This window comes from Pseudomonas sp. MD330_10 (genome assembly GCF_042610415.1).
GTDB classification, from domain to species: Bacteria; Pseudomonadota; Gammaproteobacteria; order Pseudomonadales; family Pseudomonadaceae; genus Aquipseudomonas; species Aquipseudomonas rhodesiae.
This window is the reverse complement of the sequence record NZ_JBHGZU010000026.1, coordinates 1-57048: the sequence shown is the minus strand read 5'-3', so window position 1 is coordinate 57048 and position 57048 is coordinate 1. Positions and strand designations below refer to the sequence as shown.

The following is a 57048-nucleotide window of genomic DNA, read 5'->3' as shown; positions in this document are numbered from 1 at the left end:
GGCGAGTTGCCCGGTTCGCGCATTGAACGCGCGGACTACGCCAGACGGTTCGCCGGTTTTCTGGTTGTCCCACACCAGCCCGCCGACAACGATCAGATCACGAACCACTGTGGGTGCCGCAGTCGGAAAATACAGATCCTGATCCTGGCCTCCCATGCCGATGCGCAAACTCACGCTGCCATGGTCGCCAAAGTCAGTACAGGCCTGCCCGGTCCGCGCATCCACTGCGACCAGTCGTGCATCGACGGTGGTGGCGATGATCCGTCGCGCACAGGCTTGCGGGCCAGCAGCCGTGACAGTGGCGGCCTGCTCAGGTGTCGCGTCGTAGTAACCCACGCCGCGACAGCGCGGGTAGGTGTTGTTGGCTTGCACCTTGGGATCGTGATGCCAGATCTCCTTGCCGGTGTCGGCGTCGAGCGCGAACAACTGACTGGACTGGGTGCAGCCGTAGACCATGCCGTTGACATGAAGCGGCGTCACGACATGGCCCTGGCTGCCTGCGGGAATTTCGCCTGTCCGGTAAGTCCACGCCACCTTCAGACCCGATACGTTCTGCGGTGTGATCTGGTCGACCACCGCATGGCGTGTGCCTGAAGGTGTGTGACCGAAATAGCGCCAGTCGGTCGCAGGCTCAACCGTTCCGACTGCCTTGCCCGGCACAGGCGCTGGCGTTCCGTCAGCCGTCTGGATAGGCTGCGGTTGCAGCGCCGTGTAAAAGGTTACGCCCAGACCAACCGCCACCACTGCCGCCGTAAGGTATGCCAGCGGTGCCGATGCGGGACGTCGGCGAGCCCGCAGATGCGGGGCCGCCAGCAGCACAAAAACCAACGCCACGCCCAACGCGAACAGCCGGGAAAACAGTGGCCAGAACGCCAGGCCCACATCCCACACCGACCAGACGACCGACGCGGCGAACACCAGCAGATACACCACCGCTCCCGGTAACCGCTGCCGTATCAAAAACAGGCCGCTGACAAACAGTCCCGCTCCCGCCAACGCGAAATACCACGACCCGCCCAGCACGACGAGATACCCGCCCCCCACAAGCAACGCCAAACCAACAAGTAAGACGACGATACCGAGGATGATCAGCAGTGCAGTTGTTAACCTGGAAGTGCTCAATGGCGGCATGGGTCTGGGTTCCTTTCAGATGATTTCAGGCGAAGCGTGGCCACGACTTCAACAAGGTTGAAATCTGAAATCCGGGGTTTTGTCGTTAGGCGTCAGGTGTATGCGGCTGCAATCACATCAGCGCATGATGAACCCGCCGTCCACGGAGATGGACTGGCCAGTGACATAGCTTGAAGTCGAACTGCTCAGCCAGAGCACGGCATCGGCAACCTCTTCAGGTTTTCCATGACGGCCCATCGGAATCATCCGGGTCATGCCAGCTAGCGCGTCACCCTGCCCCGCTGCGACCATCTGATCGGCCATCGGCGTCCATATCAGCCCTGGGCAGACCGCGTTAATGCGGATGTTGCGAGCGGCGTATTCCAGGGCCGCGCTCTTGGTCAGGCCGATCACGCCGTGCTTCGCCGCGTGATAGTTGGCACGCTCGGCACCACCCACCAGGCCACCCAAAGACGAGCAATTGACGATGGTGCCGCTGCCTTGGCGGCGCATGTGTTCCAATTCGAACTTCATGCAGCTCCAGACGCCGCGCAGGTTGACCGACATGACCTTGTCGTAGTCCTCGACCGTCGCATCGGCGATTTCCGCCAGCTTGTTCTGGATACCGGCGTTGTTGAACGCCGCGTCCAGACGGCCAAAAGTGGCGACGGCTGCCTTGACCATCGCTTCGACCTGATCCATGTCAGAGACGTCGCAACGAATACCGATGGCGCGATGACCTTCGGCGATCAAAGCCTCGGCAGCCGCCTGCGCGGCTTCGCCGTTGACGTCGGCCAATGCCACAGCGGCACCTGCACGGGCAAAGGCCTGCGCGGTCGCCAGACCGATACCGGACGCAGCGCCGGTGACCAGTGCGACCTGATTCTCGAATGAAAAGCTCATGGGGGTGTTCCTCAGTTTCAATGGTTCAAGTTCTAAAATGGATCAGTGATCGTCAGGGGCGCGCAGCACCCATACCGCGCTGGCAAGGCAACCCACTCCGCAAACGGCCAGTACCAACCCCATCGGCCAGGGTGTGCCGTCAGCGAAAATCGCCACAAGCGCCGAGCCGAAAATGCCCGCGCCGTATTGCAGAGCACCGGCCAGCGCCGAGGCTGAGCCTGCGAACTCAGGCATACAGCCCAGCGCACCCGAGATCGAGTTCGCCAACACCAGCCCTGTGGCTGATACGAATAAAAGGCAGCCGCAGATCATCAGAGGCAGTCCGCCCAGATCGGCCCACGTATTGATGGCGAGCACCAGTCCGGCCACGCAAGATACCAACCCACCCACGGTCATCATCGTGTCGCTGGTGTAGCGGTTGAGCAGCCTGGCGTTGATCTGATTGGTGAGCATCAGCCCGACGATCCCGGCGCCAAACAAGGCGCCGTACCATTGGGGAGTGACGTGGTGGTAGGTGATGTAGGCAAACGGAGAGCCGGCGATGTAGGCGAACGTTCCGGCGTAAAAGAACCCACCCGCAGCGACATAACCAATGAATTTGCGGTGGCTTAGCAAACTTCCGTAGCGCATCAGGATTGCACGGGGTGAAGTAGGCGTTCGACGGCGAACTGGAAGGGTCTCGGGCAGCCACAGTAGACTGGCCAATGTCGTCAGCGCGACCAGCACCAGCGTCCAGAAGATCGCCTGCCAGGACAACCAGTGCAGAATCTGCCCACCCACAGTCGGACCGGCCAATGGGGCAATTGCCATGATGGTCATCAGCGTCGACATCTTCTGCGCTGCCCGCTGGCCTTCGTAAAGGTCGCGTACCATGGCTCGTGCCAGGACGACATTGGCGCACGCGCCCAATGCCTGAACAACTCGCCAGAAAATGATCGTCGAGCCGTCAGCAGCAAGCGCGCAGCCGCTGGAACCGATGATGAACAGCAGCAACCCCAGCGCGACTGGCAGGCGCCGCCCGAAGCGATCACTGAACGGCCCCCAGAACAGCTGGCCCAGACTGAACCCCGCCAGATAACCGCTGACCGTCAGTTCCATCATGCCGCTGGTGGCATGCAGCGACGTCGCCATGACCGGCATCGCGGGCAGGTAGAGGTCAGTGGAAATAGAGGCGAACGCCAACAATGCACTGAGAATCAACAGAACCCGCAGCCCATGCTCAACAGTATTTTTCGATACATCGGCCAGCGCGACGTCACTACGCGGCGCAATCAACTCCAGTTTGCTCACTGTGTGTTCTCTCGGGGAAAATACGAATGCTTGCCGCGCAGGATTATTCTCCTGGAGCCTTGATCTTCAATGCTGGAAAGGGGAACGCGACGCCATTGTTCGATGGGATTACGGTAATCAACCTCGATTGAGACGATAACCCGCCAAGATCGGGATGTTCCTGTGAGGAATGCTCATCAATAGTCCCCGCCGCGTTGGCAGTGGTCTGACGGCCTACTGATGAGCATTGCTCATCGCTTCATGCAGGATTTGAGGGGTAGTTCTGTCGAAGATGTTCCTCTAGCGTTTCAGCTCCTCCGAATAACGAGCAGGAGCTTACCGATGAAAGCACTCGCCACCCTATCTGCGCTGGCCGCGACATTGATGGCCTCAATGTCTGGTTACGGCGCCGAAATTCCCACCGAGAAAACCATGAACGTGGTTCGCAACGGCGAGCAGGCGTCCATCATGGGTGCGCCCGGAAATTTTGTGGGTAGCGCCCGGATCGATCCTCTGATTGCGGTACGTGCACCCTCGAAAGTGTCGGCAGGTGCAGTGACCTTTCAGCCCGGCGCGCGCTCGGTGTGGCACACCCATCCCTTGGGGCAGGCATTGGTCGTCACGGCTGGCATGGGCTGGATCCAGCAGGAAAACGGCGAGAAAATCGTTATCAAGCCTGGCGATGTGATCTGGACGCCACCCGGCGTCAAACACTGGCATGGCGCGACTGCAACGACCGGGATGAGCCACATTGCGATCCAGGAGTCTCAGGATGGCAAGAATGTGGAGTGGCTGGAGCCTGTCACTGAGGCACAGTACGAGGCGTCGCGATGAAATGGGCAAAGGCCGGACTGGCCTCACTGTCATTGTTGCTGGCAGCGTGCTCCAACCATACGCCCGGCGACTCGGCTCAAGTACCTCCTGTTCCAAGCCTGGATGACATGCGTGCCGTGTCTCCAACGTTGGCACACAACACTGAATCGATGCTGCTCGGAGAAGTGTGGAAACGCCCCGGGTTGTCTCCTCGCGACCGCAGTCTGGTCACCCTCGCAGTGCTGATTTCCAAGCAGCAAACGGTCGAATTGGCCTACCACCTGAACCTGGCCTTGGATAACGGCGTTAAGCCTTCGGAAATTTCCGAAGTCATCAACCATCTGGCTTTCTACACCGGTTGGGGCAATGCCACCGCAACCATCCTGGTGACCAAGCAGGTGTTCGCCCAGCGCGGCGTCACAGTGGAGCAACTCCCCCCCGTGTCCCCTCCGCTGCTACCTATCGACCAAGCATCCGAGAAAGTTCGCACGACCTTTGTCGACAAGACAGTCGGTCCGGTATCACCGGGTGTGGTGCATTACACCAGCGCTGCGCTCTTTCATGACTTGTGGCTACGACCCGGGCTCGCCCCACGAGATCGAAGCCTCATAACGGTCAGCGCTCTAATCGCCACCGGGCAGGTCGCACAGCTCGGCGCACACCTCAACCGAGCCATGGACAACGGGCTGACTCAGGGAGAAGCCTCTGAGGTGCTGACACAACTGGCGTTCTACACCGGATGGCCAAATGTGTTTACCGCAGTGCCTGTGGTCAACGATGTATTTGCTGGCCGCAAGAAAACCTAAGGAGCGAAGCTGCATGAGTGAAAAGACATCTGACGCGACGCCTTCGGCCATGAGTCGGCGCAAAGTACTGATGGCGGGAGCAGGACTGGCGGCTGCTCCCTTGCTGAGCGGAGCAGGCGAATCAGTAGCCCAGGCTTCGGAACCCGCACAACTCAAAGGGCCGTTCAGCGTCCGTGCCTACGGCACGAAAGGGGCCAGGGCGGGCTTTGCGCCCATGCAGATCCAGCGCCGGGCCGTAGGCCCCAAAGATGTGTTGATCGATATTGAGTATGCAGGCGTCTGCCACTCGGATATCCACATCGCACACAGCGAATGGTCCGAGACACCCTACCCCTGCGTGCCTGGCCATGAAATTGTCGGAAAGGTCTCAGCTGTTGGAGCGCAGGTCAGCAAATTCAAGGTGGGTGATTATGCAGGTGTCGGGTGCATGGTGGACGCTTGCGGTAACTGCGAAAACTGCCTGGCAGACCGCGAACAGAACTGTCTCGAAGGGACGACATTCACCTACGCATCCCCAGACAAGGTGTTGGGAGGGATGACGTATGGCGGCTACTCGGAACGCATCGTGGTGGCCGAGCATTTTGCGATCCGCATGCCGTCGGGCGCCAACCTGGCAGCCATGACGCCACTGCTTTGCGCGGGCGTCACGACCTTCTCATCGATGCAGCACTGGAACCTCAAACCTGGGCAAAAAGTCGCCGTCATCGGCCTGGGAGGATTAGGACATGTTGCAGTGAAACTGGGTGCCGCTCGGCGAGCCGAGGTGACGGTCTTCACCACCACTGCCAGCAAAGTTCAGGACGCCAAGCGCTTGGGTGCGGGTGAGGCGATCTTGTGGAGCGATGAAGCAGCCTTTGCTCGACTCGCCAACCACTTCGACCTGATCATTTCCACGGTGCCGCAGGCCTACCCCATGCAGCGCTTCGTCAACCTGCTGAAACTGGATGCGACGTTCGTTAATGTCGGCGCTCTGGATGACTTGCAAGGATTGAGCGGAATGCTGATGGCGTTTGGGCGCAAAACATTCGCTGGATCCCTGATTGGCGGGATCGCCGAAACTCAGGAAGTCATCGACTACTGTGCGGCACGCAACATCACCGCGGATATCGAATTGATCAATCCAGACGAGATTGACCGGGCCTATGCACGAGTTGTCGATAAGGATGTGCGCTATCGATTCGTCGTCGATATAGCCGCCTCGAAACGAGCCTGAGATACCCAGCCGCGTCGAGGTCTGATGCGGCTACGGCAGGCACTCGCCCATTGGTTTAAGTTCCCTGATCAGGTCGATCAACAGCGTAAGGCCCATCGGGACCTGCCGGTGGCTCGAAAAGTACATGTGGAATCCCGGGGCTACGCTGGCCCAGTCATCGAGCACCCGGATCACCTCCCCGCGCGCCACCAGAGGAGCAATCGCAGGCTCCGGGGCGTACATCAGACCAGCTCCCTGGCGCACCAGCGAAAGCCCGACGCGTGTTTCGTCGATGGTGATGCAGCCCGGGACGGCAATTGCCAACTGCTCATCGTCCTTTTCGAATTCCCAGTCATACATGGCACCATTGCCCAGGCGAATGCGCAGGCAGCGATGTTGCACAAGATCGTTCGGATGCTGTGGCACGCCGAAACGTTTGAGATAGCCCCGACTGCCCGCCACCACCCAGCGGATGTCCGGCGACAGACGCTGAGCGATCATGTCCTCGGGCACCGTACCGCCGTAACGGATACCGGCATCGTGCCCGCCGCCGATGACGTCGACGATCAGGTTGGTGACTGTCAAATCGACTTGCATGTCCGGGTAGCGGTCGTTAAACACCGGGAGAACCGGGCCCAACAAGAGATCGGCAGCGTCACTGAGAAGATTAAGACGAATACGCCCGGTAGGCTCATCCCGATAACGATTCAACGCTTCGGCTGCTTGAGCGATTTCGTCCATAGGTTTGCAGATAAAGCCGTGCAACTCCTCGCCTGCCGCCGTCAGCGTGACACTGCGAGTGGTGCGGTTGAGGAGACGAACGCCGAGACGCGTCTCAAGCCCCTTGATGGCATGGCTCAACGCAGACGCACTGATGCCAACCTCCTTGCCCGCCCGGCTGAAGTTCTCGTGCCGGACAATGGCCAGGAAATAAACGAAATCGGCAAGATTCGCACGGTTAAGATTCATATCCCATGGTCCGTTCGTGATGGACGAGGCCCCGTTAGCCATCCAAAGTGGCCACCATTCTACGGGTTATGGAGCTGATGACCGATGAGCATTAATCAGCACATAAGTATAAATTGCTCATCAGTATTTTTAGGGTCGATTGTGCGCGTGTTATGGGCTCCACCCTCACGAATCTGCTTAATGAGTTGCGAGTGACACGAGTAGTCGGTAATCGACATCGGTTCTGATTCGCGAGGAGCTGTACCGGACGTCCTAATGTTCTGTCGGGGATGAGCGATTGGAACGTCACCTAGCAGCTAATACCCAACTGTGAGGCAGTCTAGGGAGCTAGCCCCGGGATGACCGCTTTGGGTCGAAAGTCGTCAATCGCGAAGCGCAGCTATTGGCCGGGAGCTGCGGTACGCAACTGAAAGCTTCCGGCCCAAAAAAGCGGCTCCGAATCGCCGAATGAAGGCTAAGAAACCTGATCACCGATCACTATGATGGGTGCTCCGAAGGTTACATCAGATAGCCGAGTAGCCTCAGCTAATGCCCGTAAAGGGGCAGGCAAATCGAAAAGTGTCAGTGGATTCAGTGGGCGGCATTGCAGCTCATACCCCCTCAAGGCTTGGCGTGAATCGCGATGAACGTCTGACCAGTCGTACGCGAAGAACCCACGTTTGGCAAATTCAACGAAAGCGTTTACGCCAGCCCTGGCAGTGACCCGATCTGCATCGGACACCTCCGGCAATGAGAGGACAAATTCTTCGGAGTTTTCGACGGAGGGCATTGCGGAATCAGGAACCGGCCCCGGCCCCCCCGTAGTGAAGAGCGCAACCTGCCCGACGGCGTCGGTGGCGACCCATCCAACATCAAAGTCCTGGAGAACGAAGGGAGCCACCATTTGCACCTACTTTATAAAAAGGGACGAGCTGATTTCCTAACTCTACTTGCCAGCCCAGAGTGTGTAAAAGCGCGCCGGCAAACTCTTAAAGCGGGAAGAAATTCGACAAGTTCATTGTCCCAGCTTTAAACATCCGGTTCTGGCCGTTTTCTGCCTGTGACGACCGATTGAATTCGGCCATAAGCGGACATGTCAGAAAAATTGTGGTCGGTGATGCCATCTATCTCCATCTCGTGACAGCGCCAGAAAACGCTTGGCCTTTGTCTGGATGTCTACCTCAAAAGCGGACGACCAACTCGGTTCTGGTTTCGCCCAGCTTGCCTCCTCCGCAAGTGCAAGCTGGCTCACTTCTCTGCCTCTTGGATACGCCTGGTATGTCAAGTCGGCTAAAGGCCACGCCCCCGATGCGCATTGATTCGGCTCACGTTTAGGTTTGAACTATCCGCAATGTCCGGATAGCTACCTATCGCTGGAATTCTGAATATCCCAAGCTAAAAGGCATCCAATGCTCTACACAGCCCTGCCTTCTCAACAGGCTCGTTTTCAGGTTTTCCAGCTGGGTTTAAGCGCTGCAACGCGACCAGGCACTGGCCACCGTCGAGCAGGATCAGTTCGTAATCTTGCCCGGCCTTGGGGGTGAAGTGAAAGCTTTGCCTGCATCTATAGGAATTACCGCCGGAAACATAGCCCTCACTCTGGAAGTTCATGGCAAAAGGCTTGTTCGCCGGCACCTTCAGTTCGCTACGCGCGGAGCCTTGCGGCTCCACCCGGCGGTTGCTCTCGGGCATGCCCAGGCTGCGACCATTATTCTGCCCCGCAAAGCCGGACTCGGACACGGCCATCACCCCGGCGCCAGGCACACGCCAGTCGATGCAGTCACGGCCCGGCACGCCGCGCGCCATGCCATTGGTGATCACACGCAAGCGTGCGGTATCCCCGGATGTGGGTTCAACATAGGCCGTATTGTAAGCACGGATATTGGAAATATTGCCGCAGCCACTCACGGCCAGAGCCAGGCCTGCGATCAGAAACGCTCTCATTGAAATCCTTTTTTTGAGGCTTAACGGCAGTGATAAGGGCTTTCGCTGCGCAGTTCCTCGCCGGTGCGGGCATCGCGAATGATGACCGTCGCCCCCGGCGCATTGAGGCAGAACGCATTGCGTATGGGGTAGATGTTATGGCCCTCGGCGGTGAAGGTGCCAAGCTTGGTTAACGGGCCGCCGGAGGCGTCCTGAGCCGTCACGGTGTATTCACCCGACATGGTCAGACAGCCGCTCAGTAACAGCGCCAAGGTGGCGCAGATTGGATATTTCACAAGTGATGTCCCTATCGTGTTGAGTGACGAGCCCTCAAAAAGAAGGCGGTTTTTTTGTGGTTTCATTGCGCCGACTCGCAGGCCTTCAACGGCTCCTTGGGGTGCGATGCACAGATATTGAAACCGTCACGCCGGGTGTAGCCCGCGCGCTTCATACACACAAAGCGCTGGGCCATCTCCTGGAAGCTGGCCCTGGGATCAATGCCGGAACCATTCTTTTCACCACACGCCAACATGGACGCAACCACATCCTGGTGGCTGGCGCCGGGCTTCTTCCACAAGTCGGCATCGGCCGTGGGGGGCTAGAAGGGCTTGCTAAAGCAAGCGCTGACAAAAGGTGCAATCAACACAATTAACGCCAGACGTTTGAGCTGCATCCTGAATTTCCTTATTTGCGCGGGCTCACCGGCGCCAGCACGGGCCGACCCTCGGGCCAGTATCGTGTGCAGGCATTTGGGCCGTAGGCGTAACAGCTGTGCATTGTCGTCTCGCCCTTCAATACGTTGATAAGCTCTTTAAACAGGCTACTGCCCTGGGGTATCACCCCGCCGGTGCCTGGGTTATTGCCCATGATGAACCACGTACCTACCGGGTCGTAGTTATGGACCTCGTACTTGAGGACCAGGTTCGCCCGTTCGACGGGGTCGGTGACGGCTGCGCGATTTTGCAAATAGGCCAGCTGTTCATCGGCGCGATAGACATTGAATGCACCGCCAAAGTCATACACCGTGTGTTTTTCTAAGCATGCCTTGGGCGTCCGGTAGATTGGCAATGGAATCTCGCGAGATACTTATCAAAACCATCGGGCGCCCCCTCCAGCTTAATTAGCCATGACATGCGCTACTCCTTGCGGTGCTCTAGCAATCGAAAAAGTCTCGACACTAGCACTTTGGCACCCAGTAGCTTCATCCGCCCCATACCTCGAGCCGTGAGCGATTACTGGAGCAGCTTCTGCGGAGGAAATGAGCGGCCGTAAAGCTTACTGGCATTGCTGGCTCTCACAGACCAGCCCTGACCCGGCAGTACGCCCGAATCGTCAAGCGTGGAAAAAGCTATTGGCCTTGAACCGGCTATGTTCGGCACCCACATGATGAGACGTACGAAGGCGTCACTGATCTATCGCAGGGCCAGAAACCTGAGGGCACTTCAGCTCCTAGCACCTTTATGCGATTGCCGCGGCGGTTGGCGAACAGATAAGCGCAGTGCGGCTGCGCCGCACCGAACACCACGATCGCCTTAGCTAACGCAGTTTCGGTACCAGCACGCATGTCCATCGGAGCGGTGACGAGCCAGATGGCGTCGATGCGGATCATCGCAACAGGTCTCGAAGAAAGGTCGCGCATGCAGCAGCATTTTCAGTGGGCCAGTTCAATTTAACGATGCCGCGTGGGTGCTGGATCTCAACGCAGATATTCGATGACGCTGCGTGCGAACTTGCTGCGGCCAACGGCATGGGTAATGGAATAAATGCATGTTAAAGCACGACGCTTTTGTGCGTGTGCACCCGAATCCATTTGTGGACGAGGTTTGCGTTGAGGCTATGGCTGAGCGCAATGCTGGCAATCGAAGCACCGCGCTGGGCACACTCTTGAATGACCTGGGCGTTGAAGGATTTGGAATAGGAACGGCGTGTTGGCCGCATGAAATACCCGCTTAAACGGCTAGAGCTGGTGCCCACTTAAATTTAAGTGCACACCATCTCTTGGCTTTGCGGGGCTGGGTAGATGACTTGGCCGGACGCATACAATCAATCTACAGGTTGTTTTATTAATGGGTGGATCACTTTGAATCTTGCTGATTAGCGCCGAGTCAGCCATCAGCTGATCGCCGAATGTCGGCCCCAAACTATTCCCCTGAACGAAAATGGCATAATATGCCAACAATCAAAAGTACCTGTTTGCATGGACCTGGAGCTAGTTATGGCGACGCGAAACGTTGTGCTCACCCCTCACCAGGAACAGGTTATCCAGGACCTGGTGCAGTCCGGCCGTTATCAGAATGCCAGCGAAGTGATGCGAGAAGGTTTGCGCCTATTGGAACAGCGCGTCGCCGAAGACACCGCCAAAATTGAGGCCCTGCGTCAGGCGACCTCGATCGGCATCATGGATCTTGAGCACGGGCACTTTACTCAGTTGAACGAAGGAGATCTGGAGCACTACCTCGAGGGCTTGAGCCTGGAGGCCATCCTCCCCGCGCGCGAGAAACACTGAGCATGCCGCAATATCGGATTTCCAACGCGGCGCGCACCGACATTGTCGACATCCTCAGGCTCTCCCAGACGCAGTTCGGCGATCAAGCACGCCACCGCTACCAGGCGCTGATCCTCTCCGCATTACAAGCTATCGCCGACACGCCCTATCGAATTGGCAGCCACGACCGCGATGAGCTTGCACCGGGCCTTCGCAGCTATCACCTCATCTACTCACGCCAGCAGGCTAAACACCCTCATGGAACGGTCAAAAGCCCGCGCCATGTCGTGTTCTATCGCGTGGCAAATGACGACGTGATCGAGGTCGTCCGACTCCTGCATGACGCCATGGAAGTGCAGTTGCACTTGCCTAACGACTGATCACCGACCTGGCCCAAAGGCTTAACTGGCCATGAACAGCGAAGGATAGGTGCTGAAAAACAGCCCCGACAACGCCGCTTAAAGGTATCGACTCATCACCCACGTCCTCTTCCGAACGAGCAAGGGTTTGCCAGATACGGGTCGCTCATCCAGTATAAGGAGGCGCACTGAATATCAGCCACGGCCACCGAGGTCCGTGTCAGAAATCGCCATTCGCGATCGCTCGTACACCCGGTGCGAGCAGGGGCAAATCTGGGGGCATATTTTAGATTTTTTGAGCTGAAAATATTGTCCTTGAGCCCAGTGAAAATGTTTTTCGGCGTTCCCGAGAGTCTTTAAGTGCCTTCAAAGTCATTAATTTTGGCGAGTTTGATAAAAATGACGCGACCCCGAGTTCGCCGTCTACGCGCTTGGAGGTCACCCTTTGTTCCCGAAAATGACCCATGAGCAAACCAAACCTTATATGAAATTCTAGGGTACCTGTTGCGCTACCCGCAGGCAGTAATGCCGTCGGCTACGTTCGACAACCCCTATTTGCGACTGACCCAAGGCCCTATCCCGCCTGCACAGACAAAGCAACCGCAGGATTGAGCTCTACCCCCTCTCCCAGTTGAGGCACGCCCTCCAGACGAATGATCAGTCGTGTACTGGCAGCTTTCAGATTGCCCCGTTCCAGCAGATCCAGCCGATTGGCCCAGTCCTGCATCATGTGCCGCCGCAACTCCACGTATTCGGCGTGGTTGTAGGTGGCACTGGTCTTGTCTGGATCCGCGTGGGATAGCTGGGCGTCAATCCACGGTTTGGGGTAACCGATCTCGTGCAACGCAGTGGACAGCGTGGCCCTGATTCCATGCCCCGTCAGTTGATCGACATAACCCATCCGGCGCAGGGCGCCATTGAGGGTGTTTTCACTGATCCGCTGGCCCAGGTTACTGCGATGGGCCAGCAAGTGGCGTTGCGCGGGACGCACTCGCTTCAACAGTTGGCGCACCACCTCCATCGCCTGAGTCGACAGCGGCACGATATAGGGAGGGATGTCCTGCGCACGCCTGCGCTTTTTGCGCATCTTCAGTTGCAACTGCTTGACCACCTCGGAGGGAATGGTCCACAACCCTCGCTCAAGATCAAACTGAGCGGGGGTCGCCCAACGCAGTTCTCCCGTGCGTACTCCCGTCAACAGCAACAGCCGTATTCCTAACCGCGTTTGTTCCATCCCGCCGTAATCACGCAAGGTGTGTAACAAGGCCGGAAGCTCGGCCATACGCAGGAAGGGTTGATGGACCACCGACGGCTTGGGCATCGCCACCACGTCCAGGTCTGAGGCGGGGTTCTGCTCTAGCGCCGGAACCTTGACCATGGCGAAACGAAACAGCTGATTGAACCAGGTCCGGCACTTCTCGGCAGTCGTGAACGCGCCGCGCTGCTCGATCCGCGCCAACACCGCTAGCAGATCAGGGCGACGAATGTCACCGATGGAGCACAGGCCAAGCGTGGGCAGCACGTCCTTGCCAAAGATCCGCCGAATCTGAGACAGCGTGCTTTGCCGGCCTTCCTTGAGGGAGAGCGACCGATGCTCGACCCAGTGGTCGAACGTACTCTTAAATGTGTTTTCTTCTGCCAGCCGGTCAGCTTCACGGGTGTGCCGGCGATGCGCCTGGGGGTTGACCCCTTGCGCCAATAATTTGCGCGCTTCGTCCCGAAGGGAACGCGCCTCACGCAAACTGACTTCGGGATAGGTGCCCATCGACATGCGCTTTTGCTTACCGTTCCAGCAGTAACGAAAGTGCCACGAACGCCCGCCCGAAGCCGTCACCGCCAGGGACAGACCATCAATATCGCCGAGAGTGTAGTCTTTGCCGGTGGGCTTGGCCTGCCGGACGGCAGCATCTGAAAGAGCCATGCTTCTAGCCTCCTGAAGGTTGGATTCAGGGCTAGATGTTCAGCAAATGACTCGTTGGGCTCCTGCAACAATCCGATCTCGAAGCCCGCCATTTTTATGGACTAGATTCTGGACTAAATCTAGTCCAGATACCCGTAGCTTTGAGTGGATGCCAACGGAACGAAAAAAGACGCCTAAGCGTCTATTTTCAATGACTTACAGACTTCCATGGAACTCTGTAGATCTATATTTGGAGCGGGAAACGAGACTCGAACTCGCGACCCCGACCTTGGCAAGGTCGTGCTCTACCAACTGAGCTATTCCCGCGTCTTGGTGGTGCGCATTCTATAGAATCCTCATCACCCGTCAACCCCTTGATTCAAAAATGTTTTATTTCTTTTCAACGGTGGTGCGCAGATGAGGCCAGGCGGCGCGTAAATATTGGAGCATGGACCACAAGGTGAGGCCAGCGGCGATGAGCAGTAAGGCGTAGCCCAACAGGACCCAAAAGGTGAAATCGGACGGATTGGCCAGCAGGATCACCAGGGCAAGCATCTGCGCAGCGGTTTTCCACTTGCCCATGTTGGAGACCGCAACGTGGGCGCGGGCGCCGATTTCGGCCATCCATTCACGCAGGGCCGACACCACGATCTCGCGGCCGATGATCACGGCGGCAGGCAACGTGAGCCACAGGTTGCCGTGCTCCTGTACCAGCAGCACCAGGGCCACAGCCACCATCAGCTTGTCGGCCACGGGATCGAGAAATGCGCCGAACGGCGTGCTCTGCTCCAGGCGACGCGCCAGGTAGCCATCGAGCCAGTCGGTCGCTGCCGCGAAGGCGAATACCGAACTTGAGGCCAGGTAGCTCCATTGGTAGGGCAAATAAAACAGCAAAATAAAAATCGGGATGAGCAGGACGCGTAGAACGGTAATCAGATTAGGGATATTCATCGGCACAACTGGCTACGAGGTGGAAAGGCATTCTATTCGCTGTGCAGATTCGCATAAATCAACTCAGCGAGCTTTTTACTGATACCGGGTGCTTTGGCTATCTCGTCAATGCTGGCACGGGACAGCTCCTGCAAGCCACCAAAATGTTTGAGCAAGTCGCGGCGGCGCGTCGGGCCCACCCCCGCAACCCCTTCCAGGGTTGAGGTTCGTCGAGTTTTGCCACGGCGGGCGCGATGGCCGGTAATGGCGAAACGGTGAGCTTCGTCGCGGATCTGCTGGATCAGATGCAGGGCCGGCGAGTCACCCTTCAAGGTGAACTCGTGGGCGGCATCATTCAAGTACAGCGTTTCAAAACCGGCCTTGCGCGTGGTGCCCTTGGCGACACCCAGCAGGATCAGGTCGGGCACCGCCAGTTCGTTGAGTACATCACGGGCCATGGAGAGTTGGCCCTTGCCACCATCCACCAACAGGATGTCAGGGAGTTTGCCCTCGCCATGCTTCAATTTACTGAAGCGCCGTGTGAGGGCCTGATGCATGGCCGCGTAATCGTCGCCGGCGGTGACCCCTTCAATATTGTAGCGTCGGTAATCGGACTTGATCGGCCCTTCCGGCCCGAACACCACGCAGGAGGCCACCGTGGCTTCGCCGCTGGAGTGGCTGATGTCATAGCATTCAAGGCGCTGCGGTGGCTCGTCCAGATTGAGCACCTCAGCCAAGGCATCGAAGCGTGCGGCAACATGCTGTCGATTGGCCAGGCGTGCACTCAGAGCCTGTTCAGCGTTGGTCACCGCCAGTTGCTGCCAACGCGCACGAGTGCCACGCACGCGATGGCTGATATCCAGCTCGCGGCCGCGCAGTTCGTGAATGGCTTCGATCAGTGCGGGGAAGTCTTCATGGACCACGTTGACAATCAGTTCCGAAGGCAAGTCGCGCTCCGGACTGCTGACATAGTACTGCCCCAGAAATGCCGCCATGACTTCGGCCACATCCTCGTCGATACCGGTCTGCGGAAAGAAATTCTTACTACCGAGAACCCGCCCGCCCCGCACGCTGATCAGGTGCACACAAGCACCGCCCGGGTTGACGAACGCGGCGATCACATCGACATCGCCACTGCCACCTTCCATGCTCTGCTGATCCTGCACCCGCCGTAGCAACGAGATCTGGTCGCGCAGTTCGGCAGCCCGTTCGAAATTCAGGGCATTGGCTGCCTGCTCCATGGCCGCTGACAACTCATCTGTGAGCGCATTGCTGCGACCTTCGAGGAACATCACAGAATGCCGTACATCCTCGGCATACTCCGCCGGCTCCACCAGCCCCACACAGGGCGCCTTGCAGCGCTTGATTTGGTATTGCAAGCAAGGCCGCGTGCGGTTTTTGTAGAAGCTGTCTTCGCACTGGCGCACAAAAAAGGTTTTTTGCAGCAGGCTCAGGCTCTCACGAATCGCCCCCGCGCTGGGATACGGCCCGAAGTACTTGCCCTTCTGCTTCTTGGCCCCGCGATGAATACTCAGGCGTGGGAAGTTGCCGTCGGACAGGAATACGTACGGGTAAGACTTATCGTCCCGCAGCAGGATGTTATAGGGGGGCCGCCACTCCTTGATCAGGGTCTGCTCAAGCAACAGCGCTTCGGTTTCGTTGGCGGTGATGGTGGTTTCGACCTGAGCGATACGCGCCACCAGGGCCGCAGTTTTCGGCGCGAGTCCGGTCTTGCGAAAGTAGCTCGACAGGCGGTTCTTCAGGTTCTTGGCTTTGCCCACATAAAGCAGGCGCGCCTCGCTGTCGAACATGCGGTACACGCCGGGGCGGCCGCTGCAAGTCGAGAGAAAGGCGCTGGGATCAAACGGCGTGGTCATGTCAGGCGCTGGCGTCCACCATGCCGTGGCGCACCGCGAGCAGGGTCAATTCAACATCACTGCTGATGGCGAGCTTCTCGAAAATACGATAACGGTAGGTGTTGACGGTCTTGGGCGACAAGCACAGCTTGTCGGAGATGGCCTGCACTTTCTGGCAACCGACGATCATCAAAGCGATCTGGATTTCCCGCTCAGACAAAGCATCGAACGGCGAGTCGCTGGTGGGCTGGAACGATTTAATAGCCAACTGCTGGGCAATCTGCGGGCTGATATAGCGCTGACCGGCAAACACCAAACGAATGGCTTGCACCATTTCCGCCAAGCCGGCGCCCTTGGTTAGGTAACCGGCCGCGCCGGCCTGCAGCAAGCGCGTAGGGAACGGGTCTTCCTCGCACACAGTCACTACCACGACCTTGATATCCGGATGGCTGCGCAGCAATTTGGTGGTGGCACCCAGACCGCCGATGCCTGGCATCTTGACGTCCATCAACACCACATCGGGTTTCAATTCCCGGGCCTTGATCAGGGACTCTTCCCCCGACTCGGCCTGACCGACTACTTGCAGGCCGTCGATGTCAGCCAGCATTCGTGTAATGCCTGTACGAACGAGATCATGGTCATCGACTACTAGCACCCTAATCAAGCAGACACCTCGCGATATGGTCTTATAGGTTGCTGAACACCTTAGCAAAAAACCAAGGCGCAGACCTAGCTGCACGCGTCATATATATGGACGTTGGATAAGCAAAGGCCATCCGCCGAGGGGCGGATAGCCGCAATTGCTGGACGAAAGGTCAGGAATCCGAGGGCTGGACCTTGGATTTTCCGTTCACTGAAGCGCTGTGTTCGGCCAAGGTGGAGGTGAGGCGACGAATTGCATCTTGGTCCTCCTTGAACATCGCGCGGTAGTCACCCAATACTTTCTCTTCGATCTGGCTCAAATTATCGAGTTGAAGGGGCGTGGCGGTGCCAGTCAATACATAGAGCACATCCACGCCTCTTGCAGCGACGCGTGATAAATAATCGGCTTTAGGCGCGCGCCCGCCGCTTTCATATTTACCTTGTGCATTGGCTTCGACACCTCCAATTTCACCAAAAACTTTCTGCGACAGGCCAAGTCGCTCTCTTTCTTGCCTCAAACGCGAACCGATTCCACTCATTTGGATGTATGATCCTAGTTGGCACACCCCAAGAGGTGACACCATCATCTCTTCGTTAAACGAACTTGAACGGTTTTGAACTATGCCCGGAATCCGTACTGCTGCACAAGCCAAGGCCTGGCTGGAACATCAAGGAAAGTCAGTTCAAGCGTTCGCCCGTGAACATGGCGTAGATCCGGCAACCACCTATCAAGTGCTCGCTGGGCGCAAAAAGGGGCGACGTGGAGAAGCCCATAAGGTAGCGGTCCTTTTGGGCATGAAAGAAGGGATCATCCTTTCTGAGGCTGATGGCCAAAACAACGATCAGGAAGTCGACTCCTGAGGCCAGTATGCGCTTATTAGGTTTACACGCACTGTTTAGCTTGGGCGACAGTCGCGCTCCATGCGCCAGAAGCAATCCTCTTCGCCAACAATACTCAACCCCATGCGCTGATACAGCCTGCGCGCCGGGTTGGTTTTGAATACGGTCAATCGCAATAGCCCCAAGGATTGCGCCTTCACGGTCATTTGCTGCAACACCCAACTGCCGGCACCCAGCCCACGACAGCCTTCGAGCATATGCAGCTCACGGATGTAGAGAGCCTTGCTGTCGCGGCTCAAGCTGATAAAGCCCAAAACTGAAGCCTCGCGGCAGATCAGCCAGTTTTCGCGACCGCCCCACGCCACATCAAAGCCATCGTTGGACCACAGCAAACCATACTGCTGGTAGTAGCGGCTCATCGCCTCATAGGTCAGGGTTCGGGCGAAAGTTCGGTCATTGTCCGTGGCGGCGCGCAGGTTAAACATCATTCAGAGCGCCACTACGTGGCCCGCCCACACGTCGTTATTGCGGCGCGCCACCAAGAGCGCCTCGCCCACGCCAGGCACAGCGGCAAGCAATCGGCCATCGGGGGACCAGATTGCGCTACGACCAGCACAATCCCAGCCCCCCGAAGGGCCACCATGATTGGCCATCAACACCAACAGACGATATTCAGCGGCGTAAGTTTGTAACTGTGCACAATCCTTTGCATAACCGCCTTCACTGATCAGCACGCTGGCGGCATAGACATTCGCGCCCGCTTCAGCGGCGGCATGCGGATGACTGGCATGAGTGAAGTCCGCACATACCGATAAAGCGATGCGGTCATCCCCGAACTCTAAGGCCACACCGCCCTGCCCCGGGGCAAACGCCACTTCTTCGCCTGGATGCAGGTGCTGCTTGGTGTAGACCGCCCAGGAACCATCCGCTCCCAGTACCAGTGCGCCAATCATGACACCGGCATCGGGCGCCATCCGGATCGGCATCCCCACCACGACGGTCAGCCGAAGTGCCCTGGCCATTACGCGCAAAGGCGTCAGTTGCGCAGCGTCTGGTGCGATGGCCAAGTCGGCCGCGAGCGAAGGTTCATAGCCGGTCAGCGACAGCTCAGGGAATACCAGCAGTTGTACGCCCTGTTCTGCCGCCACCTGCATAAACGCCAAGTGCTGCCTAATGTTGGCGGGTACATCGCCGGGGAGGGAAATCGATTGAGCCGCAGCAAGAGTCAAGGCCGTCATGGGGTGTCCGAATAATCAGTCGCAACGTGTTACCAGCATATCGGCACTCCCCCATAGCGGTAAGTCCCATCACGCAATAGAAATTACCGATTGAATCCCATCGCACGTCTCTAGTAAGCTCCCGCCATCGTTTGGAGACATAACATGTTGCAACTCGCCCACCCTCAGGTTTGCCTAGCCGCCAGCGCCATGCGTTCGGTGTCGGTCGCCTGCGTGAACGGTTCGAGCGCACCTGTCAGCTTTTATTTTGGGTATTGGTTTAGCCACTGGCGCGCCTGATACCTGAAATCGGCGGCCACTACTCAAGGGGTCGCCTGCCAGAGAAATCTAACCCCCGGTCGGCTCCCCGACCGGGGGTTTTGTTTTTTCTGGCCCTTATTCTTTTTGCTTGATCACGAATATTTAACAGGAAGCACGACATGAACTACGCCACTTATTACCGCTACGACACTTCCACCGCATGGCGATTTAGCCAGCTCCGCTCGGGACAGTCTGCCGCCTCCGATCGGTCACCTATGGGTGGCAAACCAACACACATCGCCGATATGGCCAATTGTCGAACACCCCTGTAGGGCCGAGCGCGGGAATCGCCCGCTGCTCGCCCAGGAAGCTTTGAATATGAACTCCTCCGTCGCCGCTCTGCCCGTCTCCACCCTGATCAGCGCCAATCAGGCCCTGACCCAGCGTCTGCCCAGCGCCCTTGAGCTCAAGCAGCAGTTGCCGCTCAGTCCGTTCCTTGTCGAACAGATCCACGCCCATCGCCAAGCCGTGCGTGCCATCCTCAATGGCGAGGATTCGCGTTTGCTGGTGATTGTCGGCCCGTGCTCGATCCACGACCCGGAATCGGCCATGGAATACGCGCGCAAGTTAAAGAAACTTGCCCTCGACGTCAGCGACCAGATGCTGCTGGTGATCCGTGCCTACGTCGAAAAACCGCGCACTACCATCGGCTGGAAAGGCCTGGCCTATGATCCTCACCTGGACGGCAGCGATGACATGGCCGCCGGCCTGACCCTGTCACGCCAATTGATGCGAGAAATGCTGCGTCTGGGCCTGCCGGTCGCGACCGAGCTGCTGCAACCCATGGCCGCCGGGTACTTCGACGACCTGCTCAGTTGGGTGGCGATTGGCGCGCGCACCACCGAATCGCAGATCCACCGCGAAATGGCCAGCGGCCTGGACATGCCCGTAGGCTTCAAGAATGGCACCGACGGTGGCGTTGCCATCGCCTGTGACGCCATGCGCTCGGCGGCCCACCCACATCGCCACTTCGGCGTCGACAGCCAGGGGCATCCGGCGATCATCCAGACCTCAGGCAACCCTGATACGCACCTGGTGCTGCGCGGTGGCCACCGTGGCCCGAACTACGATGCGCAGAGCGTGGCGCAGGTCAAGGGCGACCTGGCCAAGTCCAAGGTGGCGGCTCGGGTCATGGTCGATTGCAGCCATGCCAACAGTGGCAAGGACCCATTGCGGCAACCGGCGGTATTCAACGACGTGCTGGAGCAACGCCTGCAGGGCGACACCTCGCTGATCGGCATGATGCTTGAAAGCCATTTGTTCGAGGGCTGCCAGCCCTTGAGCGCGTCGATGCAATACGGTGTGTCGGTGACCGATGGATGCCTGGGCTGGGATGGCACCGAGCAGATGCTACGCGGCGCGGCACAACGCTTGCGCGAGCGCTGCTGATTCAGCCGAACTTGCTCGCCGCGTAGTGCGGACATGTCCGCCGCTGAGCGGCCCAGGCATCGTTTCGCAGTGAGGCTAGGCGCCTGCCACCGGCTGGCGCGATAGCTCGCGCAGCCACGGCAACACCCGAAGGCCGGTAGCGGCCTCGGGTGGGTCGATGATATCCATGAAGTGTTCGAGATTGACGTTGTCAGGCACACCCGGCAAGCGCACCAGTACCGCCGGCGTAGCGCCGGTCGGCTTGCAGAGATCGAGGTGGTCGTAGACCAGCACATGGCGCGCCTGAGGTTGCGGCTCGCAAGTATCGACCAGCAGCCCCGCATTGATGATCAGCACATCAAACGGCTCGGCCGGGATGGCCGTGAGTATCTGAACCTCTTCAAAGGTTTGCACCGGGACAATCCGGTGATACCCCAATTGATTGAGCATTTTTTCGATGTACAGCCGTTGCAGGTGCTGTTCATCGGCAATCAGGATAGTCAGTGCTTTGTTCGGCATGGCAACCCCCCTGGGCAGGCAGTGCTCGTCAGTGAGCCCCGCCCATTGTCCAGACATATTCCGACGACAAAATCAGGCATGTTCCCCGTTCACGTAGGAGTTCTCCCAAATCACCCGAATGACCTTCTATCCCCGTCATGTCTGATTGCAGTGAAGTGCCAAGCTGTGATGCAGGCTGTCGATGGCCGACCTTATGGCCTCGACCGCCGCGCCCAAGGCGTCGAGCTGACGACGCTCACAAACGTTTTCCAAGGTTTCGGCGCACGCGATCAGCACCTGGGCTTTGACCATACGCGCCCCTCCTTTAACGCGATGGGCCAAATCATGCAGCTTGGGGAAATTGCGCTGCTCGTACAGCGTCGACAACATGGCGCTATCTTCTTTAAGACTGGCAAGCAACGGCGCCAACAGCTCCTCCAGCGCGGCCTTGTCACCGCCCGTCAGCGCGGTCAATGCACTCAAGTTGAACGCCGGTTCAGCCTCGTCGCTGACGACACACGCTGTGCGTGGCGCCAGCGCCGAGCGCAAATCCTCCAGACCGGTTGGTTTGAACAGACACCCGTCCATGCCGGCCTGACGGCAACGCGCGGTTTCTTCGGGCTGGGCATTGGCGGTAAATCCCAACACCAGGCACGGCACCAGGCCACGTTGGCGCTCTTGGGCGCGGATGTCGCGGGTCAGCGCGTAACCATCCTTGAGGGGCATGTTGCAATCGGTGATCACCCCATCGAAATGCCCGCTCTGCCACAACGCCAGCCCTTGCTCGCCGTCGTCGGCCGTCACGATATGATGCCCAAGGAAACTCAGTTGCCGCGCCAACAGCACGCGATTGGCCGGGTAGTCGTCCACCACCAGGATGTTGAGCGCCCGGGCCGGCGGGATGTGCGGCACAGGCAAAGAGACCGGCGCCTCGGTCGTCAGTGCCAGCACCAACGCCACGTCAATCCGTGTACCTTTGCCCAGCACACTGGTGAGGTGCAGTTGGCCGCCCATCATCTCGCACAAGTTGCGACTGATCACCAGGCCCAGGCCCGAACCGCTGCGCGCGGACTGTTCGTGATTGCCGCCTTGTATAAATGGATTGAACAAACGCTGCTGGTCTTCGGCGCTGATGCCGATGCCCGTATCTTCAACCCATAACCTCAGGTTCAAGTGACCGTCCAGATGGGTCGCGCCCATTGCGCCGAGGCGCACCTGGCCGGTGGCAGTGAACTTGATCGCATTGCCCAGTAGGTTGGACACCACCTGCTTGAAGCGCAACGGGTCAAGCATCACCGCACAGTCGATCAACGGATCGAGTTCCACCTGCAGCGCCAGTCCCTTGTCTCGCGCCAGGCCCTCGAACACACGTGCGACTGACGTCAGCAGTTCGTGCGGGTTGGCCGGAGCCAGGGTCAGGGATAGATGGCCGGACTCGATGCGCGCGATATCGAGAATATCGCCGATCAGCTCCAGCATGCCGCGCGAGGCCACCGAGGCCACTTCCAGTGCATCGCGATCGGCTCGGCCCTGCTCGGCGTTCTTCAGCGCCAGTTCGATCATGCCGATCACGGCGTTCATGGGGGTGCGAATCTCATGGCTCATGGTGGCCAGGAACGTGGTCTTGGCGCGGTTGGCGGCGTCGGCGTCTTCCTTGGCTTCCTGCAATTGGCCCAGCAAGCGCTGGCGCTCACTGACATCGACCCAGCCGGCAATCATGCCCACGACCTTTTCGTCACCGTCACGGTACGGCAGCATCCATTGATAGATGGTCAGCACTTCGCCACTGGGAAGCTTGAGCACGCGATCATGAATCTGTGGCTCGCCACGCTCCATCAACTGCAGGTAATCGGCATGGAACGACTGGGCCTGAGGCGGGTTGCCGGTGTCGGTTTCCACCACGGTCTTGCCGATCACGTCTTCGAGCTTGAAGCCGAACACGTCCAGGTAAGCATTGTTACAGGCCATCAGCCGACCCTGGCGGTCACGCACGTAAATCGGATGGGGGGTGCCGTCGATGAGCACGCTCATAAACCGCATCTGATCGCTCAACGCCCGCTCGGCCTGGGCACGCTTGCGAATCAGGTTGCGTAGATAGAGGATCCAGCCCAACGTCACCAGTAGCAGCAACGCGGCGAGGCCAAAGCCTTGAATAATCACATTGCGATGACGCATCCAATAGCTGTCTTCCACGATGATCTCGTTGCGCCAGTGATTGGTCAGCTCGTCCATTTCTTCTGGCGTGATGCTCAACAAGGCTTTATCGAGAATCGAGTACAGCTCCAGTTGGCCACGATTGACCCCGAAGGTGATGCGCGCCGGCTCGGTGCCGATGGTACTGGTGATGCGCAGTCCATCACGGTAATGGCGCGCGATCATATAACGCGCGCTGATCAGCGAAACGGCGGCAGCCTCCACACTGCCATTGGCCACCAACTCCATGGCCTGCTCAGGGTTTTCCACATCGACGAAAACAACTCGCGGGTAGTGCACGGCGATGTAGGACGCCAGACCGCCACCGCCGATCAACGCTAGACGCTTGTCGACCATGTCTTCCAGGGTGATCAGGTTCTCATTGCCGGAGGCCACCACTAATACATAGGGGTTAGACAGGTAGGGCCGGGTAAAACGGATTTTCTCCGAGCGTTCCACGCTTGGCGTGACGACCGCCAGCATGTCCGCTCGCCCAGTACTGACCTCATCAATTTGCCGAGGCAGCGAGCTGCCACGCTCCACATCGAATTTCAAACCGGTACGCAGGCTGATGCGCGATAAGACCTCGGCGCTCAACCCTTCGAATTGCGCTTGCTCGTTGAAATACGATAGCGGCAGGAACTTATCGAGCACCGCCACTTTCACTCGGGGATTTTTCTCCAGCCAACGCTGCTCACTCGCACTCAAACGCAGCCGGTCGGCGTCCAGGAAGCCGCTGCCGCCTGCACTCCAGCGGCGCAGGATTTCCAGCTGCTGGTTAGCCGGCACCGCGGCCAGCGCAGCGTTGATAATCGTCAGCAGACGGGTATTGTCCTTGACGAAGGCAAAGCCGAACGGGTTGACCTCCAACGCAGAGAAATCCGCCAAGCGCACATTATTGAGATGGTTCTTGTTGATCAGGTAACGCGCACTGATCGCATCGCCCAGGTACACATCCGCCTGACCGAACGCTACGGCGCCGATGGCTTCGAACGTCGAGCCAAACAACAGCAACTGCGCATCGGGATAAAAGGCCTGTACGGCGTCGGGCTGCATATAGTGGTAAAGCATCGCCACGCGCTTGCCCGCCAGGTCCGCGCTGAGGGCGTGACTGTCGCCGCTGCGTGTGACCAATGCCGGTTGGTCATTGGCATAAGAGCGGGACAGCACTAGTTGCGGGTCGGCCGCTTCATAGCCATTGGCCGAACCCACAAAATCTACGACGCCGGTCTTGAGGGCTTCGATCACCTCATCGCGGGTGTCGAAGCGCTGCACATCAACCGCCACATTCAATATGTCCGCAATCAACGCCGCATAATCGGCGGTGATGCCTTCGAGCTCGTTCTTGTTGTTGGTCAAGTCAAACGGGGCGTAATCCGGCCCGGACACGCCCATCACCAGCACGCGGCGCTCCCGCAGCCAGCGCCAGTCGGCTTCGTCCAGCGTCACGGAAGCGTCTTTCAGGGTGGAGTGACCCAGCAACTGCAGTTGATGCGGTTCGTCCAGGGCCATCGCCGCCTGCGGCAACAGCCCTATCAGAAGGATGGCCGTGAGTTTCGCCAGCCGAGAGGTGATCATTTCAAATCAGATGATTGCGTTGGGCGAACTTGGACAAGTGCACCACCGAGGACATGCGTAGTTTTTCCTTGAGCCGGGTTTTGTAGGTGCTGATGGTCTTGTGACTCAACAGCATATCCGCAGCGATCTGCTTGTTGCCCAGGCCCAGGGCCAGTTTCTGCAACACAGTCAGTTCGCGGTCCGACAACGAATCCACCAATTCCTTCTCCGAGGACTGCAGATCGTCACGGCGTACCGAACTGGTGGCCAGGCTGGGAAAACAACTGTAGCCCGAGCGGATCGCTCTGATAGCCTTTTGCAGTTCATCGAGTTCACCGGTTTTAGCGACAAACCCCATCGCACCGGCGCGCATGCAGCGAGTGGAAAAGAACTCCGCCAGATACGACGTGAGCACCAGGATCTTGCAGGGAAGTTCCAGGGCCTTGATACGACTGATAACCTCCAACCCCCCGAGCTTGGGCATCGCCAAGTCGAGAATGACCAGGTCCGGGCGTTCCTCTCGGGCAATCTGCATCGCATCGGCACCATTGCCTGCTTCAAAAATCTTATCGAAGCCTTCTTGCTTCAACAGGTATTTGACGGTGGCACGTATAAAAGGATGATCATCCACAATTAAAGCTTTGTTGCTCATAAGACTCCCCTGGGAGGATCAATACGCTTACATATCAAGCGAGCCTCATCTACCTGTGAAAAGTAACAGTTCCGACAAACGGTTCTGATCACTCAGCGCAACGCCTACAGGCAGTACAGGCCCACTCTTTTTCGAACACACAGTAAAAACGTAGCGTTGCGCCTTGATGCAAAGCGGGCGCAAGCGCGCAACCATAGCAACGGTGCGCGTGTTCAAATGAAGGGCTAGTCCCGAATACTTGTAGGAGTTTTCCTCACTAGAGCATAGCCAAGCTCGGCAGCGTAGGCGTCCGCCCTCAGGGGCTTACTCGGTGGTACTGGGGCTCCAGAACGCCTGCACCACCAGGGTCGACATGGAGATGCGCGCCACCAGCGCATCCAACTCGTCACCGTCCACCGAGGTCACGGCCAGTGTGGCCTCGATCTCCACTTCCTCAGGACCGAACGGGCGCACGTCCACGTCGCTGGCTGGGTAGTTGCAGCGCGCCAGTTCCGCTTCGAGCAATGCCAACACGGCCTTTTGCTGGGTACGCCGCGCGATGACATACAGAATATTGGTGACCTCCGCCGACACCACATCCAGCGGCTGACGATTGATGTTATTCACGATCGGCCGCAGCAAGGTGTTGGCCGCCAGCACAAACAAGGTGCCCAGCAGCGCTTCGAGAATCAGGTCCGCGCCGGCGCAGGCACCCACCGCCGCCGACGCCCACAGCGTGGCGGCGGTGTTAAGCCCGCGCACATTGCCTTCCTCACGCATGATCACGCCCGCGCCCAGAAAGCCGATGCCCGACACTACATAAGCCACCACGCGCACCGCGCCGTCCGCACCGCCGAGGCGGTTGGCCATGTCGACAAAAATGGCCGCGCCCACCGCCACCAGCACGTTGGTGCGCAGCCCCGCCGTGCGCTGGCGGTACTGACGTTCGAAGCCGATCAGCCCACCGAGAATAAACGCTGCGGTGAGGCTGACCAGGGTATCGATCAGGGAATCGAGGTTGATGTTGTTGATTGCCTGCATGGTAAATCGCCCCGTTTCACTGCCAGCCAAACTTACGGATGTAGTAGCCCTTCACCGCCTGGGTCAGCCCCATGTACGCCAGCAGAATCACCGGCAAAAACACAAAGTACAGCGATGGCAGCGCCTGCAATTTGAAGTAGTGCGCCAGCGGGCCCATTGGCAAAAAGATGCCCACCGCCATGATCACGCCGGTCATCACCATCAACGGCAGCGCCGCGCGGCTTTGCAGGAACGGGATTTTCGGGGTGCGGATCATGTGCACGATCAGCGTCTGGGTCAGCAGGCCCACCACGAACCAGCCGGACTGGAACAGCGTCTGGTGATCCGGTGTATTGGCATCGAACACGTACCACATGAGGGCGAAGGTGGTGATGTCGAAGATCGAACTGATCGGCCCGAAGAACAACATAAAGCGCCCCACGTCCCCCGGCTGCCAGCGCTGCGGTTTGGCCAGCATGTCCGCATCGACGTTGTCGAACGGAATTGCGATCTGCGAGATGTCATACAGCAGGTTCTGCACCAGCAGGTGCATCGGCAGCATCGGCAGGAACGGAATGAACGCGCTGGCGACCAGCACGGAGAACACGTTGCCGAAGTTGGAGCTGGCGGTCATCTTGATGTACTTGAGCATGTTGGCGAAGGTGCGCCGACCTTCCAGCACGCCCTCCTCCAGGATCATCAGGCTCTTTTCCAGCAGGATGATGTCCGCGGCTTCCTTGGCGATGTCCACCGCGCTGTCCACCGAAATACCGATATCCGCCGTACGCAGCGCCGGTGCATCGTTGATGCCATCGCCCATAAAGCCCACCACATGCCCGTTGGCCTTGAGCAGGCGCACAATGCGCTCCTTGTGAGCTGGCGTGAGCTTGGCGAACACGTTGGTGGTTTCCACCGCCGTGGCTAGTTCGGCGTCGTTCATCGCTTCGATGTCGTTCCCCATCAGCAGGCCCTGTTGCTCCAGGCCGACTTCGCGGCAGATCTTTGCGGTGACCAGTTCGTTATCGCCAGTCAGCACCTTGACTGCCACGCCGTGGGCCTTGAGCGCTTTGAGTGCCGGTGCAGTGCTTTCCTTGGGCGGGTCGAGAAACGCTACATAACCGATCAGCGTGAGGTCGTTTTCATCGGCCAGGCTGTAGGTGTCACGCCCCGCTGTCATTGGCCTCGCGGCCACCGCTACCACGCGCAGCCCTTCTTCATTGAAAGCAGCAGTCACCTGCCGGATGCGCGCCAGCAGTTCTTCGGTGAGCGCTTCATTGGTGTCGCCGTGGCGCACGCTGTTGCACACCGACAGAATCTCTTCCACGGCGCCCTTGCAGATCAGCAGGTGCGGCAGGCCTTGTTCAGCCACCACCACCGACATGCGCCGGCGGTTGAAGTCGAACGGAATCTCATCGACTTTCTGAAATGCCGTACCCACCTTCAGTTCACGGTGCACTTCCACATGTTCAAGTACCGCCACGTCCAACAAGTTTTTCAGGCCGGTCTGGTAGTAACTGTTGAGGTAGGCCATTTCCAAGACGTCGTCGGACTCTTCGCCCCACACGTCGACATGGCGTGCCAGAAAAATCTTGTCCTGGGTCAGGGTGCCGGTCTTGTCGGTGCACAGCACGTCCATCGCGCCAAAGTTCTGGATCGCGTCCAGGCGCTTGACGATGACTTTTTTGCGCGACAGAAATACCGCACCCTTGGCCAGGGTCGAGGTGACGATCATCGGTAGCATTTCCGGGGTTAGGCCCACGGCAATCGACAGTGCGAACAGCAGCGCTTCGGTCCAGTCGCCTTTGGTGAAGCCGTTAATGAACAGCACCAGCGGCGCCATCACGAACATAAAGCGGATCAGCAACCAACTGACCTTGTTCACCCCATGCTGAAACGAGGTGGTGGCACGGTCAGTAGCGGTGACCCGCTGGGCCAGCGCGCCGAAATAGGTGCTGTTGCCGGTGGTGAGGATCACCGCCGTGGCCGCACCGGAAACCACGTTGGTGCCCATGAACAGTATGTTTTCCAGGTCCAACGGGTTACGAGTCTGGGCGTCCTGCTGCAGGGCGAATTTCTCCACCGGCATCGATTCGCCGGTCATCGCCGCCTGGCTGACAAACAGGTCTTTGGCGCTGAGCACGCGGCAATCAGCGGGGATCATATCCCCGGCCGACAGCACGATCAGATCGCCCGGCACCAGCTGCTTGATCGGCAGTTCGATGCGCTTGCCGTCATCCCGGCGCAGCACCGTGGCAGTGTTGCTGACCATGGCCTTCAACGCATCGGCGGCCTTGTTGGACTTGGCCTCCTGCCAAAAGCGCAGCAAGGTCGAGAGCACCACCATGGAGAAGATCACCGTGGCGGCCTTCATGTCCTCGGTCAGCCAGGAGATCACCGCCAACAGGGTCAGCAGCAGGTTGAACGGATTTTTATAGCAGTGCCACAGGTGCACCCACCACGGCAGCGGCTGCTCGTGCTCGACCTCGTTGAGGCCGTACTGCACGCGTAGGGCGTCGGCCTCGGCGGCGGTCAGGCCGTCGGTGTGGCTGCCCAGCGTACCGAGCAATTGCACAGCGGTGCTGTTAGCCGCGCCGACCAGGGTTTGTGCCAGGGTCGGCGGCACTTCGCGGCTGACGCTGGCGTCGTTGACGGTCTCAAGCATGGCCAGGCGACGGAAGTGCCGGGCAATGTGCCGGGTCCGCAGGAAGCCGGCGAAGAACTCTTTAAGCAGAGCAAGGTTCATGAGTATTACTCCTGCGCGAGGAAACCGTCGTGCAGGTACGGCCCGTGCGCACCGCGCCCTCGAACAGGCACAGTCACACCGGGCTCGCCCGCCGGATAAAAGGCAGGCGCGTCCGTAGCAGCCCGAGAGAACCCGGGAGCTGGTCAGCGTCGATGAGAGAGGATCGAGGCACAGCCAGGACAGGCTGCGGCCGGGATGCCGCTTCTCGCGTTAGTGGCGAGACAACGGCATCGAAAGCATGCGCGTTATCTTGCCAAGTATGTGCCGGTTATCAGAACCGGCCGACTACTGTCACTCGAACAAGTACCCACTGAGGGTCTCCGCAATTGATGAAAACGCGCGAAGCTTACGCCCCGATTTCCGGAGAGTAAACCGTAGGAAAGTTTCTGCATGATGAATAAGAAAGTTCTTCAGGATGGGTTCAGGAAGGGCGTCTTGGGCGACGGAGAGTCTGGGTCAAGAGGCATCCGCTCGGTCTCGCGGCACCTGGCTCAAATACTCATCCATCCCTGCGCCACACAACGCCATGACCCGAATCGACACGCTATTTTCCTGGCGTCCCATGACGATCCCTGCGCGCGTGCGCACCGGCACATAGCCGAGCCGGGACCAGAAACGCTCGGCCTTGCGATTGCCGATCACCACACTCAGCCGCAACCATCGGGCACCGTTTTTTACCGCCCACGCTTGCAAGCCTGAATGCAGGCGCTGAGCAAACCCGGTGCCGTGCAAGCGTGTGTGCACCAGAAGCAAACCGATATGCCACACGCCGGCAGCAAGCACATCGGCAGCCATGTTCACGACCGCGACCAGTCGCCCAGGGATTAATCATCCCGCGTCAGCACCTCCAGCAACTCGATCTCAAAATGCAAATCGCTGTTGGGCTTGATATGCGCGCCCATCGAACGCTCGCCATACGCCAGATGCGCCGGCACGAACAAGCGACGTACCCCGCCCACCTGCATGCCCATCAGGCCCTGGTCCCAGCCCTTGATCACGCGCCCTGTGCCGATCACGCACTGGAAGGGCTTGCCGCGCTCCCAAGAGGAATCGAACACGGTGCCGTCCGCCAGCGTACCGGTGTATTGAGTGGTGATCAGCGCGCCTTTGACCACGGCTTTGCCGGTGCCTGGGCGGATGTCGGTGATCTGGAGTTCGTTGGGGTTCATGGGTTGGCCCGTTGCTGATGTGAAGGCTGGGGTTTTCCCAGAATTGATAGGGATTGGCAAGTGTAGGACGTGTCTGAGCACAAGGTCAGACAGCACAAAGAAACCGGCTACAACACAAAGGGAATCACCTGACTTTCATTTAAATATCAGCCCGCCTCTTACTAAACACCCAACCAAATCCGGTTGCATAACAATAAGAGGCCAACCTCATGAGCACACCCACAAGCCCCGCCCGCGTTGCCGTCATTCAGTTCGACCCACAGGTGGGAGTCGCCAATCGAAGCGATAACCTGCGTCAAAGCCTTTCCCTCGCTGCCGAAGCGGCAAACGGTGGCGCGAATCTGATCGTGCTGCCGGAACTGGCCAATTGCGGATATTTCTTCAGCAGCCGTCAGGATGCCTTCGATCACGCAGAGGCCGTGCCGAATGGCCAGAGCGTAAGGGAATGGACGGATTTTGCCTGCAAGCATCAGGTGTACCTGGTGGCCGGTCTAAACGAGATTGAGCATGGGCAGCTGTTCAACACTGCGGTGTTGCTGGGCCCCGAAGGCTTTATCGGTAAGTACCGCAAAGCCCATCTATGGAACCTGGAAAAGCTCTGGTTCACACCGGGCAATACTGGATTCCCGGTGTTTGAAACGGCCATAGGCCGCATCGGCCTGTTGATCTGCTGGGACATCTGGTTCCCGGAGGTGCCGCGCATCCTCAGCCAGCAAGGCGCCGATATTATCTGCAGCGTGAACAACTGGGTGTGGACGCCACCGCCGCTGTTCGATGAAGCCGGGAAGTGCATGGCGTCGTATCTGACGATGACCGCCGCCCACGTGAATAACGTGTTTATCGCCGCCGCCAGCCGCATCGGCCAAGAGCGGGATGCGCGCTACCTCGGATGCTCGTTGATCGCCGGCACCAATGGCTGGCCGATCGGTGAAGTGGCCTCGGCCAATCGCCAGGAAATCCTGTTTGCCGACATCGACGTCACCAGTGCTCGCAGCGCGCCGATCTGGAACAGCCTCAATGACCTGCACAGAGACCGCCGCCATGATTTGTACGATCAGATGCTCGGCTACTCTCACCACCCTGCCCTGCCTCGTTGAGCGGAGGGCGATTTATGGAGCCTTTACTGACCAAGAAAATACCCACGCGCTCACGCTTGGATTTAACCGTCCTGGCCCTGGGAGCCATCGCGATCTTAGTGATGCTCTATGTGGTCTCCACTCACCAAGGTTCATGGCCGGGCTATCGCGACATGGTCACGGCCTTGCCGGATCCGGCGGCCTGGTTGCGTTGGGTAACAGGCGACATCAGCGAGGTCGCCTTTTACAAGCATGAGCTGGCATCCCTGGGTCTGTTGAGTGGTGCTTATCTGGCCTGGTGGGCGAGTCGGCAGGGCAAAGCCTGGCAAGGCTTTTCCATCTGTTATGGCACCGGCTTGTGGCCCTGGTTGGTGACCAGTTCGTTGATCGGCTTGTTGCTGAGCAATCTGCTGTGGGGCTGGAGTGTCACGGCGGACACCTGGCAGCCTACCTTCGCGGCGTTCGTTTCATTGCCGGCGGCGATGGTGCTGATGTTTGGCGGCGGCTGGAAGGTCACCCTCAACGGCGCGGTACTGGGTGCCTTGCTGGTCACGCCCATGTGCTTGCTGATCGTCAACCTGGTGTGCGTCCCGCTGGGCTTGCCCGCCGTGGTCGGCAACGTATTGGGCATGGCCGTTGGAAGCGTGATCGCCTTTACGCTGTGTCATAAAGTGCCCTCGCTGGTGCGTTCGGACTACATCGCTCCCGAGAAGCCCGCTCCGGTTGCACCGGCTGACCATGGTGTTGTCTGGAGCCTGCGCCGAGTGCTGGCTGACTTTTCCGAAGCGCCGTTTTTCGGCAATGAGCTGGCCAGTCTCGGTCTGCTGGCGGGGGTTCTGCTCGCTTATGCGCTCAACCCCATGAGCCCGGCATATGGCTCTGGCCTGCTCCTGTCCATGATCGGCGCACAGGCAATGACATCGGCAGCGGGCGTGGTGATATGGCGTCGGCAATGGATACGGCACGGCTGGTACCCCACCTATGTTCCGTTGGTGTCGGTCGTTCCGGCGGCGGTGTTGACCCATGGCGGGAGTTTGACCGTGATGGGCGCCAGCGCATTGCTCGGTGCTCTGGTCGCACCACCGTTGGCCTTTGCGATTGCGTCGAGGCTACCCGCGCATTTCCATCCTTATATCGGCAACGTGATCTCAATGGCGTTGAGCACGCTGATGATCGTGCCGATCGTCGGCTGGCTGGCAAACTGAGGTGTGTGGTTAGGGCCCGCCCCTAAACCACATCTCTTGAACCCTAATAGGCCAAATGCACCACCCGTTCGAGTGCATTCTTACCTACCACTCCTGCATTTTGTTTGCACTATCACGAGCCAAGGCTGTCGGAATTTTCATGTGCTTTTTTCGGGAGACAGCATGAGCCAGGACGTCCTTGCCAAAGAAACCAACCGCCGCCAATTGCAGCAAATCATCTCCGGCTTGTCCGACGGTGTGATTCTGGCCGAAGTCGACCAGACCATCCTGTGGGCCAACGAAGCGGCGCTGACCATGCATGGCGTCGGTGACGTGATGGGGTTGGGCGCCAATGGGCAGCAGTACGCCGAGCGTTTTTCGCTGCGCTATCGCAATAACCATCCGTTGCAGGACGACAGCTACCCGCTGGCTCGCGCGGCGGCCGGTGACGAATTCAGCGATGTGATCGTGGAGGTCACGCCCACGGCCACTCCGGACAAAACCTGGGTGCACCGCCTGCGCAGCCTGGTGATCACCGACTCACGAGGTGAACCTGAATTGCTGGTGCTGATCCTCAGCAACGCCACCCAATGGGCCAGCGCCGAGCAGCGCTTCGAAAAAACCTTCAACGCCAACCCCGCGCCGGCGGTGATCTGCCGCTTGAGCGACCTGCGCTACATCAAGGTCAACCAGGGTTTCCTGGAGATGACCGGCTACAGCCGCGATCAGGTGATCGGTCGCTCGGTGTACGAGCTGGACGTGCTGGAACAGGCCGAGCGCAAGGACCTGGCCATCCAGCGCCTGAGCGAAGGCGCCACCATCCCACAGATGGAAGCGGAACTGAAACTACCCAAAGGCGGCAGCAAACTGGTGATCGTTGCCGGTCAACCGCTGGACATGAACGAAGAAGATTGCATGCTGTTTTCTTTCATGGATCTGGAACCGCGGCGCAAAGCGGAAATCGCCCTGCGCCAGAGTGAGGAACGCTTCGCCAAGTCGTTCCGCCTGACGCCCGTGCCCACCCTGGTGTGCAACGCCGACAATCGCCATGTGGTGGACGTCAACGAAGCGTTCATGAGCATTACCGGTTACATCAGCGAAGAGCTGATCGGCAAATCCATCGAAGAAATCGGGTTTATCGACGGCAACGCGGCGAGCGAGCAGTTGTTCGCCACTCTCGAGAAGGCCGGCAATCTCGACGGCCAAGACCTCAAGGTGCGCAAGAAAGGTAACGAAGTGATCGACTGTGTGGTCTCGGCCGACACGGTAGTGATCCAGGACATGCCCTGCTATCTGTTGGTCATGATGAATATCACCGAGCGCAAGCGCTCAGAGCTGGAGCTGGTAGCGGCCATCGAAGAGGTAATGCAAGACGCTTCATGGTTCAGCCAGACGCTGATCGAAAAACTGGCCAACGCCAAAAGCGTTAACAGTCCCAACTTGCCGAATGTGAGCTTCACCGACCTCACCGCCCGCGAGCGCGATGTGCTGGGGTTGATCTGCGAAGGTCTGGCGGACAAGGAGATCGCCTCACGACTGAAACTGGCTCCCAACACTGTGCGTAACCATGTGGCCACGGTTTACTCCAAGCTGGGGGTACACAGCCGTAGTGCGGCGATCGTGTGGGCGCGGCAACGCGGGCTGTTTGCAGGGGACTTGAGGGTGAAAAATAGACGCTGACAGTGCAAATGCACCAGTGCCACTAGTGCGAATTCGCCTTATGGCCTGGGTCTGCAATCCCTAACCTTCAGCCCGTGGGTACAGGGAGCTTTGACCTTGTGCCGTCGCTTTTTCATGCTTTGAAGGAAACCGCATGTTCACCCTCGCTCAACTGCGAAACTGCATCGAAGAAGGCCTATCGCCACTGACCTGCGAATTCACCCTGTGCCGGGATGCGTCCTTGACCCTGAAGGTCTACGACGCTGAAACCGGCCGGGTGGATCTGGTGGTCACAGGGATCAGCACCAACCGGCTGCATACCCCGCAAGAAGTGGCAAAAATGGTCGAAGAACTGCGCTACGAGCTGCAAAGCAATAACGTGGGCAAGCTCACGCTGGATGACTTGCCTTTATCGACGCACCGATAAAGTAAAACACCCCGCCCCCGACGATAAACGCGCCCAGCATGTAGAACATGTAATGGGCCGGTAGACTGGCCAGTACCACCCCACATAGCACCGGCCCCAGCGCAGCGCCGAGGTTGGACAGATTCTGCGCCCCGTAATACATGCCCCGCAGGTGGTCCGGGGCGATTCGGTCGATAAACATGTACTCGGCCGGAAACACGATAATCTCCCCCACCGTGAACACCGCCATCGCCAGCACCCACCCCAGCACGCTGGTGGACAACCCGAACCCGATCAACCCCAGCATAAACATGCTCAAGCCCGCGATCAGCCACTGGCTCAGGTAACGGTGGGAAATGCGCCGGCCAATCAGGTATTGCAAGGCGATCACCAGCACGGCGTTAGTGGTGAGCACCGCGCTGATGACGGTGTAGGTGTATTCCGCGGTGGTGGTCGTCACCAGGTACTGCGACAGGTAGGCGGTGAACTGGCCGAATACCACGGCACTGAGCAAACCGCCGAGGGTAAAGCACACCAGTCGACGGTCGCGCAGTAGCACGCGGCCCACCGCAAGGAACGACACCGGTTTCTGCGCAACCTCGGCGGTGGCGAGGGTGCGATCCCCCCAACGTGCGTACAGCAGAAAGAACCCCACTCCCAACAAGGTCGACAGGATAAACGGCAAGCTGATATCCAGCTTGGCCACCATCGCGCCAAAAAACGGCCCCACGGCATAGCCGATATTGGTCAGGGTGTATTTGATGGAAAACACTTCGCTGCGTGCCTCTTCGGGCAGCAGGCTGGCAAACCCGGCTTTCACCGCAATGTCGATCACCGCGTAGGCCAGGTTGATCAAAATCAGGCAGGTATAGAACGTCCAGATATCCTGCGCCAGCACCGTGCCGATAAACCCCAGCACGAACGCCACACTCAGGCCCAGCAGCAAGCGATAACTGTTGACGCGATCGACCAGGAAGCCGCCGTACACACTGAGCAACGAGCCAACAATCAGCGAACTGCCGATCACCAGGCCGACCTGGCTGATATCCAGGGAGAAATGGCTGGTGAGGTAGATGACCAGGTAGGGAAAGGTGATCGCCTTGGCCAAGGTCAGCAGCAAGGTGGCACACAGCAACAGGTTTACGGTGCGGGGGTAATGTTTGATTGTGGCAAGCATCCTGCTCTCTTTCCTGGAAGGTAACGCGACCATTGCGGTCGGCTACCATAACCCAGGTTTCTGCAAAAAAGCAGGCGCTGCCGGCGAGTTATTTTTTGACCGGCGTGATCTCCAGAATCGTGCCGTTGGTGGTCTTGAGCAGCACAAAACGATCACCGACGCGTGCCCATTGGCTGTCTTCCTCAGGCTGCTTGAGGCCGCGTTTTTTCCAGTCGGTGACGGCGGATTCTTTGCGCATCAAGATGTCCGGGGCACGATCGCCCTCTTTCAAATCACGGGTGTTGATCGTAGAAGGCTGCACGGTTTCCTGGGGCGTATCACCGGCCTGGGCCACGAAGCTGACGGTGGACAGGCTGGCGGCTACCAACACGCAAGCGGCTAGGGTTTTGGACTGCATAGGTGCTCCTTCAATGAATGATGCGTACCCAGGTTCCGACCGCGTCAGGGCTTAATCATTCACTCTCTAACTAGCGCCCGTCCAGCCGCCAAGTCTGACAATATTCACCACAGCCCCGACAAGAACCAGCGGGTCTTAGGTGCCCTCAAATTGAAAAAGCTCAACCCAACAGCAACACTGCGATTGTCTCGTTCACGCAGGGCCGGACCGTTGCGCGTATTTTCAGCTATGATCGCCGCCTTTACCCCGCAGATAAGGAAATCCAATGTTTGGCAGCATTTTCTGGGTCATTTTCATTTGCACTCTCAGTGTGATCACGCTTTACCTGATCAGTCTCTACAACACGCTGGTGAGTTTGCGCAATCGCTTCAAGAACGCGTTTAGCCAGATCGAGGTGCAACTCAAACGTCGCCATGACTTGATCCCCAACCTAGTGGAAACGGCCAAGGCATACATGGCGCACGAGAGCGAAACATTGGTTTCTGTCACCGAGGCGCGCAACGTGGCGGCCGCCTGCCTCAAGGTTGCGGCGGCAGAGCCTGGCAGTGCGCATTCCATCGCACGCCTCGGCAAGAATGAGGGCCACCTCAACAGGGCGATGGATAACTTGAACGTTGCGATCGAGGATTATCCAGACCTGTATGCCTCAGAAACGATGATGCAACTGAGCGATGAAATAACTAACTCCGAAGACCGCATCGCGTACGCACGCCAGTTTTTCAACGACGCGGTGATGGAATACAACATCTCTCGTCAGAAATTCCCGACTGTCTTGATGGCTGAGGCATTCGGCCACGGTACAGATGCTGCCTTGCTGGAGTTTGTGGACAGCGAGCAGATTCATAAAGCCCCAACCGTATCCTTTACCTGATTCGAACGCGGATAGTCGAATGAACTTTTTTGAGCAGCAGGATCGGGCGAAACGCAGATCGACTTATCGCATGCTGCTGACGTCAGCCCTGCTTCTGAGCCCAGCGATAGTCTCGAGCCTCTTTTTGACGACGCCAGTCCAATGGCACGACGTCCTGATGGTGTGTGTGGCAATACTGCCCTTTATCGCAGTAGGTTACTGGTACCAATGGCACATGCTCAAAGGCGGTGGGAGTGCAATTGCAGAAAAGCTCGGCGGATATTTGCTTAACCATGATTGCGATGAGGATGAACGCTGGCTACTTGATGTCGTTGAGGAAATGGCCATCGCCTCCGGCAGCCCAATACCCTTGGTGTACATACTGGATGTCCATGGCGTGAATGCCTTTGCGGCCGGACGCACGCCACAAGACTCCGTCATTGGTGTGACTTATGGCGCGGCAGTCATCCTCAACCGTGACGAAATGCAAGCAGTCGTCGCTCACTTGTTCTGCAATATTCAAAACAATGACATGCGCGTTTATGCGCGAATGTTTGGGATATATCTAGGGACTATCTGCCTGGCGATGCTGTCCGGATATCTAATAGTCATCGGTTTCTGCTGGGCTTACCTCGTCTACCTGTCCATGTCGCGTGTGCTGCGCCAACGCAAGTATCTGGCAGACGCGGTCGCTGCCCAGTTCACGCGCGACCCACAGAGCGTCGCTAGTACTTTGAAGAAAATCGGCGGCTATGAATACGGTTCATGGATTGGCTGTGATGAAAATGAAAACTTCCTATCAATCTTCTTCGCAACGCCATACAAAGGCTTGGTAGAACGCTGGGGCTCCCCTTTCCCTCCTTTAGAAAAACGTATTCGGCGCTTTGATCCCCACTGGAATGGCGAGTACCCGAACGTTCCTCCGTTGGAGGCGCTGATGGGCGACGATGAACAGGCCGAGGAGAATCGTCGCCGTTGGGAGGTGCTTGGGGGTTTGGGCATTGCTGCCAGCGACTTTAAAGGCGCGAACGAAGAGCCTGCGCAGCTCTATCAGACTCAGGCAACCGTAGGTTCGATCCCTCCTGAGGTGCTGTCGGCAGCCCGCCACCCTGATGGCGCTCAGGCTCTGATCTACCAGTTGCTGCTATCCGAACAGCCGGCCTTGCGCACTCAACAACTTACGTGGCTACAGGAACTCCCTAACACGGAAGCCGCCCACTTCTTACAAGTACTGGACGAACTAGTAGGTGGACTGAATCGTTATCTACGTTTGCCGCTGTTCGATCTGTGCGGGTTAGCGCTCAAAAAACTACCGACTGATCAATACAAAACGCTCATCCGCAATATGATGAATCTGGTCGCAGTCGACTCTCGTACCCTGTTGGTGGGCTGGGCCCTGGTTCACTTATTAGATGCGAAGGTGCTGTCTAAGTCGAAAACCAAAGGCCGATACACACTGGCTCGGTTAGAGAATAACGTGACCTGGCTGCTCGCCACACTGGCGTTCATAGGCCATAGAAGCGATGTCCAGGCCGAGCTGGCCTATTACCGCGCCTGTGATGTATTACCCTTTTATACGGCTCCGTTAAAGGTTGAGATGCTAGACGACAAATTAGTGGAAACCCTCGATAACGTCATGGAAAAACTGCAACAGCTCAAGCCAGAAGATAAAGAGATTCTGATGGAGGCCGTTGCGGTCTGCATCGAATGCGAAGGCAATATCTCCCATGAGGAAATCGAGTTCGCACGGGCAATCGCCGATGTTCTCGATTGCCCGATGCCGGAAGGACTGGAAACACCTCTGATCAAGGAAGACGCAACAAGCGCATTGCCCTCATGAAATAATTCATATATTTTTTCATGAAATTTTAAGAAATAAATTTCATGACGCCACAAGACGAACTCGCCACCCTCGCCGCCCTGATCCATGACCTGCGCAAGCACAAGAAGCTCACCCTGGCCCAATTGGCACAGAAGATCGAACGCTCGGTAGGCTTCCTCTCCCAGGTCGAGCGTGGTTTGTCGCGCCCGACGGTGGCGGACTTGACCGCCATCAGCCACGCCCTCGATGTGCCTACCACCTACTTCTACAGCCAGCCCAAGCCCAAGGCGATTGACTGGGTAACCCGGCCCAACGAGCGGCGCACGGTGTACTACGCCAATGGCATCACCGACATCCTGGTCTCCCCCAGCATGAACGGCGCGTTCTCGATGCTCGATAGCCTGCTTGCCCCGGGCGCCAACAGCGGTGACCAGAGCATGAGCGACCGCGCCGAACAGGCCGGTTTTGTGCTGGAAGGCGAATTGACGCTGTGGGTGGACGGTGAAAACGACGTGGTGACCCTCGGCCCCGGCGACAGCTTTCACCTGCCCAGCTTTGCCCGTTGCCGCTACGCCAACCTGACCGACCTGCCCGCCCGCGTACTCTGGGTTTACAACTAGGAGCATCACCCGTGAAAAGCCAATCTTCCACGTTGCTGGCCGAAGTACGGACCTTTCGCCAGCACCACCCGGACGTGCGTTATGTCGACTTGATCGCCCTGGACATTCCCGGGCATTTCTACGGCAAGCGCTACCCGATCGAGATGCTCGAAAAAGTCGCCGCCGGCAGCCCCTTGAAACTGCCGCAGAATGCCGTGTTGCTGGGGACCCAGGGCGGGTTGTTCAAGATCGGCGACTACTGCTTCCACGACGGCGACCCGGACGCTAACCGACGCCTGGTACCCGGCACGCTCAAGCCGGTGAGTTGGGAATCGCAGCCTCTGGGCCAGATGCTGATCACCTCCGATGGCACCGAAGCCCCCATTGAATTTGAGCCCCGCGAAGTGCTGGCCAAGGTACTGCAGCGCCTGCACCACAAAGGCATCCACCCGGTGGTGGCGTTCGAATTGGAGTTCTATCTGTTCGACAAAACCCTCGACCACGGCCTGCCGCGATTTGCCCGCGACCCGCTGAGCGACGAAGCCGACGACCAGCCCACCCTGCATATCGAGCGGCTGTCGCGCTTCTCAGAAGTCCTGGACGATATGGCCCAGACCGCCAAGGACCAGGGCATCGACATCACGGTGATTACCGCTGAACTCGGCCCCGGCCAGTTCGAGATCAATTTCGGCCACCTCGACGACGGCCTGCGCGCCGCCGACTGGGCCGCGCTGTTCTGCCGCAGCACCCGTGGCGTGGCGCTCAAGCATGGCTATCGCGCCAGCTTCATGGCCAAGCCGTACCTGGAACATCCTGGCAGCGGCATGCATGTGCATGTCAGCCTGTATGACGGCGCGGGCAACAATTTGCTGGCGGCGCATCAGCAGCAACCGCTACGCCATGCCGTGGCTGGGTGCCTGGAGTTGCTGCCTCACTGCATGCCGATCTTCTCGCCCAACCACAATGCCTTCCGCCGCCTGGGCGGCACTGTCAACGCCGCCACCCGCGCCTGCTGGGGCTTCGAAGACCGCGATGCGTGCGTGCGCATCCCCGACTCCGACCCGCGCAACTTGCGCATCGAACACCGCCTGGCCAGCGCCGATGCCAACCCGTACCTGGTGCTCGCGGCGATCCTCGCCGGCCTGGAACATGGCCTCGACGCCCAGCGCGAGCCCATCGCGCCCTTGAACGAGGACCGCACCAGCGGCACCGACTTCCCCCTGGACATGCTCGACGCCGTACGCACCATGCAGCAGCACCCCAGCGTGCGCGAGAAGCTGGGTGCGGAAATTGTCGATGTGTATTGCGAAAACAAACGCCAGGATCATCTGGCCTTTCAACAAGAGATAAGTGTGCGTGAGTACCGCTGGTTTCTTTAACCCTGCTGTGGTCGGTGAGCGGGCTTGTCGAATCGTCGCACCGCCCACGCTGGGGCGCGGAGCGGCCCTCTCTCTAGACACTGCTGGGTGGAGGCATCAGCCGGACTCGCCAAGCAACAGCGGCTGCTCCCGCGCGCACAACTCCACCACGTAATCCCACAACACCCGCAGCCGCACGGACTTGTGCAACTCCCGACGCGAGCTGATCCAGTAGCTGCGCTGGATGCCCTCCCCCGGCAGCAACGCCACCAGGTCCGGGTCGCTGGCGGCCATGAAGCAGGGCAATACCGCAATCCCTAACCCCGAGCGCGCCGCCTGGTGTTGAGCAATGACGCTGGTGCTGTGGAACACCACCTTAGGGTTGCGACAGAAACTGCTGAGGAATTTCAGCTCCTGGCTGAACAGCAGGTCGTCAACATAATCAATCCAGGCATGGGCCGCGAGATCTTCACGTTTTTCAATCGGCGGGTTGCGATCCAGGTAGGCGCGGCTGGCGTAAAGGGAGAGGCGGTAGTCCGTGAGTTTGCGGGTGACGAGTTGGTCGACACTGGGGCGTTCGAGGTGGATGCTGATTTCCGCTTCGCGGTTAAGGATGCTGACGAAGCGCGGCACGGCCACCAGTTCCACTTCCAGCCCCGGATAACGTTCGAACAGGCCGCCCATGCGTCCGGCCAGAAACATCACCCCCAGACCTTCGGCCACACCGAGGCGGATCTTGCCCAGCGGCGCGGCGGTGTGGGTGAGTTCGTCTTCGGCCAGCAGCGCCACGTTTTCCATGGCTTCGGCATGTTTGAGCAGGGCCTCGCCAGAGGGGGTCAGCTCGTAACCGTGGGCATGCTGCACGAATAGCGCGGTGCCCAGGCTCTTTTCGATGGCCTCGATATGCCGCGCCACCGTAGCGTGGGTGGTTTTCAGGCGCTGCGCGGCGGTGAGCAAACGACCGCTGCGTTGCAACTCAAGAAAAAACCGCAAGTCATTCCAATCGAACATGTCGCCTCCAATGCGTGGGCCGCTACAGCACTGTTCAAAAACGCACAGCAGCTGGGTAAAAACTAACATTTTTAAGACGAAAACTAACAACTAGGATGGGGCCAATAAGAAAAACAAGCGAGACCTCAGATGCCCAATGCAGCTGCTGAATACGATTACGTAGTAGTAGGCGCCGGCCCCGCAGGTTGCCTGCTGGCCAATCGACTGTCCGCCAACCCCGCCCACCGCGTGCTGCTGCTAGAAGCCGGCGGCCGCGACAACTACCCCTGGATCCACATCCCCGTCGGCTACCTGTTCTGCATCGGCAACCCGCGCACCGACTGGTGCTTCAAAACCGAAGCCCAGCCTGGCCTGCAAGGCCGCGCGTTGAGTTACCCACGGGGTAAAGTGCTGGGCGGTTGCTCCTCCATCAACGGCATGATCTACATGCGCGGCCAGGCCCGTGACTACGATGGCTGGGCCGCCGAAGGCAACGCCGGCTGGGCGTGGAACGACGTGTTGCCGCTGTTCAAGCACAGCGAGAACCACTTTGCCGGCGGCTCGGAATTCCACAATGACAGCGGCGAGTGGCGCGTCGAGCAGCAACGGCTGTCGTGGCCGATCCTGGATGCCTTCCGCGAAGCGGCGGCGCAAAGCGGCATCGCCAAGGTCAGCGATTTCAATCAGGGCGATAACGAAGGCTGCGGCTACTTTCAGGTCAATCAGAAGGCCGGCGTGCGCTGGAACGCGGCCAAGGCGTTTCTCAAACCGGTCCGTCAGCGCACCAACCTCACCGTGCTCACCGAAGTGGAAGTCGACCGTGTGTTGCTGGAAAACGGGCGCGCGTGCGAAGTGGTCGGGCGCAGGCTCGGTCAGTCCCTGAGTTGGAAAGCGCGCAAGGAAATCATCCTGTGCGCCGGTTCCGTGGGTTCGCCAGGCATCCTGCAACGCTCGGGGATCGGCCCGTCCAACGTGCTCAAACCCCTCGGTATCAACGTGCTGCACGAACTGCCCGGCGTGGGCGGCAACCTGCAGGATCACTTGCAACTACGTCTGATCTACAAGCTGGAAAACGCACGCACCCTCAACCAGATCGCCGGCACCCTGTGGGGCAAGATGGGCATGGGCCTGCGCTACCTGTACGACCGCAGCGGGCCATTGTCGATGGCACCCAGCCAGCTCGGCGCATTTGCCCGCTCGGGGCCGGAGCAGGCCTCGGCCAACCTCGAATACCATGTGCAGCCGCTGTCCCTGGAGCGTTTCGGCGAGCCGTTGCATGGCTTCCCGGCGTTCACCGCCTCGGTCTGCGATCTGCGCCCGCAGAGCCGTGGCCGGGTCGATATCCGCTCAGCCAACCCGGCGGATGCGCCGCTGATCCAGCCCAACTACCTCAGCCACCCCGAAGACCTGCGCGTAGCCGCCGATGCCATCCGCCTGACCCGGCGCATCGTCGCGGCGCCGGCCTTGAGCCAGTTCAAGCCGGTGGAATATTTGCCGGGCGATTCGCTGCAAACCGAAGCACAACTGCACGAAGCCGCCGCACGCATCGGCACGACGATCTTCCATCCGGTGGGCACCTGCCGCATGGGTCACGACAAGGACGCAGTGGTCGACGCCCAGCTACGCGTGCACGGCGTGCCCGGCCTGCGCATCGCCGACGCCTCGATCATGCCGCGCATTACGTCCGGCAATACCTGTTCACCCACGCTGATGATCGCGGAAAAAGCCGCGCAGCTGATCCTTTCGCCGCACACAAGGAGCCTCGCACCGGAGAAAGAACTGGTTCACGCAATCTGAATAGCGGCGCCGCACCCGGCGCCGACAGTGGAACAACAATAAATAATCACTGTGAGGGTTACCCGATGTCAGAACATGCTCAAACCCTGGGCTCGGCGATAGACACGAGCACCAGCAACGATTCCAAGAAAGTCATCTTCGCCTCGTCCTTGGGGACGGTGTTCGAGTGGTATGACTTCTTCCTCTACGGCGCCCTCGCGGCGGTGATCAGCAAGCAGTTCTTTGCCGGGGTCAACGACACCACGGCCTTTATCTTTGCCTTGATGGCCTTCGCGGCCGGCTTTGTGGTGCGGCCGTTCGGCGCGCTGGTGTTCGGCCGTCTGGGCGACATGATCGGGCGCAAGTACACCTTCCTGGTGACCATCATCCTGATGGGCGTAGCGACCTTCTGCGTCGGTCTGTTGCCGACCTACGCCAGCATCGGCATCGCCGCGCCGATCATCCTGATCGTGCTGCGCATGTTGCAGGGCCTGGCCCTGGGCGGTGAATACGGCGGCGCCGCCACTTACGTCGCCGAGCATGCGCCAGTCGGCAAACGCGGGTTCCACACCAGCTGGATCCAGTCCACCGCCACCATCGGCCTGCTGCTCTCGCTGTTGGTGGTGCTGGCGTGCCGCTACTTCACCGGCGACCAGTTCGAAGTGTGGGGCTGGCGCATCCCGTTCCTGTTTTCCATCGTGCTGCTGGGCATTTCCACCTGGATCCGCATGAGCCTGCACGAGTCGCCGGCCTTCTTGAAAATGAAAGAAGAAGGCAAGGCCAGCAAGGCGCCGATCCGTGAGTCGTTCGGTAAGTGGGAAAACCTCAAGGTGGTGCTGATCGCGCTGTTCAGCATCAACGGCGGGCAAGCGGTGACCTTCTACGCGGCGCAATTCTACGTGCTGTTCTTCCTCACCCAATTCCTGCGGATGGACCCGGCCCTGGCCAATATGCTGCTGATTATCAGCGTGGTGATTGGCGCGCCGTTCTTTATCCTGTTCGGCTGGCTGTCGGACAAGTTCGGACGCAAACCGGTGCTGATGCTCGGCCTGCTGCTGGCCACCGCCCTGTACTTCCCGATCTTCAAGGGCCTGGCGCACTACACCAACCCGGCGATGGATCAGGCCAGCCACCAGGCACCGATCACCGTGCTGGCCGACCCGGCCACCTGCACCTTCCAATTCGACCCGGTGGGCAAGGCACGGTTTGACAGCCCATGCGACAAGGTCAAAACCTTCTTGGTCAAACAAGGCCTGCCCTACACCAGCGCTGCTGCGCCGGCCGGCAGCCCCGTTCAGGTGAGCGTCGGCGAAGTCAAGATCGACGGTTTTGACGAAGCGGCGTTGCGCGGTGCCGTGACCCTGGCCGGTTACCCGTCTTCGGCGGATGTGGCGCAGGTCAACAAGGTCATGGTGGTGGTGTTGATCGTGGTGCTGATCCTGATCGCCGCCATGTGCTACGGCCCGCTGGCGGCGCTGATGGTGGAACTGTTCCCGACGCGTATCCGCTATACCTCGATGTCCCTGCCCTACCACATCGGTAACGGCTGGTTCGGCGGGTTCCTGCCGACCGTATCGTTTGCGCTGGTGGTGTACACCGGCGATATCTTCTACGGCCTGTGGTACCCGGTGATGGTGACAGGGGTGAGCCTGATTGTCGGGTTGTTTTGCCTCAAGGAAACGCGGCATGTGGATATCGATAGCAACTGAATAAGCTGCAAGCTGCAAGCTTCAAGTAAAAGCCACTCGGCTCTTTCTTGTCGCTTGCAGCTTGCCGCTTGAAATTCCCAGCTGTACATCCATACAGATAATGGTTGCTCAAATCCATCCGACTGAGCATCCTGCAAAGCATCAATCCGATCTGATGTGATGACCATGCGGCTGTACCTCTGCGAAAAACCCTCCCAGGCCAAGGACATTGCGGCGGTGCTCGGCGCCAGTCGTCGTGGCGACGGCTGTTGGTTGGGCAATGGGGTCACCGTCACCTGGTGCATCGGCCACCTGCTGGAAACCGCACCGCCCGATGCCTACGACGCCAAGTACAAACGCTGGGTGCTGGCCGATCTGCCGATCGTGCCGGACAAATGGAAGATGCTGGTCAAACCCAAGACCGCCAGCCAGTTCAAAGCGGTCAAGCGCCTGCTGGGGGAAGCCCAGGAACTGGTGATCGCCACCGACGCCGACCGCGAGGGTGAGATGATCGCCCGCGAGTTGGTGGAACATTGCCGCTACCGGGGGCCGATCCAGCGATTGTGGTTGTCGGCGCTGGACGACGCTTCGATTCGCAAGGCCCTGGCCGCGCTCAAGCCCGGCGCCGACACCTTCAGCCTGTACCACTCGGCCCTGGGCCGCTCCCGCGCCGACTGGCTGATCGGCATGAACATGAGTCGCCTGTTTACCTTGCTGGGGCGTCAATCCGGTTATCAGGGTGTATTACCGGTGGGCCGGGTGCAAACACCCACTTTGCGCCTGGTGGTGGACCGCGACCGCAGCATCGCCGATTTCGTACCGGTGGCGTACTGGGCCATCGATGTCGACCTGCGCCACGCGCACATGACCTTCACCGCTCAATGGCGCGCCACGGAGGACGCCTGTGATGACCAGGGTCGCTGCCTCAACCCGCAGTTGGCACAGACCGCTGCCGCTGCCATGGGCAACGCCGCCAGCGCGCGCCTGGTGAAGCTGCGCACCGAACGCATGCGCGACGTGGCGCCCCTGCCCTTCGACCTCGGCACCCTGCAGGAAATCTGCTCGAAGAAACTCGGCCTGGGCGCTCAGGAAACCCTGGATATCGCCCAATCCCTCTACGAAACCCACAAGGTCATCACCTACCCGCGCAGCGATTGCGGCTACTTGCCGCTGAGCCAGCACAGCGAGGCAGCGAAGATTCTCGCCGCGCTGGGGCGTGCCGACCCGGCGGTCAGTGAGCTGATGCCGCATATCGATCCCCAGCGGCGCTCGCGGGCGTGGAACGATGCCAAAGTCAGCGCCCACCACGGCATCATTCCTACCGGGGCCGGCAAGGACGTGGGCCAGCTCAGCGGCAAGCACCGCGCGGTGTACACCTTGATTCGCGCGCGCTACCTAGCGCAGTTCCTGCCCAACCACGAATACGATCGCACTCAGGCAGATTTCGAATGCGCCGGTTTTGCCCTGCGCGCGGTGGGCAAAGTGGTGATCGAGCCGGGCTGGAAACGCGCCCTCCCCGAAGCACTCGCCCCCACCAAGGGCCGCGAAGCGCCAGCGCCCCAGGCCCTACCGGCGCTGGTGCAGGGCCAGGATTACGCAGTAGCCAAGGTCACGCTCAAGGACCTGTGGACCCAGCCACCCAAACCCTTTACCGAAGGCGACCTGATCAAAGCGATGAAAAACGTGGCCAAACTGGTGGAAGACCCGTTGCTCAAGCAGAAGCTCAAGGACACCACCGGCATCGGCACCGAAGCCACCCGCGCGGGCATTATCCAGGGGCTGCTCGACCGCGGTTATCTGAGCAAGAATGGCAAGGCGCTGGCCGCCACACCGGCGGCATTCAGCCTGATCGACGCGGTGCCCCGCGCCATCGCCGATCCCGGCACCACTGCCATCTGGGAGCAGGCGCTGGACATGGTGCAAAGCGGTGAAATGAGTCTGGAGGAATTCGTCGCCAAACAGGCAGCCTGGATGAGCAAGCAGGTGGCACGTTGCAATGGCATGCGCATGACCATCACTGGCCCCGCGAGCCCGGCAGGACGAGGGGCGGCACCGTGGAAAAAGAAGCGCAAGGCAGCCCCTCGCAAGACGACAGCGAGCCCTAAACGGGCAAAAAAACCGGTAAATAGCGGATAAACACCAAAAAAAACCGGTTAATGACGTTTTTCGACAGGTTTGACGCCGCATTGGTCCTTGCTACGGCGCGGGCTGTCTAGGATTCTGTAGGGGTTCCACTGATTTCCTACAACAACACCGGAGTGGCCGCCATGAAGACCGTTGCACAGTTGCTCAAAGCCAAAGACCAGAAAAACCAGGACGTCCACACCATCCAATGGGATCACACCGTGTTTGAAGCACTGGTGCGGATGTCGGAAAAAAACGTGGGGGCATTGCCGGTCGTCCAAGACAACAAAGTGGTGGGCATCATCAGCGAGCGTGACTACGCGCGCAAAATCATGCTCAAGGGCCTGTCATCGGTGACCACTAAGGTGCATGAGGTGATGAGCGCGCCGGTGATCACCGTGGACACCCATAAGCGCGTCGAAGAATGCATGAACATCATGACCGACAGTCACTTGCGCCACCTGCCTGTGGTCGAAGACGGCAAACTGCTGGGCCTGCTGTCCATCGGTGACTTGGTCAAGGAGGCCATCGCCGAGCAGGCTGACCTGATCAAGCAGTTGGAGCAGTACATCCGCGGCGAATAGGAGAAACTATGCTCGATTCCCTGGCGCATCAGCAAGACCACCTCGACACCCTGTACCGGGCCATGACTGATCGGCGTTTTCTGGTATTGACCGGTGCAGGCATCAGCACGTCCTCGGGCATTCCGGACTACCGGGACAGCGAAGGCGTGCGCCGAGGCAAGGCACCAATGATGTACCAGGAATTCCTGGCCACCCCGCAGGCGCGGCGACGTTACTGGGCGCGCGCCATGCTGGGCTGGCCGCGCGTACGCGTCGCACAACCGAATGCAGCGCACCGAGCGTTGGCCATCTTGCAACAACGCCAGCACATCACCGGGTTGATCACACAAAACGTCGACACCCTACATGACCAGGCCGGCAGCCAAGGTGTGATCGAACTGCACGGTAGCCTGCACCGCGTGCTGTGCCTGGACTGCCAGCAGCGCAGCCAGCGCGATGCGATCCAACAGCTGATGGAAACCCAGAACCCCTACCTGACGGGCGTCGATGCTGTGCAGGCGCCTGACGGAGACACGCTGCTCGACCCGGCCTTTGAAGCGCGCTTTGAGGTACCCCGGTGTCCATATTGCCAGGGTGAACGATTGAAACCCGACGTGGTGTTTTTCGGTGAGAACGTCGCCCCGCCCACTGCCGCCAAGGCAATGGCGGCAGTGGAACAGTCCGAGGGGTTGCTGGTGGTGGGCTCTTCGCTGATGGCGTATTCGGCATTTCGCTTGTGCAAGGCGATGGTCGAGCAAGGCAAACCGGTGATCGCCATCAACCTGGGCAAGACCCGGGGCGACGAGCTGTTGCAGGTAAAGATCGAAACCTCATGCGAACAACTGCTGCCCTTGCTGGCGAACCGCCTGCAATAGCCCCCTCCTCCACCGTAGCGACCGTCCAGCGCAAAAAATGACGCTCAAGTCACGCCTCTGCCGTATCTCCCCGTGCCCACGACGAATTATGTAGTGATCGAAAATAATCACTACATAACCGTTGACGTAACCTTTTTGTCCTTGCATGATCAAGGCGTCTCCCGGATCGGGAGCGTTGGTAACACGCGTTTTGAAAGAGCTCGTCTGACCGCCGAGCTGTTTTTTCCGGATGTGCACTGCCCACAAGGCAGATTGATGAAGCTGACCGACTCGTAAGAGCACGGTACAAGAAGCTCGAATGCTCCTTGTCTTCGTTATGAAAGCATTGCGTAGCAGTTCATCAGTAAGACTACAAGCATCAGGTTCAAGACTCTGCCCGTATTCGGCAGCCAGTTACTAACGCCCGGTTATTGAAGCCGGAGACAACTAAGCAGTTTTAACGGAACCAACTGATAGATCGCCAACTGGTCAAGGGGCTTACACATGAATCTGAACAACCAACCAACTATCGATGAATTGGCTGAGATGTTCGCAGCGCAGAAAGACACACTCGACGACCATATCCTGTGGATTGGCAAATCGGGCGAAGTCAAGATCGACTGCCTGGCGCCCCACACTGAAGAAGCCGAGTTCGACCGTAATAACCGTGAGTTGGCGGCGCGCCTGAAGATGTACCGCCGCGGCCAGGGTTATGTCGGCAAGAAGGCCGCTGCCGATCGCAACTTTATCGAACAAGTATTCGACACACTTAATAACGCTTGGGAGTCTTTCAAAGACAGCTCGCAAGTAAAAGTGATTGATCGCTACTACTAGAATCAACGTGTTCAATGTGGGAGCTGGCTTGCCTGCGATAGCTGTTTAACGCTCAACGACAGTGTTGACTGTTAAACCGTTATAACAGGCAAGCCATCTCCCACACTTGTTTGTGCTGCGGGTCAAAACGTTGGAAACCGGCCCTTGCCCGCCTCATCGCGAAAAATATCGAACAAGGCTTGCGCCGCCGCCGACAACTCATGCCCCGGCTTGGTCAGCACACCAATCGGCCGCTCGATCACCGGATCACGCAAGGTAATACAATGCGCACCCGCCTCCTCCATCTGTCTGGCACACAATGCCGGCACAGCGCTGACGCCCAAGCCACTGGCTACCATTTTGCCCACAGTCGCCAATTGATGGCTTTCCAGTGCGACCGGCAGTTTCATCCGTAGCGCACCCAAATGCTCCTCCAGCATCACCCGTACCGTGGAAGGCCGTTGCAAGGTGATAAAGGGGTATTCCAATAAAGTCTCCCAGCCGATCTCGTCGCATTGCGCCAAGGGTGAATCAGCCGACACGACCGCAATGAAGCGATCCAGATACAAAGGGGTAAAGGCCAGCGACGAGCCTTCAGACGGTTCGAACGCCACACCCAGCTCCACCTGGCGATCGCGCACCATCTCCAAGACCTGTTCGTTGATCAAGTCGTGCACCGTCACGTTCACCTGCGGGTAACGCGCGCGGAATATCTTCAAGATCGGCGGCAACAAGTTGCCCGCGAACGACGGCATCGCCGCCACCGTGACGCGCCCGCGCTGCAAGGTGAAGCGCTGGCGCAGCTCATCCTCAGCGTTATCCCAATCGGCCATCAGTCGGCGGGCCAGTGGCAGCAACGATTCGCCTTCCGGGGTCAGCGCCACATTGCGCGTATTGCGGCTGAACAACCGCCCGCCCAGGCCCTCTTCCAGGCCCTTGATGGTCAGGCTCAGCGCTGACTGGGACAGGTGCAGACGCTCGCAGGCGGCGGCGAAACTCAGGCTCTGGGCCACGGCGAGGAAGGCACGCAGCTGTTTCACGGTCATAAAAGTACTCCGAGAGACGGATCAACTATGCTGTTTTCTAAATCAATCAACCTTAAAAAACAACTTAACAAATCAATACATCAGCGCAACACTCGGTCCATTGGCTGGCCCACAAACAATAAAAGAGGTGCATATGGCAGGTTTCGATAAACGCGTGGCGTCCTACGAAGAGGCATTGGCAGGCCTGGAGGACGGCATGACCGTACTCGCCGGCGGCTTCGGCCTGTGCGGCATCCCGGAAAACCTCATCGCAGAAATCAAGCGCAAAGGCACCCGTGAGCTGACGGTGGTCTCCAACAACTGCGGCGTCGACGGCTTCGGCCTGGGCGTGCTGCTGGAAGAAAAACAGATCCGCAAAGTGATCGCGTCCTACGTCGGTGAGAACGCGCTGTTTGAGAAGCAATTGCTCAGCGGCGAAATCGAAGTGGTGCTGACGCCCCAAGGCACCCTCGCCGAAAAAATGCGCGCAGGCGGTGCCGGTATCCCGGCTTTCTTTACCGCAACCGGCGTCGGCACCCCAGTGGCCGAAGGCAAAGAAACCCGCGAGTTCAACGGTCGTCCTTACCTGATGGAGGAGTCCATCACCGGCGACTTCGCCATCGTCAAAGGCTGGAAAGCCGACCACTTCGGTAACGTGATCTACCGCCACACCGCTCAGAACTTCAACCCGCTGGCCGCCACCGCCGGCAAGATCACTGTGGTCGAAGTCGAAGAAATCGTCGAACCGGGCGAGCTGGACCCGGCGCAGATCCACACCCCTGGCATCTACGTCGATCGGATCATCTGCGGCACTTTCGAGAAGCGCATCGAACAGCGCACCGTCCGCAAATAATCCGCCTCCAGCCCGAACAATAAGGACACACAAAATGGCTCTTACCCGCGAACAAATGGCTCAACGCGTCGCCCGCGAAATGCAGGACGGCTTTTACGTCAACCTCGGCATCGGCATTCCGACCCTGGTGGCCAACTACATCCCCGACGGCATGGAAGTGATGCTGCAATCGGAAAACGGCCTGCTAGGCATGGGCCCGTTTCCTACCGAAGACACCATCGATGCCGACATGATCAACGCCGGTAAACAGACAGTGACAGCACGCATCGGTGCGTCGATTTTCTCCTCTGCCGAGTCCTTCGCGATGATTCGCGGCGGTCACGTCGACCTCACCGTGCTCGGCGCATTTGAAGTCGATGTGCAGGGCAACATCGCTTCGTGGATGATCCCCGGCAAACTGGTCAAGGGCATGGGCGGCGCCATGGACCTGGTGGCCGGTGCGGAAAACATCATCGTGATCATGACCCACGCCTCCAAAGACGGAGAGTCCAAGTTGCTTGATCGCTGCAGCCTGCCGCTGACCGGCGCGCACTGCATCAAACGCGTGCTTACTGACCTGGCGTACCTGGAAATCGAAAATGGCGCTTTTGTCCTCAAGGAACGCGCACCTGGCGTCAGCGTTGAAGAGATTGTGAGCAAGACCGCCGGTAAACTGATCGTCCCGGACCACGTTCCAGAAATGCACTTCCAGTGAGGACAGATTCCATGCAAGACGTCGTGATTGTTGCTGCCACCCGCACCGCCGTGGGCAGCTTTCAAGGGTCGCTGGCCAGCATCCCGGCTCCGGAACTGGGCGCCGCCGTAATCCGTCGCCTGTTGGAGCAGACCGACCTGGACCCGGCCCAAGTCGATGAAGTGATCCTCGGCCAAGTGCTCACCGCGGGCTCCGGCCAGAACCCCGCGCGCCAGGCCTCGATTCTCGCCGGCCTGCCCCACGCGGTGCCGAGCCTGACCCTGAACAAGGTCTGCGGCTCGGGCCTCAAAGCCCTGCACCTCGGTGCCCAGGCCATCCGCTGCGGCGACGCCGACGTCATCATCGCCGGTGGCATGGAGAACATGAGCCTGGCCCCCTACGTACTGCCTGCCGCGCGCACTGGTTTGCGCATGGGCCACGCCAAGATGATCGACAGCATGATCACCGACGGCCTGTGGGATGCGTTCAACGACTACCACATGGGCATCACTGCTGAGAACCTGGTGGACAAATATGGCATCAGCCGCGAAGCCCAGGACGCCTTTGCCGCCGCTTCTCAGCAGAAGGCTGCGGCAGCCATCGAGGCTGGGCGGTTTGTCGATGAGATCACCCCGATCCTGATCCCCCAGCGCAAGGGCGACCCAATCGCCTTCGCCGTGGATGAGCAACCGCGCGCCGGCACCACTGCCGAGTCCCTGGCCAAGCTCAAGCCGGCCTTCAAGAAAGACGGCAGCGTCACCGCCGGCAACGCCTCCAGCCTCAATGACGGCGCCGCTGCAGTAATGCTGATGAGTTCCGATAAGGCGAAAGCCCTCGGTCTGCCCGTGCTAGCCCGCATTGCCAGTTACGCTAACGCAGGCGTGGACCCGGCCATCATGGGCATCGGCCCGGTATCGGCCACCCGTCGCTGCCTGGACAAAGCCGGTTGGAGCCTGGGCGATCTGGACCTGATCGAAGCCAACGAAGCCTTCGCCGCGCAATCCCTGGCGGTGGGCAAAGAGCTGGAGTGGGATGCTGACAAGGTCAACGTCAATGGCGGCGCTATCGCCATCGGCCACCCGATTGGCGCCTCGGGTTGCCGCGTGCTGGTGACCCTGCTGCACGAAATGATCAAGCGCGATGCCAAGAAAGGCCTGGCGACCTTGTGCATCGGCGGTGGCCAAGGCGTAGCCCTGGCCCTGGAACGCAACTGATAAAAAACAGCAACATCGCTCAACTATCGGAGGGGGGCTTACCCCCCCTCCCACCTTTGATCTTCATTGTCTGGCAGCTTGAGGCATTGCAAACACCTCATTGGAAGCCATCGCCATCAGCCATACAAATCTCGCACTGGGCCCTCAGCGCTTCATACAACGCTGATAACGCTCATCCACGCGCTTGGCAAACCATGCCGTGGTCAGGTTACGGGTGATCTTCGGGCTCTTGAGCACAATCCCCGGCAGAATCGCCCGTGGCAGGGGTTTGCCGGCAGCCTTGTCGGCGAGGGCGAACACACGTTGGTAAAGGGTGGTTTCTTCGAAATCCAAGCGCTCGCCCTGCTCCAGCTGGCTGCGGATGCTGGGGTTGCGCATATCCAGCTTCGCGCCCAACGAACGCACCGCCAGTTCCGTGGTACCGGGCAGTAGCGAGCCGTAGCGAATCAAGTCCCCATCCAGCGCCAGCTCGACCCCCGAAGCCCGACTGACCGCCGCCTGGAACGCCGCATTGCGGCTGGCATACCAACCGGCGTTGAAGTCAGCGAAGCGATACAGCGGTTGATCGTAGTTCACCGGATAGCCGAGCAAATGGGCGATGCCGAAGTACATGCCGCCACGGCGGGTGAACACTTCGCGTCGGATTGATCCGTCCACGGTGTAGGGATAACCCCGCGCTTGTTTCTGTGCAAAGTCGATGCTCACCTGCATCGGCCCGGCGGTGTGCACCGGGTTGAACCCGCCGAACAGCGTTTTGCCCAACGGCACCATGCTGATGAAGTCATCGAAAATACCGCTCAAGTCTTTTTCCGTACGTGCGGCGCTCAGACGTTCGGCGTAGGTTTTGCCGGTGGGCGAATTCAGTTGCAATGCGCTGCGCACCACAAAGGCCGGCACATGCACCTTGCCGGCACGGCGCAGGATTTCATCCTGGGCGATTTTGCCCATATTGGGCACCGGCGGGTCGACCTGGAAGGTGGACTCCTGCTCGGTCACCGCCAGCACCGCGCAGATATTTTCGGTGCTCGGGTAAATCTTCTGGGTATCAAAGGCCGTGTAGATATCCTGGGCCCAGCCATTGCGGTCCGTAACCTTGGGTGGCAGCAACCGCACGATCTGCGCCTTGACCTCGGCTTCGCTGCGTTCCGGTTGCTGCGGGCCACGGGCGGTGGAGCAACCCGCCAGTACCAGCAAGGGCAAAAGGCAGAGGATCAGGCGGCTTGAATACATGAAGAGTCCTTGAGTGATGGCGGGCCGTGAGTTGCACGTTTCGACAGGTAAGTCTAACCAGGGTTCGTGGGTTCGGTAGGCTCGCCCGTTACGACCGGATGTGACCGCTGCCGAAACATCCCACGCAAGCGCCGGATAAGCTCTACTGCCCTGCCCCACAAACCTCTGCAAAGTCCCTCGCCTGATCACACAGTGCGAAGGATTGCAGATGTTTTTTTTCGTTATGGCCCTGATTGATAGGGCAGCCTCATGATTGGCGCGACCAGCCAGACCATTGGCTTTCTGGTACTCGCCGCCTTGGATGCGAAGACCCGCGACGTCGAGTCGGTACTCAGGGATTTCCGCGGATGCCTCAATAGTTACGACGCCTGGGCCGAGAGTGTCCTCAGCTTTTCGGCGCTGAATATCGAGCAGGTGTTCAAGGCCGGAGATGAAGCGGAGCGGGTCGCGCCGATCAACCGCTCGCTGTTCCCCAGCAGCGCGGTCGCGACCTGCCGGGCCGATGGCACCTTGACCTTGGTGCATCGGTTCCAGAGTTCACGGTTCGTACCCATCGGCGATACACCGGTGATACTCCAGCGCATCGATGCAGACGGCACGCTGCTGGGCGAGCCGATCCATAAAACCATCGGGCCCAGCGGCATTCTTGAAGTCAAGGAATGCGAACGCAACCAGCGCTACCGCATCCACTTCTACCCGAATGTATCCGCCGCGCATTTCAAGGCGCTGTACGCCTCTTATCAGGCGGTCATCGCGCCGCTGGAGGCGTGGCTGCGCAGCGAATGGTCCGACACCTTCGAACCGCTTTGGCAGGGCTACTCCGAGGCGCACTTCCATAAGCGCTACCTCTCGCTCCACTCAGCCTACGCGCGCGGATTCGGCGAAGCGCTGTACTCGCTGTGGGACAACCTCAAGCAACTGTTCCAGTGGCTGTCGGACCCGGTGGCCCATGCCGAGCAATGGCTGCAGTATCTGTCCCAGGCCGAGTTTGACCAGTTGCTGGCGCTCGGTGCCGACGCTATTGCGACGGGCTTGCTGATGCTCAGCGATGAGCCGTTGTTGTTCATTTACATGGCGGCGATGGTCAGTTGGATGCGCCTGCTGCCACCGCCGTATATGAATGAGCTGCTCGGAGAAATCACTGGCGAGGTGCTGATCAACCTGTTGCTGATCTGGGCCACAGCGGGCATGGGCGTGGCGGTTCGCTTGGGCGCGCAGGTGCTGGGTAGGATCAAGTCGCGGCGCGCGCGCGAGTGGTTGGAACATTTGGCCGAACAGTTTGGCAAGGTGCGCGTCGAGGAGCACGCCGAGGCTGCTAAGCCGGTGTTGCTCAGTCGCCAGACCACGGCGGTCGATACGGTCCCGGTGGGGCCGTTGAAGGCTGGGGATCAATGGGTTTCCAACCCGGTCACAGCGGCGCGCAACAAGATGCAGCAGACGGTGTTGGTGCGGCAGGAGCCTGTAGACGACGCACCTGTTTCGGGAAAAAACCCGAACGGCGATGCGGCGGCTTCTGCGGATAAAACCGTCACCAATGGCTGCCCCGTGTCGATGGTCACCGGCGAGGAATTGCTGACCCTGACTGACGGTGTTCTGGATGGGGTGTTGCCGTTCGAGTGGACACGCCTGTATCGCACCAGTGCGGTGGAAGTCGATGTAGGGCTAGGGGTTGGCTGGAGCCATGGGCTGGCGCAGCGGCTGCTGGTTTCAGGCGATTCGGTGGTCTGGACCGACCATGAAAATCGCTCAATTTCCTTTCCAATGCCCACCGTTGCGCGACCGGCAATCACCAATAGCCTGGCCGAAGCAGCGATCTATCTGGGCGCTTCGCCGGATGAGCTGGTGCTGGCCCAGGCGTCGCGGTTCTACCACTTTCGCGATGGTGTGCTGACAGCGATCAGCGATGCGTATGACAACCGCCTGCGAATTTTCCGCGATGTGCTCGGACGTATCGAGCGGGTGGATAACGGGGTGGGTCGCTCGTTGTTTCTGCGCTATGGGGCTGGGCGCATTGTCGCGGTGGA

The 57048-nt window shown here is 59.2% G+C and carries 51 protein-coding genes, 1 tRNA gene and 4 pseudogenes (1 of these 56 only partly in view); 26 read left to right on the top strand and 30 right to left on the bottom strand.

The genetic code is table 11. The features are described 5' to 3' along the window. The 3 genes from ACFZPT_RS25560 to ACFZPT_RS25550 all read right to left on the bottom strand — a co-directional run. A protein-coding gene (locus ACFZPT_RS25560; RefSeq protein ID WP_052202187.1) for a membrane-bound PQQ-dependent dehydrogenase, glucose/quinate/shikimate family crosses the window boundary here: on the bottom strand, positions 1–1131 show its beginning. The gene continues 1254 nt to the left of window position 1, outside the view; only the first 1131 of its 2385 coding nucleotides appear in the window; it begins with the start codon at positions 1129–1131; the stop codon falls past the left edge of the window. 117 nt (positions 1132–1248) lie between these two features. Next, positions 1249–2013, bottom strand: coding sequence for an SDR family NAD(P)-dependent oxidoreductase (locus ACFZPT_RS25555; protein ID WP_379555925.1), 765 nt, complete (start codon positions 2011–2013; stop codon positions 1249–1251). 42 nt (positions 2014–2055) lie between these two features. Then, positions 2056–3303 (bottom strand): multidrug effflux MFS transporter, encoded by a 1248-nt coding sequence (locus tag ACFZPT_RS25550; protein ID WP_082136180.1) that lies wholly within the window; start codon positions 3301–3303, stop codon positions 2056–2058. Between the two features lie 321 nt (positions 3304–3624). Here ACFZPT_RS25550 and ACFZPT_RS25545 point away from each other — a divergent pair, with 321 nt between their 5' ends. Genes ACFZPT_RS25545 through ACFZPT_RS25535 form a run of 3 tightly spaced genes read left to right on the top strand, consistent with a single transcriptional unit; the run spans position 3625 to position 6114 of the window. After that, positions 3625–4116, top strand: coding sequence for a cupin domain-containing protein (locus ACFZPT_RS25545; RefSeq protein WP_169869060.1), 492 nt, complete (start codon positions 3625–3627; stop codon positions 4114–4116). Continuing rightward, positions 4113–4901: a carboxymuconolactone decarboxylase family protein gene (locus tag ACFZPT_RS25540; protein WP_034097275.1), complete on the top strand. Its 789-nt coding sequence runs from the start codon at positions 4113–4115 to the stop codon at positions 4899–4901. The genes ACFZPT_RS25545 and ACFZPT_RS25540 overlap by 4 nt, the downstream gene beginning before the upstream one ends. Positions 4902–4914: 13 nt before the next feature. Continuing rightward, on the top strand, positions 4915–6114 hold the full coding sequence (locus ACFZPT_RS25535) for an NAD(P)-dependent alcohol dehydrogenase (protein ID WP_379555924.1): 1200 nt from the start codon (positions 4915–4917) through the stop codon (positions 6112–6114). Between the two features lie 30 nt (positions 6115–6144). Here the strand turns inward: ACFZPT_RS25535 and ACFZPT_RS25530 are convergent, their stop codons facing one another. From ACFZPT_RS25530 to ACFZPT_RS25510, 5 genes are all read right to left on the bottom strand, one after another. Further along, positions 6145–7062 (bottom strand): LysR family transcriptional regulator, encoded by a 918-nt coding sequence (locus ACFZPT_RS25530; protein ID WP_034097271.1) that lies wholly within the window; start codon positions 7060–7062, stop codon positions 6145–6147. A gap of 1374 nt (positions 7063–8436) precedes the next feature. After that, a complete protein-coding gene (locus ACFZPT_RS25525; RefSeq protein ID WP_034097269.1) occupies positions 8437–8985 on the bottom strand; it encodes a hypothetical protein in 549 nt (182 codons plus the stop codon). Between the two features lie 20 nt (positions 8986–9005). Next, positions 9006–9260: a hypothetical protein gene (locus ACFZPT_RS25520; RefSeq protein WP_034097267.1), complete on the bottom strand. Its 255-nt coding sequence runs from the start codon at positions 9258–9260 to the stop codon at positions 9006–9008. A gap of 62 nt (positions 9261–9322) precedes the next feature. Beyond that, positions 9323–9541 (bottom strand): hypothetical protein, encoded by a 219-nt coding sequence (locus ACFZPT_RS25515; RefSeq protein WP_143506483.1) that lies wholly within the window; start codon positions 9539–9541, stop codon positions 9323–9325. Positions 9542–9648: 107 nt separating this feature from the next. Next, positions 9649–10032 carry a hypothetical protein gene (locus ACFZPT_RS25510; RefSeq protein WP_143506479.1) on the bottom strand — a complete coding sequence of 128 codons (384 nt, stop codon included), beginning with the start codon at positions 10030–10032 and terminating at the stop codon, positions 9649–9651. 242 nt (positions 10033–10274) lie between these two features. Here ACFZPT_RS25510 and ACFZPT_RS25505 point away from each other — a divergent pair. Next, positions 10275–10416 (top strand): annotated as a pseudogene (locus ACFZPT_RS25505) (integrase); the annotation flags it as partial. A 31-nt stretch (positions 10417–10447) separates the two neighbouring features. Here the strand turns inward: ACFZPT_RS25505 and ACFZPT_RS25500 are convergent. Both ACFZPT_RS25500 and ACFZPT_RS25495 read right to left on the bottom strand, forming a co-directional pair. After that, positions 10448–10528 (bottom strand): annotated as a pseudogene (locus ACFZPT_RS25500) (IS66 family insertion sequence element accessory protein TnpB); the annotation flags it as partial. Between the two features lie 206 nt (positions 10529–10734). Further along, entirely contained in the window at positions 10735–10902 is a 168-nt protein-coding gene (locus ACFZPT_RS25495) for a transposase (protein WP_099312855.1), read from the bottom strand. Between the two features lie 277 nt (positions 10903–11179). Here ACFZPT_RS25495 and ACFZPT_RS25490 point away from each other — a divergent pair, with 277 nt between their 5' ends. Both ACFZPT_RS25490 and ACFZPT_RS25485 read left to right on the top strand, forming a co-directional pair. Beyond that, positions 11180–11470: a type II toxin-antitoxin system ParD family antitoxin gene (locus tag ACFZPT_RS25490; RefSeq protein ID WP_379555922.1), complete on the top strand. Its 291-nt coding sequence runs from the start codon at positions 11180–11182 to the stop codon at positions 11468–11470. 2 nt (positions 11471–11472) lie between these two features. Further along, positions 11473–11829, top strand: coding sequence for a type II toxin-antitoxin system RelE/ParE family toxin (locus ACFZPT_RS25485; RefSeq protein ID WP_034097262.1), 357 nt, complete (start codon positions 11473–11475; stop codon positions 11827–11829). Between the two features lie 613 nt (positions 11830–12442). On the opposite strand, the pseudogene ACFZPT_RS25480 reads toward ACFZPT_RS25485, so the two are convergent. From ACFZPT_RS25480 to ACFZPT_RS25455, 6 genes and pseudogenes are all read right to left on the bottom strand, one after another. Continuing rightward, positions 12443–13729 (bottom strand): annotated as a pseudogene (locus ACFZPT_RS25480) (tyrosine-type recombinase/integrase); the annotation flags it as partial. A gap of 230 nt (positions 13730–13959) precedes the next feature. After that, positions 13960–14035 (bottom strand) — tRNA-Gly (locus ACFZPT_RS25475). Between the two features lie 63 nt (positions 14036–14098). Then, the gene (gene pgsA, locus ACFZPT_RS25470; protein WP_034097260.1) at positions 14099–14659 is read right to left on the bottom strand and encodes a CDP-diacylglycerol--glycerol-3-phosphate 3-phosphatidyltransferase; all 561 of its coding nucleotides are present in this window, start codon (positions 14657–14659) and stop codon (positions 14099–14101) included. Between the two features lie 32 nt (positions 14660–14691). Beyond that, a complete protein-coding gene (gene uvrC, locus ACFZPT_RS25465) occupies positions 14692–16515 on the bottom strand; it encodes an excinuclease ABC subunit UvrC (RefSeq protein WP_034115551.1) in 1824 nt (607 codons plus the stop codon). Between the two features lies 1 nt (position 16516). Next, entirely contained in the window at positions 16517–17158 is a 642-nt protein-coding gene (gene uvrY, locus ACFZPT_RS25460; protein WP_010566015.1) for a UvrY/SirA/GacA family response regulator transcription factor, read from the bottom strand. Between the two features lie 151 nt (positions 17159–17309). Further along, entirely contained in the window at positions 17310–17675 is a 366-nt protein-coding gene (locus ACFZPT_RS25455; protein WP_034097256.1) for a helix-turn-helix domain-containing protein, read from the bottom strand. Positions 17676–17757: 82 nt separating this feature from the next. On the opposite strand from ACFZPT_RS25455, the gene ACFZPT_RS25450 reads away from it, so the two are divergent. Then, the gene (locus tag ACFZPT_RS25450) at positions 17758–17997 is read left to right on the top strand and encodes a DNA-binding protein (RefSeq protein ID WP_034097254.1); all 240 of its coding nucleotides are present in this window, start codon (positions 17758–17760) and stop codon (positions 17995–17997) included. A 35-nt stretch (positions 17998–18032) separates the two neighbouring features. Here ACFZPT_RS25450 and ACFZPT_RS25445 read toward each other — a convergent pair whose 3' ends face one another. Both ACFZPT_RS25445 and ACFZPT_RS25440 read right to left on the bottom strand, forming a co-directional pair. After that, positions 18033–18464, bottom strand: a complete 432-nt coding sequence (locus tag ACFZPT_RS25445; protein ID WP_034097252.1) for a GNAT family N-acetyltransferase — start codon at positions 18462–18464, stop codon at positions 18033–18035. Continuing rightward, positions 18465–19214: a carbon-nitrogen hydrolase family protein gene (locus ACFZPT_RS25440; protein WP_034097250.1), complete on the bottom strand. Its 750-nt coding sequence runs from the start codon at positions 19212–19214 to the stop codon at positions 18465–18467. Positions 19215–19832: 618 nt separating this feature from the next. Between ACFZPT_RS25440 and ACFZPT_RS25435 the strand changes: the two genes are divergently transcribed. Next, positions 19833–20903: a 3-deoxy-7-phosphoheptulonate synthase gene (locus tag ACFZPT_RS25435; protein WP_034097248.1), complete on the top strand. Its 1071-nt coding sequence runs from the start codon at positions 19833–19835 to the stop codon at positions 20901–20903. Positions 20904–20978: 75 nt separating this feature from the next. Here the strand turns inward: ACFZPT_RS25435 and ACFZPT_RS25430 are convergent, their stop codons facing one another. From ACFZPT_RS25430 to ACFZPT_RS25400, 7 genes and pseudogenes are all read right to left on the bottom strand, one after another. Then, positions 20979–21401: a hypothetical protein gene (locus ACFZPT_RS25430; RefSeq protein ID WP_034097247.1), complete on the bottom strand. Its 423-nt coding sequence runs from the start codon at positions 21399–21401 to the stop codon at positions 20979–20981. A 135-nt stretch (positions 21402–21536) separates the two neighbouring features. Then, positions 21537–25151 carry a transporter substrate-binding domain-containing protein gene (locus ACFZPT_RS25425; protein ID WP_379555920.1) on the bottom strand — a complete coding sequence of 1205 codons (3615 nt, stop codon included), beginning with the start codon at positions 25149–25151 and terminating at the stop codon, positions 21537–21539. A 1-nt stretch (position 25152) separates the two neighbouring features. Further along, entirely contained in the window at positions 25153–25782 is a 630-nt protein-coding gene (locus ACFZPT_RS25420) for a response regulator transcription factor (RefSeq protein WP_034097243.1), read from the bottom strand. Between the two features lie 303 nt (positions 25783–26085). Then, positions 26086–26802 (bottom strand): MgtC/SapB family protein, encoded by a 717-nt coding sequence (locus ACFZPT_RS25415; RefSeq protein ID WP_034097241.1) that lies wholly within the window; start codon positions 26800–26802, stop codon positions 26086–26088. A gap of 16 nt (positions 26803–26818) precedes the next feature. Continuing rightward, complete coding sequence (gene mgtA / locus ACFZPT_RS25410; RefSeq protein WP_099312854.1) at positions 26819–29524, bottom strand: magnesium-translocating P-type ATPase; 2706 nt, start codon at positions 29522–29524, stop codon at positions 26819–26821. A gap of 456 nt (positions 29525–29980) precedes the next feature. Continuing rightward, positions 29981–30343, bottom strand: a pseudogene (locus ACFZPT_RS25405) (GNAT family N-acetyltransferase); the annotation flags it as partial. A gap of 5 nt (positions 30344–30348) precedes the next feature. Continuing rightward, positions 30349–30693, bottom strand: a complete 345-nt coding sequence (locus tag ACFZPT_RS25400; protein ID WP_034097238.1) for an FKBP-type peptidyl-prolyl cis-trans isomerase — start codon at positions 30691–30693, stop codon at positions 30349–30351. Positions 30694–30902: 209 nt separating this feature from the next. On the opposite strand from ACFZPT_RS25400, the gene ACFZPT_RS25395 reads away from it, so the two are divergent. The 4 genes from ACFZPT_RS25395 to ACFZPT_RS25380 all read left to right on the top strand — a co-directional run bounded on the left by ACFZPT_RS25395 (position 30903) and on the right by ACFZPT_RS25380 (position 35039). Continuing rightward, the gene (locus ACFZPT_RS25395; RefSeq protein WP_034097236.1) at positions 30903–31790 is read left to right on the top strand and encodes a nitrilase family protein; all 888 of its coding nucleotides are present in this window, start codon (positions 30903–30905) and stop codon (positions 31788–31790) included. A gap of 14 nt (positions 31791–31804) precedes the next feature. Beyond that, positions 31805–32974 (top strand): hypothetical protein, encoded by a 1170-nt coding sequence (locus tag ACFZPT_RS25390; RefSeq protein WP_177449831.1) that lies wholly within the window; start codon positions 31805–31807, stop codon positions 32972–32974. Between the two features lie 162 nt (positions 32975–33136). Continuing rightward, a complete protein-coding gene (locus tag ACFZPT_RS25385) occupies positions 33137–34633 on the top strand; it encodes a helix-turn-helix transcriptional regulator (protein ID WP_099312853.1) in 1497 nt (498 codons plus the stop codon). Between the two features lie 133 nt (positions 34634–34766). Then, entirely contained in the window at positions 34767–35039 is a 273-nt protein-coding gene (locus ACFZPT_RS25380) for a DUF1652 domain-containing protein (protein ID WP_034097233.1), read from the top strand. On the opposite strand, the gene ACFZPT_RS25375 is transcribed toward ACFZPT_RS25380, so the two are convergent. Beyond that, positions 35002–36195: an MFS transporter gene (locus ACFZPT_RS25375; RefSeq protein ID WP_099312852.1), complete on the bottom strand. Its 1194-nt coding sequence runs from the start codon at positions 36193–36195 to the stop codon at positions 35002–35004. The two genes, ACFZPT_RS25380 and ACFZPT_RS25375, sit on opposite strands and share 38 nt — an antisense overlap. Positions 36196–36283: 88 nt before the next feature. Further along, on the bottom strand, positions 36284–36592 hold the full coding sequence (locus ACFZPT_RS25370) for an RcnB family protein (protein WP_034097230.1): 309 nt from the start codon (positions 36590–36592) through the stop codon (positions 36284–36286). Between the two features lie 265 nt (positions 36593–36857). Between ACFZPT_RS25370 and ACFZPT_RS25365 the strand changes: the two genes are divergently transcribed. From ACFZPT_RS25365 to ACFZPT_RS25350, 4 genes are read left to right on the top strand one after another with little or no spacing between them, the layout of a single operon-like run. After that, positions 36858–37463, top strand: a complete 606-nt coding sequence (locus ACFZPT_RS25365; RefSeq protein WP_034097228.1) for a LemA family protein — start codon at positions 36858–36860, stop codon at positions 37461–37463. A 19-nt stretch (positions 37464–37482) separates the two neighbouring features. Then, positions 37483–39282 (top strand): M48 family metalloprotease, encoded by a 1800-nt coding sequence (locus tag ACFZPT_RS25360; RefSeq protein WP_379555918.1) that lies wholly within the window; start codon positions 37483–37485, stop codon positions 39280–39282. A gap of 44 nt (positions 39283–39326) precedes the next feature. After that, complete coding sequence (locus ACFZPT_RS25355) at positions 39327–39884, top strand: helix-turn-helix domain-containing protein (protein WP_034097224.1); 558 nt, start codon at positions 39327–39329, stop codon at positions 39882–39884. An 11-nt stretch (positions 39885–39895) separates the two neighbouring features. Further along, positions 39896–41242 (top strand): glutamine synthetase family protein, encoded by a 1347-nt coding sequence (locus ACFZPT_RS25350; RefSeq protein ID WP_099312851.1) that lies wholly within the window; start codon positions 39896–39898, stop codon positions 41240–41242. Positions 41243–41338: 96 nt separating this feature from the next. Here the strand turns inward: ACFZPT_RS25350 and ACFZPT_RS25345 are convergent, their stop codons facing one another. Beyond that, positions 41339–42232: a LysR family transcriptional regulator gene (locus ACFZPT_RS25345; protein ID WP_034112917.1), complete on the bottom strand. Its 894-nt coding sequence runs from the start codon at positions 42230–42232 to the stop codon at positions 41339–41341. A 129-nt stretch (positions 42233–42361) separates the two neighbouring features. On the opposite strand from ACFZPT_RS25345, the gene ACFZPT_RS25340 reads away from it, so the two are divergent. The 6 genes from ACFZPT_RS25340 (at position 42362) to ACFZPT_RS25315 (ending at position 50050) form a co-directional block, all read left to right on the top strand. Beyond that, positions 42362–44008: a GMC family oxidoreductase gene (locus ACFZPT_RS25340; protein ID WP_034097218.1), complete on the top strand. Its 1647-nt coding sequence runs from the start codon at positions 42362–42364 to the stop codon at positions 44006–44008. A 65-nt stretch (positions 44009–44073) separates the two neighbouring features. Beyond that, positions 44074–45696: an MFS transporter gene (locus ACFZPT_RS25335; protein ID WP_099312850.1), complete on the top strand. Its 1623-nt coding sequence runs from the start codon at positions 44074–44076 to the stop codon at positions 45694–45696. Between the two features lie 165 nt (positions 45697–45861). After that, entirely contained in the window at positions 45862–47811 is a 1950-nt protein-coding gene (locus ACFZPT_RS25330) for a DNA topoisomerase III (RefSeq protein WP_099312859.1), read from the top strand. Between the two features lie 131 nt (positions 47812–47942). Continuing rightward, the gene (locus ACFZPT_RS25325; RefSeq protein ID WP_034097215.1) at positions 47943–48383 is read left to right on the top strand and encodes a CBS domain-containing protein; all 441 of its coding nucleotides are present in this window, start codon (positions 47943–47945) and stop codon (positions 48381–48383) included. A gap of 8 nt (positions 48384–48391) precedes the next feature. Next, positions 48392–49237, top strand: coding sequence for an NAD-dependent protein deacetylase (locus tag ACFZPT_RS25320; RefSeq protein WP_034112914.1), 846 nt, complete (start codon positions 48392–48394; stop codon positions 49235–49237). A 483-nt stretch (positions 49238–49720) separates the two neighbouring features. Next, positions 49721–50050, top strand: coding sequence for a hypothetical protein (locus tag ACFZPT_RS25315; protein WP_034097212.1), 330 nt, complete (start codon positions 49721–49723; stop codon positions 50048–50050). A gap of 122 nt (positions 50051–50172) precedes the next feature. Here the strand turns inward: ACFZPT_RS25315 and ACFZPT_RS25310 are convergent, their stop codons facing one another. Continuing rightward, on the bottom strand, positions 50173–51075 hold the full coding sequence (locus tag ACFZPT_RS25310) for a LysR family transcriptional regulator (RefSeq protein WP_034097210.1): 903 nt from the start codon (positions 51073–51075) through the stop codon (positions 50173–50175). A gap of 133 nt (positions 51076–51208) precedes the next feature. Here ACFZPT_RS25310 and ACFZPT_RS25305 point away from each other — a divergent pair, with 133 nt between their 5' ends. From ACFZPT_RS25305 to ACFZPT_RS25295, 3 genes are read left to right on the top strand one after another with little or no spacing between them, the layout of a single operon-like run. After that, positions 51209–51907, top strand: a complete 699-nt coding sequence (locus ACFZPT_RS25305) for a CoA transferase subunit A (RefSeq protein WP_034097208.1) — start codon at positions 51209–51211, stop codon at positions 51905–51907. Between the two features lie 34 nt (positions 51908–51941). After that, positions 51942–52601 (top strand): CoA transferase subunit B, encoded by a 660-nt coding sequence (locus ACFZPT_RS25300; protein ID WP_034097206.1) that lies wholly within the window; start codon positions 51942–51944, stop codon positions 52599–52601. 11 nt (positions 52602–52612) lie between these two features. Continuing rightward, positions 52613–53794, top strand: coding sequence for an acetyl-CoA C-acetyltransferase (locus ACFZPT_RS25295; RefSeq protein WP_034097205.1), 1182 nt, complete (start codon positions 52613–52615; stop codon positions 53792–53794). A gap of 144 nt (positions 53795–53938) precedes the next feature. Here the strand turns inward: ACFZPT_RS25295 and ACFZPT_RS25290 are convergent, their stop codons facing one another. Further along, positions 53939–55024 carry a DUF1615 domain-containing protein gene (locus ACFZPT_RS25290; RefSeq protein ID WP_034097203.1) on the bottom strand — a complete coding sequence of 362 codons (1086 nt, stop codon included), beginning with the start codon at positions 55022–55024 and terminating at the stop codon, positions 53939–53941. 249 nt (positions 55025–55273) lie between these two features. On the opposite strand from ACFZPT_RS25290, the gene ACFZPT_RS25285 reads away from it, so the two are divergent. Next, positions 55274–57048 (top strand): DUF6531 domain-containing protein (locus tag ACFZPT_RS25285; RefSeq protein WP_379556290.1); only part of this gene is annotated, 1775 nt, incomplete at its 3' end.

Bases quoted from the DNA above. Each gene is read 5' to 3' on its own strand.
- ACFZPT_RS25305 (WP_034097208.1), top strand. From the start codon at position 51,209: ATGGCAGGTTTCGATAAACGCGTGGCGTCCTACGAAGAGGCATTGGCA.
- ACFZPT_RS25290 (WP_034097203.1), bottom strand. From the start codon at position 55,024: ATGTATTCAAGCCGCCTGATCCTCTGCCTTTTGCCCTTGCTGGTACTG.
- ACFZPT_RS25325 (WP_034097215.1), top strand. From the start codon at position 47,943: ATGAAGACCGTTGCACAGTTGCTCAAAGCCAAAGACCAGAAAAACCAG.
- ACFZPT_RS25345 (WP_034112917.1), bottom strand. From the start codon at position 42,232: ATGTTCGATTGGAATGACTTGCGGTTTTTTCTTGAGTTGCAACGCAGC.
- ACFZPT_RS25485 (WP_034097262.1), top strand. From the start codon at position 11,473: ATGCCGCAATATCGGATTTCCAACGCGGCGCGCACCGACATTGTCGAC.
- ACFZPT_RS25440 (WP_034097250.1), bottom strand. From the start codon at position 19,214: ATGACGGCCTTGACTCTTGCTGCGGCTCAATCGATTTCCCTCCCCGGC.
- ACFZPT_RS25535 (WP_379555924.1), top strand. From the start codon at position 4,915: ATGAGTGAAAAGACATCTGACGCGACGCCTTCGGCCATGAGTCGGCGC.
- ACFZPT_RS25425 (WP_379555920.1), bottom strand. From the start codon at position 25,151: ATGATCACCTCTCGGCTGGCGAAACTCACGGCCATCCTTCTGATAGGG.
- ACFZPT_RS25395 (WP_034097236.1), top strand. From the start codon at position 30,903: ATGAGCACACCCACAAGCCCCGCCCGCGTTGCCGTCATTCAGTTCGAC.
- ACFZPT_RS25340 (WP_034097218.1), top strand. From the start codon at position 42,362: ATGCCCAATGCAGCTGCTGAATACGATTACGTAGTAGTAGGCGCCGGC.
- ACFZPT_RS25435 (WP_034097248.1), top strand. From the start codon at position 19,833: ATGAACTCCTCCGTCGCCGCTCTGCCCGTCTCCACCCTGATCAGCGCC.
- uvrC (WP_034115551.1), bottom strand. From the start codon at position 16,515: ATGACCACGCCGTTTGATCCCAGCGCCTTTCTCTCGACTTGCAGCGGC.
- pgsA (WP_034097260.1), bottom strand. From the start codon at position 14,659: ATGAATATCCCTAATCTGATTACCGTTCTACGCGTCCTGCTCATCCCG.
- ACFZPT_RS25490 (WP_379555922.1), top strand. From the start codon at position 11,180: ATGGCGACGCGAAACGTTGTGCTCACCCCTCACCAGGAACAGGTTATC.
- ACFZPT_RS25315 (WP_034097212.1), top strand. From the start codon at position 49,721: ATGAATCTGAACAACCAACCAACTATCGATGAATTGGCTGAGATGTTC.
- ACFZPT_RS25555 (WP_379555925.1), bottom strand. From the start codon at position 2,013: ATGAGCTTTTCATTCGAGAATCAGGTCGCACTGGTCACCGGCGCTGCG.
- ACFZPT_RS25355 (WP_034097224.1), top strand. From the start codon at position 39,327: ATGACGCCACAAGACGAACTCGCCACCCTCGCCGCCCTGATCCATGAC.
- ACFZPT_RS25430 (WP_034097247.1), bottom strand. From the start codon at position 21,401: ATGCCGAACAAAGCACTGACTATCCTGATTGCCGATGAACAGCACCTG.
- mgtA (WP_099312854.1), bottom strand. From the start codon at position 29,524: ATGAACCTTGCTCTGCTTAAAGAGTTCTTCGCCGGCTTCCTGCGGACC.
- ACFZPT_RS25295 (WP_034097205.1), top strand. From the start codon at position 52,613: ATGCAAGACGTCGTGATTGTTGCTGCCACCCGCACCGCCGTGGGCAGC.
- ACFZPT_RS25545 (WP_169869060.1), top strand. From the start codon at position 3,625: ATGAAAGCACTCGCCACCCTATCTGCGCTGGCCGCGACATTGATGGCC.
- ACFZPT_RS25330 (WP_099312859.1), top strand. From the start codon at position 45,862: ATGCGGCTGTACCTCTGCGAAAAACCCTCCCAGGCCAAGGACATTGCG.
- ACFZPT_RS25495 (WP_099312855.1), bottom strand. From the start codon at position 10,902: ATGCGGCCAACACGCCGTTCCTATTCCAAATCCTTCAACGCCCAGGTC.
- ACFZPT_RS25390 (WP_177449831.1), top strand. From the start codon at position 31,805: ATGGAGCCTTTACTGACCAAGAAAATACCCACGCGCTCACGCTTGGAT.
- ACFZPT_RS25385 (WP_099312853.1), top strand. From the start codon at position 33,137: ATGAGCCAGGACGTCCTTGCCAAAGAAACCAACCGCCGCCAATTGCAG.
- ACFZPT_RS25300 (WP_034097206.1), top strand. From the start codon at position 51,942: ATGGCTCTTACCCGCGAACAAATGGCTCAACGCGTCGCCCGCGAAATG.
- ACFZPT_RS25310 (WP_034097210.1), bottom strand. From the start codon at position 51,075: ATGACCGTGAAACAGCTGCGTGCCTTCCTCGCCGTGGCCCAGAGCCTG.
- ACFZPT_RS25415 (WP_034097241.1), bottom strand. From the start codon at position 26,802: ATGCAGGCAATCAACAACATCAACCTCGATTCCCTGATCGATACCCTG.
- ACFZPT_RS25450 (WP_034097254.1), top strand. From the start codon at position 17,758: ATGCCCGGAATCCGTACTGCTGCACAAGCCAAGGCCTGGCTGGAACAT.
- ACFZPT_RS25375 (WP_099312852.1), bottom strand. From the start codon at position 36,195: ATGCTTGCCACAATCAAACATTACCCCCGCACCGTAAACCTGTTGCTG.
- ACFZPT_RS25455 (WP_034097256.1), bottom strand. From the start codon at position 17,675: ATGAGTGGAATCGGTTCGCGTTTGAGGCAAGAAAGAGAGCGACTTGGC.
- ACFZPT_RS25400 (WP_034097238.1), bottom strand. From the start codon at position 30,693: ATGAACCCCAACGAACTCCAGATCACCGACATCCGCCCAGGCACCGGC.
- ACFZPT_RS25540 (WP_034097275.1), top strand. From the start codon at position 4,113: ATGAAATGGGCAAAGGCCGGACTGGCCTCACTGTCATTGTTGCTGGCA.
- ACFZPT_RS25335 (WP_099312850.1), top strand. From the start codon at position 44,074: ATGTCAGAACATGCTCAAACCCTGGGCTCGGCGATAGACACGAGCACC.
- ACFZPT_RS25370 (WP_034097230.1), bottom strand. From the start codon at position 36,592: ATGCAGTCCAAAACCCTAGCCGCTTGCGTGTTGGTAGCCGCCAGCCTG.
- ACFZPT_RS25525 (WP_034097269.1), bottom strand. From the start codon at position 8,985: ATGAGAGCGTTTCTGATCGCAGGCCTGGCTCTGGCCGTGAGTGGCTGC.
- ACFZPT_RS25530 (WP_034097271.1), bottom strand. From the start codon at position 7,062: ATGAATCTTAACCGTGCGAATCTTGCCGATTTCGTTTATTTCCTGGCC.
- ACFZPT_RS25380 (WP_034097233.1), top strand. From the start codon at position 34,767: ATGTTCACCCTCGCTCAACTGCGAAACTGCATCGAAGAAGGCCTATCG.
- ACFZPT_RS25445 (WP_034097252.1), bottom strand. From the start codon at position 18,464: ATGATGTTTAACCTGCGCGCCGCCACGGACAATGACCGAACTTTCGCC.
- ACFZPT_RS25365 (WP_034097228.1), top strand. From the start codon at position 36,858: ATGTTTGGCAGCATTTTCTGGGTCATTTTCATTTGCACTCTCAGTGTG.
- ACFZPT_RS25320 (WP_034112914.1), top strand. From the start codon at position 48,392: ATGCTCGATTCCCTGGCGCATCAGCAAGACCACCTCGACACCCTGTAC.
- ACFZPT_RS25360 (WP_379555918.1), top strand. From the start codon at position 37,483: ATGAACTTTTTTGAGCAGCAGGATCGGGCGAAACGCAGATCGACTTAT.
- ACFZPT_RS25420 (WP_034097243.1), bottom strand. From the start codon at position 25,782: ATGAGCAACAAAGCTTTAATTGTGGATGATCATCCTTTTATACGTGCC.